The sequence below is a fragment of the Phenylobacterium sp. genome, assembly GCF_030646615.1.
Taxonomy (GTDB): Bacteria; Pseudomonadota; Alphaproteobacteria; order Caulobacterales; family Caulobacteraceae; genus Phenylobacterium.
This window is the reverse complement of the sequence record NZ_JAUSLG010000074.1, coordinates 57,672-113,287: the sequence shown is the minus strand read 5'-3', so window position 1 is coordinate 113,287 and position 55,616 is coordinate 57,672. Positions and strand designations below refer to the sequence as shown.

At 69.0% G+C, this 55,616-nt stretch carries 53 protein-coding genes and 1 other RNA gene (2 of these 54 cut by a window edge); 18 read left to right on the top strand and 36 right to left on the bottom strand.

The window, feature by feature from the left end; all coding sequences use genetic code 11:
• The 15 genes from ftsW to Q7S93_RS13880 form a co-directional block, all read right to left on the bottom strand.
• Positions 1–576, bottom strand: the 5' portion of a protein-coding gene (ftsW, locus tag Q7S93_RS13950) for a putative lipid II flippase FtsW (protein ID WP_304714514.1). 630 nt of this gene lie to the left of the window's left edge; only the first 576 of its 1,206 coding nucleotides appear in the window; it begins with the start codon at positions 574–576; the stop codon falls past the left edge of the window.
• A complete protein-coding gene (gene murD, locus Q7S93_RS13945; protein ID WP_304714513.1) occupies positions 573–1,988 on the bottom strand; it encodes a UDP-N-acetylmuramoyl-L-alanine--D-glutamate ligase in 1,416 nt (471 codons plus the stop codon). Before murD ends, ftsW begins: the two co-directional genes overlap by 4 nt.
• Before the next feature lie 19 nt (positions 1,989–2,007).
• Positions 2,008–3,117, bottom strand: a complete 1,110-nt coding sequence (gene mraY, locus Q7S93_RS13940; RefSeq protein ID WP_304714512.1) for a phospho-N-acetylmuramoyl-pentapeptide-transferase — start codon at positions 3,115–3,117, stop codon at positions 2,008–2,010.
• Entirely contained in the window at positions 3,117–4,514 is a 1,398-nt protein-coding gene (locus Q7S93_RS13935; protein ID WP_304714511.1) for a UDP-N-acetylmuramoyl-tripeptide--D-alanyl-D-alanine ligase, read from the bottom strand. The genes mraY and Q7S93_RS13935 overlap by 1 nt, the downstream gene beginning before the upstream one ends.
• Positions 4,507–5,961 (bottom strand): UDP-N-acetylmuramoyl-L-alanyl-D-glutamate--2,6-diaminopimelate ligase, encoded by a 1,455-nt coding sequence (locus Q7S93_RS13930; protein ID WP_304714533.1) that lies wholly within the window; start codon positions 5,959–5,961, stop codon positions 4,507–4,509. Before Q7S93_RS13930 ends, Q7S93_RS13935 begins: the two co-directional genes overlap by 8 nt.
• Positions 5,958–7,724 carry a peptidoglycan D,D-transpeptidase FtsI family protein gene (locus Q7S93_RS13925; protein ID WP_304714510.1) on the bottom strand — a complete coding sequence of 589 codons (1,767 nt, stop codon included), beginning with the start codon at positions 7,722–7,724 and terminating at the stop codon, positions 5,958–5,960. Before Q7S93_RS13925 ends, Q7S93_RS13930 begins: the two co-directional genes overlap by 4 nt.
• Positions 7,721–8,047: a cell division protein FtsL gene (gene ftsL, locus Q7S93_RS13920; RefSeq protein WP_304714509.1), complete on the bottom strand. Its 327-nt coding sequence runs from the start codon at positions 8,045–8,047 to the stop codon at positions 7,721–7,723. Before ftsL ends, Q7S93_RS13925 begins: the two co-directional genes overlap by 4 nt.
• Entirely contained in the window at positions 8,044–8,976 is a 933-nt protein-coding gene (gene rsmH / locus Q7S93_RS13915) for a 16S rRNA (cytosine(1402)-N(4))-methyltransferase RsmH (RefSeq protein WP_304714508.1), read from the bottom strand. The genes ftsL and rsmH overlap by 4 nt, the downstream gene beginning before the upstream one ends.
• Positions 8,973–9,440, bottom strand: coding sequence for a division/cell wall cluster transcriptional repressor MraZ (locus tag Q7S93_RS13910; RefSeq protein WP_304714507.1), 468 nt, complete (start codon positions 9,438–9,440; stop codon positions 8,973–8,975). The genes rsmH and Q7S93_RS13910 overlap by 4 nt, the downstream gene beginning before the upstream one ends.
• Before the next feature lie 266 nt (positions 9,441–9,706).
• An RNA gene (rnpB, locus tag Q7S93_RS13905) (RNase P RNA component class A) lies at positions 9,707–10,103 on the bottom strand.
• Between the two features lie 44 nt (positions 10,104–10,147).
• Positions 10,148–10,756: an FMN-binding negative transcriptional regulator gene (locus Q7S93_RS13900; RefSeq protein ID WP_304714505.1), complete on the bottom strand. Its 609-nt coding sequence runs from the start codon at positions 10,754–10,756 to the stop codon at positions 10,148–10,150.
• Positions 10,756–11,475, bottom strand: coding sequence for an N-acetylmuramoyl-L-alanine amidase (locus Q7S93_RS13895; protein ID WP_304714504.1), 720 nt, complete (start codon positions 11,473–11,475; stop codon positions 10,756–10,758). The genes Q7S93_RS13900 and Q7S93_RS13895 overlap by 1 nt, the downstream gene beginning before the upstream one ends.
• 4 nt (positions 11,476–11,479) lie before the next feature.
• Positions 11,480–12,373: a DMT family transporter gene (locus tag Q7S93_RS13890; protein WP_304714503.1), complete on the bottom strand. Its 894-nt coding sequence runs from the start codon at positions 12,371–12,373 to the stop codon at positions 11,480–11,482.
• Positions 12,374–12,460: 87 nt separating this feature from the next.
• Positions 12,461–13,606 (bottom strand): acyl-CoA dehydrogenase family protein, encoded by a 1,146-nt coding sequence (locus Q7S93_RS13885; RefSeq protein WP_304714502.1) that lies wholly within the window; start codon positions 13,604–13,606, stop codon positions 12,461–12,463.
• A gap of 192 nt (positions 13,607–13,798) precedes the next feature.
• Positions 13,799–15,001: an acyl-CoA dehydrogenase family protein gene (locus Q7S93_RS13880; protein ID WP_304714501.1), complete on the bottom strand. Its 1,203-nt coding sequence runs from the start codon at positions 14,999–15,001 to the stop codon at positions 13,799–13,801.
• A gap of 179 nt (positions 15,002–15,180) precedes the next feature.
• On the opposite strand from Q7S93_RS13880, the gene Q7S93_RS13875 reads away from it, so the two are divergent.
• Complete coding sequence (locus tag Q7S93_RS13875) at positions 15,181–15,912, top strand: endonuclease/exonuclease/phosphatase family protein (protein ID WP_304714500.1); 732 nt, start codon at positions 15,181–15,183, stop codon at positions 15,910–15,912.
• Here the strand turns inward: Q7S93_RS13875 and Q7S93_RS13870 are convergent.
• Together Q7S93_RS13870 and Q7S93_RS13865 are read right to left on the bottom strand one after the other, a co-directional pair.
• A complete protein-coding gene (locus Q7S93_RS13870; protein WP_304714498.1) occupies positions 15,876–17,387 on the bottom strand; it encodes a phospholipase D-like domain-containing protein in 1,512 nt (503 codons plus the stop codon). The two genes, Q7S93_RS13875 and Q7S93_RS13870, sit on opposite strands and share 37 nt — an antisense overlap.
• A gap of 150 nt (positions 17,388–17,537) precedes the next feature.
• Positions 17,538–17,903, bottom strand: a complete 366-nt coding sequence (locus tag Q7S93_RS13865; protein WP_304714497.1) for a hypothetical protein — start codon at positions 17,901–17,903, stop codon at positions 17,538–17,540.
• 202 nt (positions 17,904–18,105) lie between these two features.
• On the opposite strand from Q7S93_RS13865, the gene Q7S93_RS13860 reads away from it, so the two are divergent.
• The 3 genes from Q7S93_RS13860 (at position 18,106) to Q7S93_RS13850 (ending at position 19,459) form a co-directional block, all read left to right on the top strand.
• Positions 18,106–18,312: a DUF1289 domain-containing protein gene (locus Q7S93_RS13860; protein WP_304714496.1), complete on the top strand. Its 207-nt coding sequence runs from the start codon at positions 18,106–18,108 to the stop codon at positions 18,310–18,312.
• A 122-nt stretch (positions 18,313–18,434) separates the two neighbouring features.
• Complete coding sequence (locus Q7S93_RS13855; protein ID WP_304714495.1) at positions 18,435–18,947, top strand: TIGR02281 family clan AA aspartic protease; 513 nt, start codon at positions 18,435–18,437, stop codon at positions 18,945–18,947.
• Entirely contained in the window at positions 18,944–19,459 is a 516-nt protein-coding gene (locus Q7S93_RS13850; RefSeq protein ID WP_304714494.1) for a GNAT family N-acetyltransferase, read from the top strand. The genes Q7S93_RS13855 and Q7S93_RS13850 overlap by 4 nt, the downstream gene beginning before the upstream one ends.
• A 36-nt stretch (positions 19,460–19,495) precedes the next feature.
• Here Q7S93_RS13850 and Q7S93_RS13845 read toward each other — a convergent pair whose 3' ends face one another.
• From Q7S93_RS13845 to Q7S93_RS13835, 3 genes are all read right to left on the bottom strand, one after another.
• Positions 19,496–22,402, bottom strand: coding sequence for a TonB-dependent receptor domain-containing protein (locus Q7S93_RS13845; RefSeq protein WP_304714493.1), 2,907 nt, complete (start codon positions 22,400–22,402; stop codon positions 19,496–19,498).
• Positions 22,403–22,570: 168 nt separating this feature from the next.
• The gene (gene dusA / locus Q7S93_RS13840) at positions 22,571–23,575 is read right to left on the bottom strand and encodes a tRNA dihydrouridine(20/20a) synthase DusA (RefSeq protein ID WP_304714492.1); all 1,005 of its coding nucleotides are present in this window, start codon (positions 23,573–23,575) and stop codon (positions 22,571–22,573) included.
• 106 nt (positions 23,576–23,681) lie between these two features.
• Positions 23,682–23,936 (bottom strand): hypothetical protein, encoded by a 255-nt coding sequence (locus Q7S93_RS13835; RefSeq protein ID WP_304714491.1) that lies wholly within the window; start codon positions 23,934–23,936, stop codon positions 23,682–23,684.
• Positions 23,937–24,063: 127 nt separating this feature from the next.
• Between Q7S93_RS13835 and ccoN the strand changes: the two genes are divergently transcribed.
• From ccoN to Q7S93_RS13790, 9 genes are all read left to right on the top strand, one after another.
• On the top strand, positions 24,064–25,713 hold the full coding sequence (ccoN, locus tag Q7S93_RS13830; RefSeq protein WP_304714489.1) for a cytochrome-c oxidase, cbb3-type subunit I: 1,650 nt from the start codon (positions 24,064–24,066) through the stop codon (positions 25,711–25,713).
• Positions 25,714–25,722: 9 nt separating this feature from the next.
• Complete coding sequence (gene ccoO / locus Q7S93_RS13825; RefSeq protein WP_304714488.1) at positions 25,723–26,460, top strand: cytochrome-c oxidase, cbb3-type subunit II; 738 nt, start codon at positions 25,723–25,725, stop codon at positions 26,458–26,460.
• On the top strand, positions 26,457–26,636 hold the full coding sequence (locus Q7S93_RS13820) for a cbb3-type cytochrome c oxidase subunit 3 (protein ID WP_304714487.1): 180 nt from the start codon (positions 26,457–26,459) through the stop codon (positions 26,634–26,636). Before ccoO ends, Q7S93_RS13820 begins: the two co-directional genes overlap by 4 nt.
• Positions 26,623–27,489: a cytochrome-c oxidase, cbb3-type subunit III gene (ccoP, locus tag Q7S93_RS13815; RefSeq protein ID WP_304714486.1), complete on the top strand. Its 867-nt coding sequence runs from the start codon at positions 26,623–26,625 to the stop codon at positions 27,487–27,489. The genes Q7S93_RS13820 and ccoP overlap by 14 nt, the downstream gene beginning before the upstream one ends.
• 7 nt (positions 27,490–27,496) lie before the next feature.
• Complete coding sequence (gene ccoG / locus Q7S93_RS13810) at positions 27,497–29,017, top strand: cytochrome c oxidase accessory protein CcoG (RefSeq protein ID WP_304714485.1); 1,521 nt, start codon at positions 27,497–27,499, stop codon at positions 29,015–29,017.
• Positions 29,014–29,499: a FixH family protein gene (locus Q7S93_RS13805; protein WP_304714484.1), complete on the top strand. Its 486-nt coding sequence runs from the start codon at positions 29,014–29,016 to the stop codon at positions 29,497–29,499. The genes ccoG and Q7S93_RS13805 overlap by 4 nt, the downstream gene beginning before the upstream one ends.
• On the top strand, positions 29,490–31,670 hold the full coding sequence (locus Q7S93_RS13800; protein WP_304714483.1) for a heavy metal translocating P-type ATPase: 2,181 nt from the start codon (positions 29,490–29,492) through the stop codon (positions 31,668–31,670). The genes Q7S93_RS13805 and Q7S93_RS13800 overlap by 10 nt, the downstream gene beginning before the upstream one ends.
• A complete protein-coding gene (ccoS, locus tag Q7S93_RS13795; RefSeq protein ID WP_304714482.1) occupies positions 31,670–31,825 on the top strand; it encodes a cbb3-type cytochrome oxidase assembly protein CcoS in 156 nt (51 codons plus the stop codon). The genes Q7S93_RS13800 and ccoS overlap by 1 nt, the downstream gene beginning before the upstream one ends.
• Positions 31,826–31,927: 102 nt before the next feature.
• Positions 31,928–33,250 carry a PQQ-dependent sugar dehydrogenase gene (locus Q7S93_RS13790; protein ID WP_304714481.1) on the top strand — a complete coding sequence of 441 codons (1,323 nt, stop codon included), beginning with the start codon at positions 31,928–31,930 and terminating at the stop codon, positions 33,248–33,250.
• On the opposite strand, the gene Q7S93_RS13785 is transcribed toward Q7S93_RS13790, so the two are convergent.
• The 13 genes from Q7S93_RS13785 to Q7S93_RS13725 all read right to left on the bottom strand — a co-directional run bounded on the left by Q7S93_RS13785 (position 33,232) and on the right by Q7S93_RS13725 (position 48,408).
• Positions 33,232–34,716: a globin-coupled sensor protein gene (locus Q7S93_RS13785; RefSeq protein ID WP_304714480.1), complete on the bottom strand. Its 1,485-nt coding sequence runs from the start codon at positions 34,714–34,716 to the stop codon at positions 33,232–33,234. The two genes, Q7S93_RS13790 and Q7S93_RS13785, sit on opposite strands and share 19 nt — an antisense overlap.
• A 175-nt stretch (positions 34,717–34,891) precedes the next feature.
• The gene (locus Q7S93_RS13780; RefSeq protein ID WP_304714479.1) at positions 34,892–37,444 is read right to left on the bottom strand and encodes a TonB-dependent receptor; all 2,553 of its coding nucleotides are present in this window, start codon (positions 37,442–37,444) and stop codon (positions 34,892–34,894) included.
• A 203-nt stretch (positions 37,445–37,647) separates the two neighbouring features.
• Positions 37,648–39,669: a TonB-dependent receptor plug domain-containing protein gene (locus Q7S93_RS13775; protein ID WP_304714478.1), complete on the bottom strand. Its 2,022-nt coding sequence runs from the start codon at positions 39,667–39,669 to the stop codon at positions 37,648–37,650.
• Positions 39,670–39,768: 99 nt separating this feature from the next.
• The gene (locus Q7S93_RS13770; protein ID WP_304714477.1) at positions 39,769–40,026 is read right to left on the bottom strand and encodes a hypothetical protein; all 258 of its coding nucleotides are present in this window, start codon (positions 40,024–40,026) and stop codon (positions 39,769–39,771) included.
• 161 nt (positions 40,027–40,187) lie between these two features.
• Complete coding sequence (locus Q7S93_RS13765) at positions 40,188–41,360, bottom strand: acetyl-CoA C-acetyltransferase (RefSeq protein WP_304714476.1); 1,173 nt, start codon at positions 41,358–41,360, stop codon at positions 40,188–40,190.
• A gap of 105 nt (positions 41,361–41,465) precedes the next feature.
• Complete coding sequence (locus Q7S93_RS13760) at positions 41,466–42,377, bottom strand: hypothetical protein (RefSeq protein WP_304714475.1); 912 nt, start codon at positions 42,375–42,377, stop codon at positions 41,466–41,468.
• 16 nt (positions 42,378–42,393) lie between these two features.
• The gene (locus Q7S93_RS13755; RefSeq protein WP_304714473.1) at positions 42,394–43,320 is read right to left on the bottom strand and encodes a glycosyltransferase family 2 protein; all 927 of its coding nucleotides are present in this window, start codon (positions 43,318–43,320) and stop codon (positions 42,394–42,396) included.
• An 8-nt stretch (positions 43,321–43,328) separates the two neighbouring features.
• On the bottom strand, positions 43,329–44,465 hold the full coding sequence (locus Q7S93_RS13750) for a GNAT family N-acetyltransferase (protein WP_304714472.1): 1,137 nt from the start codon (positions 44,463–44,465) through the stop codon (positions 43,329–43,331).
• 60 nt (positions 44,466–44,525) lie between these two features.
• On the bottom strand, positions 44,526–45,035 hold the full coding sequence (locus Q7S93_RS13745) for a GAF domain-containing protein (protein WP_304714471.1): 510 nt from the start codon (positions 45,033–45,035) through the stop codon (positions 44,526–44,528).
• A 63-nt stretch (positions 45,036–45,098) separates the two neighbouring features.
• Positions 45,099–46,022 (bottom strand): response regulator, encoded by a 924-nt coding sequence (locus Q7S93_RS13740; RefSeq protein WP_304714470.1) that lies wholly within the window; start codon positions 46,020–46,022, stop codon positions 45,099–45,101.
• A gap of 78 nt (positions 46,023–46,100) precedes the next feature.
• Positions 46,101–46,304, bottom strand: coding sequence for a hypothetical protein (locus Q7S93_RS13735; protein WP_304714469.1), 204 nt, complete (start codon positions 46,302–46,304; stop codon positions 46,101–46,103).
• A 47-nt stretch (positions 46,305–46,351) separates the two neighbouring features.
• Positions 46,352–47,677 (bottom strand): ATP-binding protein, encoded by a 1,326-nt coding sequence (locus tag Q7S93_RS13730; RefSeq protein ID WP_304714468.1) that lies wholly within the window; start codon positions 47,675–47,677, stop codon positions 46,352–46,354.
• The gene (locus tag Q7S93_RS13725) at positions 47,674–48,408 is read right to left on the bottom strand and encodes a response regulator (protein ID WP_304714467.1); all 735 of its coding nucleotides are present in this window, start codon (positions 48,406–48,408) and stop codon (positions 47,674–47,676) included. Before Q7S93_RS13725 ends, Q7S93_RS13730 begins: the two co-directional genes overlap by 4 nt.
• A gap of 168 nt (positions 48,409–48,576) precedes the next feature.
• Here Q7S93_RS13725 and Q7S93_RS13720 point away from each other — a divergent pair, with 168 nt between their 5' ends.
• Together Q7S93_RS13720 and Q7S93_RS13715 are read left to right on the top strand one after the other, a co-directional pair.
• Complete coding sequence (locus Q7S93_RS13720; protein ID WP_304714466.1) at positions 48,577–48,990, top strand: hypothetical protein; 414 nt, start codon at positions 48,577–48,579, stop codon at positions 48,988–48,990.
• A gap of 55 nt (positions 48,991–49,045) precedes the next feature.
• Positions 49,046–49,468 (top strand): EF-hand domain-containing protein, encoded by a 423-nt coding sequence (locus tag Q7S93_RS13715; RefSeq protein ID WP_304714465.1) that lies wholly within the window; start codon positions 49,046–49,048, stop codon positions 49,466–49,468.
• A 16-nt stretch (positions 49,469–49,484) separates the two neighbouring features.
• Here Q7S93_RS13715 and Q7S93_RS13710 read toward each other — a convergent pair whose 3' ends face one another.
• Positions 49,485–50,621, bottom strand: a complete 1,137-nt coding sequence (locus Q7S93_RS13710; RefSeq protein WP_304714464.1) for an OprO/OprP family phosphate-selective porin — start codon at positions 50,619–50,621, stop codon at positions 49,485–49,487.
• 144 nt (positions 50,622–50,765) lie between these two features.
• Here Q7S93_RS13710 and Q7S93_RS13705 point away from each other — a divergent pair, with 144 nt between their 5' ends.
• The 3 genes from Q7S93_RS13705 to Q7S93_RS13695 all read left to right on the top strand — a co-directional run bounded on the left by Q7S93_RS13705 (position 50,766) and on the right by Q7S93_RS13695 (position 54,372).
• Entirely contained in the window at positions 50,766–52,922 is a 2,157-nt protein-coding gene (locus Q7S93_RS13705; protein ID WP_304714463.1) for a TonB-dependent receptor, read from the top strand.
• Positions 52,923–53,032: 110 nt separating this feature from the next.
• Positions 53,033–54,181 (top strand): PepSY-associated TM helix domain-containing protein, encoded by a 1,149-nt coding sequence (locus Q7S93_RS13700; protein ID WP_304714462.1) that lies wholly within the window; start codon positions 53,033–53,035, stop codon positions 54,179–54,181.
• 2 nt (positions 54,182–54,183) lie between these two features.
• Positions 54,184–54,372, top strand: coding sequence for a hypothetical protein (locus tag Q7S93_RS13695; protein ID WP_304714461.1), 189 nt, complete (start codon positions 54,184–54,186; stop codon positions 54,370–54,372).
• Here Q7S93_RS13695 and Q7S93_RS13690 read toward each other — a convergent pair.
• Both Q7S93_RS13690 and Q7S93_RS13685 read right to left on the bottom strand, forming a co-directional pair.
• Entirely contained in the window at positions 54,369–55,424 is a 1,056-nt protein-coding gene (locus tag Q7S93_RS13690) for an ABC transporter ATP-binding protein (protein ID WP_304714460.1), read from the bottom strand. The genes Q7S93_RS13695 and Q7S93_RS13690 overlap by 4 nt on opposite strands.
• A protein-coding gene (locus Q7S93_RS13685) for an ABC transporter permease (protein ID WP_304714459.1) crosses the window boundary here: on the bottom strand, positions 55,421–55,616 show its end. It continues 1,337 nt past the right edge of the window; the window shows 196 of its 1,533 coding nt (coding positions 1,338–1,533); its start codon lies beyond the right edge, outside the window; the stop codon is at positions 55,421–55,423. Before Q7S93_RS13685 ends, Q7S93_RS13690 begins: the two co-directional genes overlap by 4 nt.

Genomic DNA, 55,616 nt, shown 5'->3' with positions numbered 1-55,616 from the left:
CACGGTCTGGCCGAGGTCCGGCTGCATCAGCAGCAGCGCCACGGCCAGCACATAGAGGCCAAAGGCGATGCTGACGCCGGGCACGCCCTGCCCCTTCTGGCCCTCGGAGAACATCCAGGCCACCAGGACGATCAGCGCCGGCTTCATGAATTCCGACGGCTGCAGGGTGAAGCCGGCGAACTGGACCCAGCGGGTGGCGCCCTTGGCGTTGTGGCCCAGGAACGGCAGGGCGATCATCAGCAGGATCGCGCCGACAAAGATGAAGAAGGCCGCCCGCCGCACCGACTTGATGTCGAGCATCGATGTGCCGACCAGCACCGCCGCGCCGATCACGGCGAACACGCATTGCCGGATGGCGAAATGGAAGGGGTCGCCGACATTCATCCGCGCCGCCGCCGCCGGACTGGCGGAGAAGGCCAGGAGGATGCCAAGGCCGATCAGGACGGCCACGGCGCCCAGCAGCCAGCGGTCGATGGTCCACCACCAGACGCCGATCGCCGAGCGGTCGCTGCGGGCGAAGGCGTGGGCCTGGTTGGGCCGGGCGGCGGGATCAGCCGCAGGATCGGCGGCGCTCATGCCCGGGCGCCCCGCTGCACAGGCGCCTCAAGGCCCTGGACTGCAAGACGGAAGGCGTCCCCGCGGGCTTCGAAATCAGCGAACTGGTCGAAGGAGGCGCAGGCCGGCGACAGCAGGACGACGGCGTCCTGTCCCGAGGCGGCGGCGTCGGCATAGGCCCGCTCGACGGCCCGCTCCAGGGTCCCGCACTCGGCCACGGGCGCCTTGCCGGTCAGGACATCGGCGAACACATGGGAGGCCTCGCCGATCAGATAGGCCTTTTCGATGCGGGGAAAGAGGTCGGCCAGACCTTCGATGCCGCCGGCCTTGGCCTGGCCGCCGGCGATCCAGTAGATCTTGGGATAGCTCGACATGGCCTGGCGGGCGGCGTCGGCGTTGGTGGCCTTGGAGTCGTTGACGAAGCGCACCCGGCCGACCTGGCCGACCGTCTCCATCCGGTGGGCGAGACCGGGGAAGGTCATCAGCCCCTCGGCCGCCTCTTCCGGCGTCAGGCCCAGGCCCCGGGCCGCGGCATAGGCCGCCGCGGCGTTCTGCCAGTTATGACGGCCCGGCAGGGAGCGGGCCCGCAGCAGGTCGGCGATCTCGACGGCCCGCTCACCGGTGGCGTCATAGAGCAGGCCCTGGAGCACATAGACGCCCCGGCCGATGGCCTTGCTGGACGAGATCGGCACGATGGTGCGGCGATTGGCGGCCACCACCTCGGTGCAGATGCGCTGACCATAGGGGTCGTCCACCCCGATGATGGCGGTGTCGCCCTTGCCCTGGTTCAACAGCACCCGGCGCTTGGCGGCCACATAGCCGTCCATGCCGCCATGGCGATCCAGGTGGTCAGGCGTGATGTTCAGCAGCAGGGAGACGTCGGGCTTCAGGCTCGAGGTCAGGTCGAGCTGATAGGACGACATCTCCAGCACATAGACCGCGCCGCCATGCATGTCCTCGAGGCCCAGCACGCCGACGCCGATATTGCCGCCCATGCGGGTGTCGCGGCCGGCGCTGGCGCAGATATGGGCGATGAGCGCCGTGGTGGTGGACTTGCCGTTGGTGCCGGTGATGGCCACGACCTTGGGCCGCTTATGCTCGGGCGCAGCGTTCACGGCCCGGGCGAAGAGCTCGATATCGCCGACGATCTCGACCCCGGCGGCCTTGGCGCGCTCGACGGTCCAGTGCGGCGCGGGGTGGGTCAGCGGCACGCCGGGCGACAGCAGCAGGGCCGAAAAGCCCCACCAGTCAGCGGAGTTCAGGTCAGTCAGTTCGAAGCCCTCGGCCAGGGCGGCTTCGCGGGCGGCGGGCCGGTCGTCCCACAGGGCCACCTGGGCCCCGCCGGCCTGCAGGGCGCGCGCCGCCGCAAGCCCCGTACGGGCCAGGCCGAACACAGCCACTGTCTTGCCTTCGAAACCGCGGACCGGGATCATGGTTTGCGCGCCAGCCTCCCTATCGCAGCTTCAGGGTCGCAAGACCCAGCAGGGCCAGCATGACCGCGACGATCCAGAACCGGATCACTACGGTGGACTCCGACCAGCCAAGCTTTTCGAAATGGTGGTGGATCGGCGCCATGCGGAAGACGCGGCGGCCGGTGAGCTTGAACGACGCCACCTGGATCATCACCGACAGGGTCTCCAGCACGAACAGGCCGCCGACGATGGCCAGGACGATCTCGTGCTTGGTGGCCACCGCCACGGCGCCCAGGGCGCCGCCCAGGGCCAGGGAGCCGGTGTCGCCCATGAAGATCTTGGCCGGCGGGGCGTTGTACCAGAGGAAGCCCAGGCCAGCGCCGATGATGGCGCCGCACAGCACGGCCACCTCCCCTACCCCCGGCACGAAATGGAGCTGCAGGTAGTTGGAGAACAGGTAGTTGCCGACGAGATAGGCGATCAGGCCAAAGGCCGCGGCGGCGATCATCACCGGCACGGTGGCCAGGCCGTCCAGGCCATCGGTGAAGTTCACCGCATTGGCCGCCCCCACAATCACCAGGGCCCCGAACACCAGATAGAACCAGCCCATGTCCAGCAGCAGTTGCTTGAAGATGGGGAAGGCCACCGAGGTCGGCAGTTCCGGCGACTCCGCCGTCCGGCCGCCATAGATGATCAGGATGGCCACGGCGGCGAGCGCGATGGCCACTTCGAGGATCAGGCGCACCCGGCTGGAGACCCCGGCCGTCGTCTGCTTGGTCACCTTGGCGTAGTCGTCGGTGAAGCCCAGGACGCCGTAGCTGGCGGTGACGAACAGCACCACCCAGACATAGATGTTGGAGAGATCGGCCCACAGCAGGGTGCCGACGATCAGCCCGGCCAGGATCATCACCCCGCCCATGGTCGGCGTGCCGGCCTTTTCGACGATGTGGCGCTCTATGCCGTCGGCGCGGATCGGCTGGCCCTTGCCCTGCTTGGCCTGCATCCAGCGGATGAAGCGCGAGCCCATGAGCATGACCACCAGCTGGGCTGTAAACAGCGCCATGCCAGTCCGGAACGTCAGATATTTCAGCAGGTTGAGCAGGGGCACGTGCCCCTCAGCCGACATCTGCGTGTAGAGCCAATAGAACATCAGCCCTGCCCCCCCAGCTCACGGCCAGCCTCGACGAGGGCGGCGGCGACCGCACCCGCTTTGGAACCGTTGGACCCTTTGACCATCACGATATCGCCGGGCTCTACGGCCTGGACGACCTGCGGCCCAATCTGGGCTGCGCTCTCGGCGTACCCGCCCCGACGAGTCGAAGGAAGGGCGTCCCAGAGGGATTTCATCAAGGGCCCGGCGCAGAAGACCAGGTCCACATCGGCCGCTTCCAGGGGCGCGGCCAGGGCGCGGTGGAAGGCCTCGGCCTCGGCCCCCAGCTCCAGCATGTCGGTCAGCGCGACGATCCGCCGCCCCTCAGGCTTGCGGGCGCCGAGGCTGGAAATCGCCGCGGCCATGGAGATCGGATTGGCGTTGTAGCTCTCGTCAATCAGGGTGAAGGCGCCGCCGGGAATCGCCACCTGGCGCTCGGCGCCGCGGCCGGCCAGGGGCTCGAAAGCCCCCAGGGCCGTGACGGCGTCCTCGAGCGTCACGTCCAGGGCCTCCAGCATCAACAGCACCGCCATGCTGTTCAGCCCCCAGTGGAAGCCGGTCTGCAGGATCGGGAAGTCCAGGGCCTGGCCGTTCAGAACCGCGCGCACCACAGCCTCGCCCGGGCCCGGATTGAAGGCCATCAGCCGCGCGTCGCAGCCCTCGGACGTGCCGAAGGTGCGGACCTGCGCCCCGGCCGCCAGGGCGGCGCTGCGCAGCTGGTCGAACCAGACATTGTCGGCGTTGAGGATGGCCACGCCGCCCGGCGCGATCCCGTCGAAGATCTCGGCCTTGGCGTGGGCCACCCCGGCCTCTCCGTCAGGGAAATTCTCCACATGCACCGGGCCGACCGTGGTGATCAGGGCCGCATGGGGCCGCACCATCTGCGACAGGGGCGTGATCTCGTCGGCGTGGTTCATGCCGATCTCGAACACTGCGCGCTCGGTGTCGCGGGGCATGCGGGCCAGGGTCAGCGGCACGCCGATATGGTTGTTGTAGGACTTCACCGACGAATGCGCCTTGCCGGCCATGGCGAGGCCGACGCGCACCGCCTGGGTGACGCTGGTCTTGCCGACCGAGCCGGTGATCGCCCCGCGGCGGGCCTGGGTCGCACGATCCCGAGCGGCGACGCCCAGGGCTTCGAGCGCCTGGAAGACATCGCCGACCACCACGGCCGGTCCGCCCTGGGGCGTCGACACCAGGGCGCCGGCCGCCCCCTGCGCCAGGGCCTTGGCGACGAAGCTGTGGCCATCCCGGGCGCCGGCCAGGGCGATGAACAGGTCGCCGGGCTCCACCGAGCGACTGTCGATGGACAGGCCAGTTAAGGCGAAGTCGCCGCCGATGATCTCGCCGCCCACGGCCTGGGCGATTTCCTGGGCGGTCCAGAGGGGCTCAGACATGCACGGCCTCCAGCGCCTGGGCGGTGACGGCCACGTCGTCGAAGAGATGGACGACCCCGGCGATGGTCTGGGTCTGCTCGTGGCCCTTGCCCGCCACCACCAGGACGTCGCCGTCCCGCAGCAGGGCGACGGCGGCGGCGATCGCTTCGCGGCGATCGCCGATGTCCTGGGCGTCGGGGGCGCCCGCGCGGACCTGGGCGCGGATCGCGGCAGGGTCTTCGCTGCGGGGATTGTCGTCGGTGACGATGGCGATGTCGGCGAACGTGGCGGCGGCCTGGCCCATCAGGGGGCGCTTGGCGGCGTCCCGATCGCCGCCGGCGCCGAAGACGGCGATCAGCCGGCCGCGGGTGTGCGGGCGCAAGGCCTTGAGCACCGTCTCCAGTCCATCGGGCGTATGGGCGTAGTCCACATAGGCCTCGCCGCCCCGGGGGCCGGCGCCGACGCGCTGCAGGCGGCCCGGCGCGCCCTCCAGGCGCTCCAGGGCGGCCAGAACCGTCTCGATGCTCTCGCCGGCCGCCAGGCAGAGACCCGCGGCGACCAGGGCGTTGGCCGCCTGGAAGGCGCCGGCCAGGGGCAGGCGCAGGTCATAGGTGCGGCCGTCATGGATCAGGCTCAGGCGCTGACCGTCCGGCTGCAGCTCGCGGCGGTCCAGGCGCAGGCTCTGGCCGCCCTCGCCCACCGAGAGGATGGCCTGGCCCGCCTGGATGGCGGCGGCGGCGAAGGCCGGGAAGGCCTCGGAGTCGGCATTGAGCACCGCCGTGGCGCCCCGTGGCAGCAGGGTTTCAAACAGGCGGAGCTTGGCGGCCTGATAGCTGGCCATGTCCCCGTGATAGTCGAGATGATCCTGGGTCAGGTTGAGGAAGCCCGCAGCCGTCAGCGCCACCCCATCCAGGCGACGCTGGTGGACGCCATGGGATGACGCTTCCAGCGCCAGGTGCGTCACGCCGAGGCCAGCCAGCCGGGACATCAGCTCGGCGACGTCGGCGGCGTCCGGGGTGGTCAGGCCCGACGGCGTCAGCTGTTCGTTCAGGCCAGGCCCGGTGGCCAGGACGCCGAGGGTGCCCATGCTGGCGGCCTTGCGGCCGGCGCTGGCGAAGATCTGGCGGCAGAAGGTGGCGACGGACGTCTTGCCGTTGGTCCCGGTCACCGCCACCACGACGGGGGGCTGGGCGCCCCAGAAGGCGGCGGCGGCCAGGGCGTAGGCGCGCCGGGGATCGGCGCTAGTCACCACCGGCACGTCCAGGCCGGAGAGGGCTTCGGCCGACAGGATGGCGACAGCGCCCGCAGCGACCGCCTGGGCGGCGAAGGCCGCGCCGTCGGCCTGGGCGCCTGGCAGGGCGGCGAACAGATAGCCCGGCCGAACCTTGCGGCTATCGGCGGTGACGCCGGTCACCTGCGGATCAATGGCCAGCTCACGCCGGACGAGATCGGAGAGACGCGCCATCAGAGATCACCTCCCGCGGCCGGCGTTTGGATCGAGGCCAGGCGGGGCTGGTTCTCCATCGGCCCCACATGGCGCGAGACGCCCAGGAACGGCGCGATCCGGGCGATGAGGGCGCCGGTGGCCGGCGCAGCCACCCAGCCGCCCGTGGAATAGCCGAAGGTCTCCGGCGTGCCGTGGGGCTCGTCCAGCAGGATCAGCACGAAATACCGATCGTTCTCCAGCGGCCCATCGGAGGGGAAGACGGCGGCGAAGGACGACACCTGGCGCTTCCCGTTGTAGCGGCGGATTTCGGGATCATACTTCTCGCCGGTGCCGGTCTTGCCGCCGACGCTCAGGCCCGGCGCATCGGCCTTGCCGCCGCTGCCGCCGGTCACATTGGCGCGCATGATCTGCAGCATCTGGGCCGAGGTGGTTTCCGACAGCACCTGTTTGGCGGGAGGCCGGAAGCCCGGCTCGCGCTTGTGGATGGTGAGCGGCACCAGCTTGCCGCCGTTCAGCAGGGGCAGCATGGCCCGGGTCAGGGCCAGCGGCGAGACGTTCATCCCGTGGCCGAAGGAGGTCGAGGCCACGGCGTCCTCGTTCCAGACCTTGGGCGTCAGGGGCGAGGCCGACTCCTTCAGCTCGATGGCCGCGGCCGTGGTCAGGCCAAGATCGGTGAAGTAGCGGCTCAGGCGTTCGGGCCCAACTCCCACGGCCAGCTTGGCGGTGCCGATGTTGGAGGAGTGCTGGAACACCTCCACGAGCGTCAGGATCTTCCGGGAGGCGTGATAGTCGTGGATGGTCCGGTAGCCCAGCTTGTAGGGCTCGCGGGCGTCGAAGGTGGACGCCATGGTGGCGACGCCGGCGTCCAGGCCGACGGCCACGGTGAAGGCCTTGAAGGTCGAGCCCATCTCGAAGACCGCCGAGGCGGCCCGGTTCAGGCGGGCCTCGGGCGAGGCCGAGCCGGGATTGTTGGGGTCGAAATCCGGATAGCTGGCCACGCCGAGCAGTTCGCCCGTATGGACATTGGCGACGATGCCGACGGCGCCGCGGGGGCCATAGGTCAGGGCGGCCTTGCGCAGCTCGTCCTCCAGCGCGCCCTGGACGCGCAGGTCGATGGACAGGGCCACCTCGCCGCCCGCGCCGGCCAGGTTGCGGATCTCGTCATTGAGGGCCAGCTCGGCGCCGGCCAGGCCCTGGCCGCCGGTGTCGGCGAAGCCGATCAGATGGGCGGCGGTGTTGTTCAGCGGATAGACGCGCTTCTGCTCGGGCTCGAAGGTGATCCCCGGCAGGCCCAGGCGATGGATGGCGGCCCGCTCCACCGGCGTCATGCCCCCGGTGAGGAAGGTGCGGCGATCTCCCGTCAGCGCCCGCTCAAGCCGCTCGTGGTCGACCGACGGCAGGGCGGCGCGCAGGGCCACGCGGGTGGCGGCCACATCCCAGACCTCAGAGGGGTCGATGTAGAGTCCGTAGTGCGGCAGGTCGGCGGCCAGCAGGCGGCCGTGACGGTCGACGATGTCGGCCCGGGCCTGGGGCGAGATCCAGCCGGCGGCGCCGCCGCGGGCGGCGTCGGCAAACAGCGCGGCTTGGGTCGCGCCGATGGCCAGGGCGACGAATCCCAGGGAAAACAGAGCCATGACGAAGAAGATGCGGATGCGGGCATCGTCTTCAGCCCGGCCCGAAGCGCGGGCCCGCTCGAAGGCGTGCTCAAGACGCCAGAGACCGGCCCCCAGCCAGCGGAGGCCGAAGGGGAAACGCCGCTGGAGAACGCCGCTGCCAAGGCTCATGGGCGCGACACCTTTGGAAGGGCGACGATGGCCAGGGTGTCGGGCGTCGTCTCCTGATCCACGGTGACCGGCGCCATCTCCAGATAGGCGGTCGAGAGGCGCTCGATCCGCGAGGGCTGCTCCAGATGGGCGACCTCGGCCTCCAGCAGGCGGATCCGGGCGGTTTCAGAGCTGATTTCGCGTTCGACCCGGGCGATCTGCGCCCGCTCGCGACTGGCCATGGTCTTGGCCAGGTAGACGCTCATGATCAGGAGGACGAGGAGGCCCAGGGCCACCACGTCGATCAGGCGAAAGCCGCGGACGCGACGGGTGAAGACGCTCATGCGGCCACCTTCCAGACGGGGGCCTCGGTGCGGACAGCGGCGCGCAGCTTGGCCGACCGGGCGCGGGGATTGGCGTCCAGTTCCAGCTGGCCGGAGGTCCGGGCGCCGTTGAAGGCGAGCTCGAAGCTGGGCTGGCGGGGATCCTGCTGCTGCGGCAGATGGCGCGAGCCGGCCGGCGTGCGGCCGGCGCGCTCGCCCAGGAAGGCCTTCACGATGCGGTCCTCCAGGGAATGGAAGGTGACGACGGCCAGCCGGCCGCCCGGCTTCAGCACCCGCTCGGCGGCCAAAAGGCCCGCCTCAAGCTCGGCCAGTTCGTCGTTCACGGCGATGCGCAGGGCCTGGAAGGAGCGGGTGGCCGGATGGGCCTTGGCGCCGCGACGGCCGCCCAGGACACCTTCGATGAAGTCGGCCAGTTCGCCGGTGCGGGTGAACGGTTGCTGGACCCGGCGGCGCGCAATGGCGCCGGCGATCCGGCGGGACTTCTTCTCCTCGCCATAGACGAAAAGGATGCGGGCCAGGTCTTCCGGCTCGGCGGTGTTGACCAGATCGGCGGCGGTTTCGCCCTGGTCGCCCATGCGCATGTCCAGGGGGCCGTCGCGCATGAAGGAGAAGCCGCGCTCGGCCTCGTCCAGCTGCATGGACGAGACGCCCAGGTCCAGGGCCACGCCGTCGGCGCCGCCCTCCCCGAGGATGTCGTCCATCTCCGAAAACCGCGCGCAGACCAGGGTGAAGGCCTCAGCCGGCAGGTCGGCGGCGAAACGGGCGGCGGTGGGGTCGCGATCGAAGGCGGTGACCTTGGCGCCAGCCGCCAGGAAGGCGCGGGCATAGCCGCCGGCCCCGAAGGTGCCGTCGACCACCACATCGCCAGGCGCGATGGCCAGGGCCTCGACCACCTCATTCAGTAGAACGGGAAGATGCGGCGCGCTCATGAGGCCACCCCCAGGCGGGCGGCGCGCTGGTCGGCGCGCATCTTGGCAAGCCCTTCCCGGGCCAGTTCGCGTTGAGCGGCGCGATGGGCCTGGAAGGCTTCGCGCTCCCAGATCTGGAAACGATCGCCCAGGCCGACGATGACCACCCAGTCGGTCAGGCCAAACAGATCACACAGGGTTTCGGGCAGGGTCACCCGGCCGGCGGTGTCGAAGGACAGGCGCGCCATGCCGCCGAGCACCGAGACCTCCAGCGCCGAGCGCAGGGGATCGCCGAACTCAAGCTCTTCGATCAGGCCGTTGTAGCGGTCGAACAGGGCCTTGCCGCCGCCTTCGATGCAGTCGGCCTCGATGGAGGGAAAGCAGACGACGCCGTCCAAAGGCCCCGAGACGAGCGCGCGGAACTCCTGCGGCACCACGAGGCGCCGCTTGGCATCCAGCTGTTTCTCGAAGGTCGAGACAAACATTCGCGCTCGACACCCTCTCCCGCGACCGCCGCCGGTCGCCATCCCCACCAACCCGCGCCCAGGTCGCACGGGGTTCGCCAGCCTCAGCGAACAGGAATTGGGTTAACATGGGATGGATTGGGTCGCAATGACTCTAGCGCCCAGAATCCCCAGAATACAAAGATGTCGCAGCTTTATTATGGTTAACGCATGTAAACACTCCACAGAACATACATGGAACATGTTAAGTATACTTGGGACTGAACGCTTGGCTGGGGATGGGAGAGCGGATCAGACGGCCTATAAGCCGGGTTCTGTGCCACCCGGGCCCAGGGCGAACCCTGGAGCCGGATGCGGCGACCATTCCTCTGGACCGGCCCTTGCGGGACGGTTCTCGCGACCAACCCGGACGCCTCAGGCCAACGACGGCCCTACCGGCTTGCGCCGGCGCGGAATCCCTATTCGGTCTTGCTCCTGGCGGGGCTTGCCGTGCCGTCGACGTCGCCGCCAACGCGGTGCGCTCTTACCGCACCCTTTCACCCTTACCTCTCCGGAGAGAGGCGGTTTGCTTTCTGTGGCGCTTTCCCTGGGGTCGCCCCCGGCGGGCGTTACCCGCCGCCATGTCGTCGTGGAGCCCGGACTTTCCTCGACCGCCGAAGCGGCCGCGGCCGCCCAGCCGTCTGATCCGCGGCGATCAGTGGGCGCACCGCCGGCCGCGGTCAAGGGTGTCAGTCGGTGGGACTGGGTCCCATCGCCTGGGCGATCGGGCGATCCCCCAGGGCCGCGGCGACCCGAGCCCGCTCATCGGCCGCCTTGTTCTGCGAGAGCTTGAACGTGCCCTCCAGGCGGTGGGGCCGCAGGCGGAAGCCCTGGATGCCGGCCAGCATCGCCTCGAAACGTCCTGGGGACATCTTGTGGCGCGTCCAGGGGATCTTGGGCGCGAGCCTGGCTTCTTCCTGGGCCGAAAGGTCGTCCAGCAGCGCCACGAGCGCGGCCTCATCCAGGGGCGTCACCCCGCCCTCGGCCTCGACGGTGAGGTAGTTCCAGGTCGGGACCTGATCGGCCTGCGCGTACCAGTCGGGGCTCACATAGGCGTCAGGACCCTGGGAAACCGCCAGCGCCGCGGCGCCCCCGCCGAAAGCCGCCGTCAGAGCGTTGTGGCGCGACAGGTGGAAGTCCAGGACGACCCCCTCCCCGTCCTGGCGCACGATCACCGGGGCATGGGCCACCCGTAGCCCGGCTTCGCAGACGGCGAACAGGGCCATCAGGGGATGGGCCGCGAGATGGGCGAGAACCACATCGGCGTCCCCCGCCCGGAAGGGCGCGGCCGGATGCATCAGGCCTGGGCCCGCAGGAGCGCGATCAGCCGGGCGCGGGTTTCGCCATCGGCGATCCCGTCCACCTGATGGGGCCGCCAGTGGCGCTGGAAGGCGCTGACCACGGTGGTGGTGGCGCTGTCGAACTGTCCGGACGGCGGGCACTCATAACCCAGGCGTGTCAGCCCGGCCTGGAAGGCGAACACCCCGGCTCCTTCTGCGCCTTCGGCCAGCGGGGCGCCCGGCGCAGGGTCGGGCTCCACCCACAGGCCGTGGCCGGCCTCGGCCAGCGCCTTCCAGGGGAAGAGCTCGCCCGGATCGATCTTGCGGGCGGGCGCCACGTCGGAATGGGCGATGATGTCGCCGTCGGCGATCATCCAGCGGGTGCGGATGTCGGCGGTCAGCGCGATGACGGCGGCGATCTGGGCGTCCGGATACGGCCGGTAGCCGAACTCGTGGCCCGGATTGACGATCTCGATGCCGATAGAGCGGCCATTGATGTCGCGTTCGCCCTTCCAGAACGAGACCCCGGCATGCCAGGCCCGGCGCTCCTCGGCCACCAGGGTGAAGATGCGGCCGTCTTCCTCCACCACATAGTGGGAGCTCACCTTGGCCTCGGGGTCGCGCAGGCGGGCGATGGCGGCCTCGCCGCTTTCCATCCCCGTATAGTGCATGACGAGAATGTCCGGCGGGCCGGGCCGTTCGTTGAAGTTGGGCGACGGGGCGGGAATGATGTCCATGGCCCTATTCGGCGCGATTTCGCCAGGCGAGCAAGAGGGGGGCCACCTGATTGGGCCTCAGGGCGATGATCAGGACGCCCGCCAGGGCCACCGCCGTGCCGATGGCCATCTTCGGCCCGAACGGGTCGCTCATGATCAGGACGCCCAGCGCGATGGTGGCGAGCGGGGTCATCAGGGTCAGGGGGGAGATCAGATTGGCCTCATAGCGCTGGATCAGGCCGTAATAGGCGGTGTGGGCGACGACCGAGACGACCACAGCGGAGAACACCACCGCCGCCACGAACGGCCACCCGGCCGCAAAGCCGGCCGTAACCTGCCCCGGCTCCAGCCAAAGGGAGAGAAATGCCAGGGGCCAGAAGGAGGCGAAGCCCACCCAGGCCTGGAACTGCAGGGGCCGCACCCCGCCCATCTGCTTCATCATCACGGCGCCGAGCGAACCCAGGAAGGCGGCGGCGACGACGAACAGCAGGCCGGTGGAGACCACGAAGCCGCCCGGATCCCACATGACCACCAGGGCGCCAGCCAGGGTGAGCGAAATGCCGATGCCGCGGCGCCAGCGCACCCGCTCCCCCAGCATGACCATGGACAGCACGGTGGTGATCGGCACCCCCACCTGGATGACCACCGCGGCGGCCGAAGCCGTGGCCGTCTGCAGGCCGATGAACAGCAGGGCGAAGTTGCCACCCCCCATCAGCAGGGCCACCACCAGCAGCCGCCAGCGCGGACGCGGCATGGGCAGCAGCCAAGGCAGGGTGATCAGCGCCACGAGGGCGAAGCGCACGGCGGCGTAGAACAGGGGCGGTACGGCCAGATCGGCCACCACGAATTTCGAGATGATGTTGTTGGTCGCCCAGACCAGACAGACGAGGACGATCAGGGCGAAATCACGCAGGGCCATGGCTGGCCTTAAGCCTGCTTCCCAGGCGCAAGGCAAGGCGAATGCGCGCCGCCCGGCGGCGAACCGGGCGGCGCAGTCGTTTCAGCCTCAGGCCGCCTTGCCGAAGGACAGGGCCTCATAGCGGGCCAGGTGATGGTCGGTGGAGCCGAAGACCCCCTCGATCATCGTGGCGCGCTTGAAGTAGTGGCCGATGGCCATCTCGTCAGTGATCGCCATGCCGCCATGCAGCTGGACGGCGTTCTGGCCGACGAAGCGGCAGGCCTTGCCGATCTGGACCTTGGCCGCCGAGACCGCCTGGGCGCGGGCCTGGGCCTCTTCCGACAGCCGGATCGTGGCCATGTAGGTCATGGAGATCGACTGTTCGAGCTGGATGAACATTTCGACCATCCGGTGCTGCAGCACCTGGAAGGACGAGATCGGGACCCCGAACTGTTTGCGGGTGCGGGTGTATTCCACCGTGCCTTCCTGCAGCCGGCGCAGCACGCCACAGGCCTCGGCGCAGGTGGCGGCGATGGCCTCGTCCATGACCTTCTCGACCAGGGGAAGGCCATTGCCCTCCGCGCCGATCAGGGCGTCGACGCCGACGGAGACGTTTTCGAAGGTGACTTCAGAGGCCCGCTGGCCATCCACGGTGGGATAGTCCCGCGTGGTGACGCCCTTGGCGTTCTTGTCCACCAGGAAGACCGAGACCCCCTGCGCATCGCGCTGGCCGCCGCCGGTGCGGGCGGTGACGATCAGGTGGGTGGCCCACGGGGCGCCGATCACGACCGCCTTCTGGCCGTTGATCACATAGCCCGTGCCGTCCTTGGTCGCGGTGGTCTTCAGGTCCTGCCAGGTGTAGCGGGCCTGGGGCTCGGCATAGGCGAAGGCGAAGATGGCGTCGCCGGCGATGATCTTCTCGATCAGGTCCGGGGCCGCGCCATGACCGGAATGCTTCAGGAAACCACCGCCGATGACCACCGTGCCCATATAGGGCTCGACGACCAGGGCTTTGCCGAACTCCTCCATGACGACCATGTTGTCCACCGGGCCGCCGCCCAGGCCGCCCAGCTCCTCGGAGAAGGGCGCGCCGAGAATGCCGAGTTCCTCGGCGAAGGCCTTCCAGACCTCCGGCCGCCACCCGGCCTCGCTCTTGATCGCCGCCCGGCGGGCGTCGAAGGCGTAGTGGTCAGCCAGATAGCTCGCGACCGTGTCGCGCAGCATCGACTGTTCGTCTGTGAAGCTGAAGTCCATCCAATGATCTCCTGATCAGAGCCCCTCCCCCTTGCGGGGAGGGGTTGGGGCGCTGCGGCCGATGAGGGAACCGCCCTCGTCCTTCGAGGCCCCTGCGGGGCGCCTCAGGATGAGGGCGTACTGGCCCGCCTGCTCCACCTCAGCCTGAGGTGCGAGCGGAGCGAGCCTCGAAGGATCTGCGCCGGTTGCGGCTCAGAGACCCAGCACCATCTTGGCGATGATGTTGCGCTGGATCTCGTTGGAGCCGCCGTAGATCGACGTCTTGCGGCCGTTGAAGTACTCGCCGGCCACGCCCTGGGCGTAGTCGGGGCCGATATTGGCGTTGTGGCCGAGGTCGCGAAGGAAGGGCGCGCCGTAATGGCCGGCGGCCTCCAGGGCCAGTTCTTGCAGGCGTTGCTGGATCTCGGTGCCCTTGATCTTGAGGATCGAGGATTCCGGGCCAGGCCCCTTGCCGCTGGACTCGCCGGCCAGGGTGCGAAGTTCTGTAAACTCCAGCGCCGTCAGGTCGATCTCCAGCTCGGCCAGCTTGCGCTTGAAGAAGGTGTCCGACAGCAGCGGACCGCCCAGGTCGCTCTGCTCGGTCCCGGCCATCTCCCGCAGGCGTTCCAGGCCCCGCTTGGAGCGGGCGACGCCGGCGATGCCGGAACGTTCGTGGGCCAGCAGGGCCTTGGCGCAGGTCCAGCCCTGGTTCTCGTGGAAGATCCGGTTCTCCACCGGCACCTTCACATTGTCGAGGAAGACGTCGTTGACCTCGTGGCCGCCCTCCAGGGTGATGATCGGACGGACTTCGATGCCGGGGCTCTTCATGTCGATCAGCAGGAAGCTGATGCCGGCCTGCGGCTTCACGTCCGGATCGGTCTTCACCAGGAAGAAGCCCCAGTCGGCGAACTGGCCGAGCGTCGTCCAGGTCTTCTGGCCGTTGACGATGGAGTACTCCTTGCCGTCGTCGCCCTTCACCCGCTCGGCGCGGGTCTTGAGGGAGGCCAGGTCGGAGCCGGCGCCGGGCTCGGAATAGCCCTGACACCACCACACTTCGCCATTGTAGATGCCGGGCAGGAACTGCTTCTTCTGCTCCTCGGTGCCGAAGGTGTAGATCACCGGGGCCAGCATGCTGACGCCGAACGGCAACACCGCGATGGTGTCGGCCCGGGCCTGTTCTTCAGACCAGATATACTTCTGGGTCGGCGTCCAGTCGGTCCCGCCGAATTCCTTCGGCCACGACGGGGCGACCCAGCCCTTCTTGGCCAGCACCTTGTGCCAGGCCAGATAGTCGTCCTTGGCCAGCGGTTCGCCGCTGTCCTGCTTGGCGCGCAGGTCCTTGGGGTAATTCTCGGCGATGAAGGCGCGGACCTCTTCGCGGAAGGCGGCGTCTTCTGGGGAGAAATCGAGATTCATGGGGCGCTCCGTGGCTGCTCCTGGGCGTGCGGACGTCGGGCCCGCTCAGGCGCGGACCATAGGCTTCCCGCCCTCAAGAGAAAAGATGACGCTAACGTCAACGGAAGAGGAATTCCGGTGGACGGCATGACGCCTCGCCATCTTGCCTGGACCGCCAAGGGCGCGCAGAACACCGCCGAATGGCCCGCATCCTCACCTATAATGTCCACCGCTGCGTCGGGACCGATCGTCGTCTCGATGTCGGCCGGATCGCCGATGTCATCGCCGCCCTGGAGCCCGACATTGTCGCGCTGCAGGAGTTGGACGTCGGCCGCATGCGCACCAACGGCGTCGACCAGGCCCACGAGATCGCCCGGCGCCTGGAGATGGCCTTCCACTTCCATCCGGCGATGCGGGTGGAGGAGGAGCTCTACGGCGACGCCATCCTCACCCGGCACCCGGAGCGAAAGATCCGGTCGGCCGCCCTGCCCGGCCACGCGCGGGTCTCCCAGTTGGAGCCCCGGGGCGCGCTGTGGGTGGGGGTGGATCTGGGTGGGCGCGAGGTGCAGGTGTTCAACACCCATCTCGGCCTCGTGCCCCGGGAACAGCAGAATCAGGCCCAGGCGCTGGTGGGCCCCGCCTGGCTGGGGCATGCCGATCGGCAGGGGCCGACCATCCTGCTCGGCGATTTCAATGTGACGTCGGCCTCGGCGGTGTACCGGACCCTGAGCGGCGCCCTGCGCCCGGCCCGGAAGCATGCCGCCAAACGCTCGCCGTCGGCGACCTTCCCCTCGGTGATGCCGGTCCTGCGGATCGACCACCTGTTCGTCAGCGAGCAGGTCCGCGTGCTGGACGTCTTTGCGCCCTATGACCGCGTAACCAGGGTCGCCTCCGATCACCTCCCCCTGGTGATGGACTTCGAACTTATCTGAGCCCCCGCCCCCGGGCGCCCCTCGGCCACCAGGCGGCTGAGGCGTCTTGACGCCTCGTAAAGGCGATCTCGCCTCCGGAAGATGCGCCAGGAGTCCTCGACATCGGCGGGATCGCCGATATGGAAGGCGGCGATCATGTCCCCTAGCGCGCCCATCTCCTGGGACTTGAGCTTCCGGAGCCGGCCCTCGCGGTTCAAGGCGGTGATGGCGGCGCCCATGCTGCCGTGCTCCTGGCTGGCCTTGGCCACGGCGTCTCCCGTATAGCCCATGAAATGACCGATCAGCCGGTTGCGCAGCGCCGCAATGCTGCGCCGGTTCAGGTCGCCATCGGCTTCCACGGCCAGTTCGCACTCGGTGTCGAAGCCGCCCGAGCGGTTGTTCAGATTCGCCGACCCGACCCGGGCCAAGCGGTCGTCCACCACGGTCACCTTGGAGTGGACGATGATCTCCTGGCCCGAGGGGGTCATCGGCCAGTAGGCGTGGAAACGGCCGAAGATGTCGGCGGCGTTCAGTCGCCAAAGCATGTTGGACCTGGCCCGGTCCATGGTCAGCTGGTCGAACCAGCTGGGGCTGCGGGCCGTGGAGATCAGCACGACTTCCGGCCCATCCGGCTCCAGCAGACGCGCAGCCAGGGCCTCGGCATAGATGGGCGAAGTGAAGTACTGGTTCTCCAGATAGATCACGTCCTTGGCCTGGGCGATGGAGGCCAGGGTCAGGCGCCGGATCTCGTCGGTCATGGGCTCGCCCTTCCAGGCGGGCAGGGTGCGGGCGATCCCCACCTCGATGTCGAGCATGTGGGCCGGCACCCGCGCAGGCCAGGGATCGCCGATCGCGGGCGCCGCCTTGGGCACAACCTCGTCCGCCGAGCGGCGCCAGCGCATGCGGAACAGGTCCCCCAGCGCCTCGGCCGCCGCCCCGTCCACCATCATCATCACCTCATGGCGCGGGGCGTGACACTCCTGGTCGGGCATGATGCGGCGCTGGTCGCCGTCCAGGTGGCCGGCGGTGTCCCAGCGATCCACGCAGATGTCGCCGCCGCCGCAGAGCGCAATGGCGTCGTCCACCACCAGCACCTTCTGGTGATGGCAGGCGCCCATGGGCACCGATTCATCAAGGCGCAGTTGCACCGTTGTGTTGTGGAACCAGCGCTTGGCCCGGTGGGGGAAGAAATTCTGGCTGGCGCTGATCGGCAGGGCCGACTTCCAGATCAGCAGGCGGATATCGAGGTCCGGGCGCCGCCTGGCCAGCTCCACCAGGACCCGCCCCACCTCATCGGGATCATTGGGGCCGTCGAAGCCGTCGGGCGACAGGCGCGTGCGGGGATCAAAGCCCCAGCCCAGGAGGTAGATCGACCGCTGCGCCTTGGGCAGGATCTCGGCGAGCGCGTTGAAGTAGGCCTCGGTATCGATGAGGAAAGCGGCCCGCCCCGCGTGCTCGCGCCGCCAGCAGGTTTCTCCTGGGGTCAGAATACTCATCGCCTCCGGCTCATGCACGGCCAAGGCCATTGGCGCAAGAAGGCGTACGCTCAGGCCTTGGTTCCCGCACCTTGGCCAACAAAAAACGGGCGCGCCTCGTGGGGAGAGGCGCGCCCAAGGGACAGGCGACAGCTCGGAAGGTCTGAAAGATCAGCCGGCGGAGGGTGCGGCGGCCCGGGCGGCCTCCACGCTGTCCTCGCCGCCCAGCCACACCTGGCAGGGACCTGCGATTTCCTGGCGAAGGCCGAGTTGAACCCCTTCGTCCTTGGACCGCCCCTGGCGCGTGGCGCGGCTGCGCTCGTTCTTGGCCCGCTCCATCACGTAGGACGTCCGGCCATAGGCCTGGTCGCGAAGCATGGCCTCGATGGCCGCGGTGTCCACCGCGGCGACATCCGACTTGACCAGGGCGAGGCAACGGGTCGCCTTCAGGAACTCGATATCGTTGAGTTCGGTGGCGGCGGCCGAGCCCGCAGTGGCCAGCGCGGCGGCGGAAAGAACAATAGCGGCGAAGTTCATGGTGTTTCTCCCTCGAAATCAATGATCACAAACTGAGATGTTCGGAAGAAAAACTCAAATGAACTCTTGGAAAGGATCGATAATCCAATATTACAATATATTCATTCACATTCATTACTTGGAGTTCATGAAACGTCGGCTTTCTGACCCTGGCCGAGCCGGCCCTCTGGCCGGCCTGCGCGCAACCCGTTAAGCCTTGGCCATGACCGCCCCTCCTGCCCCCATCAAGACCCCCTGCATCAAGGTCTGCGTAATCGACGGCCAATCCTCCCTTTGCCTGGGCTGCTTCAGGACCCTGGCCGAGGTGGCCGGCTGGGCGCGGCTCTCGCCGGAAGACCGCGAGGCGATCATGGCCGAACTGCCGTCGCGCCGTGACCGCATCGCCCCAGAGAAGCTCGCCTTCTTCTAGGCCCGCCCAGTCCGGGCGCGTCGCTGGGGGTGATTCACCGGATGCAAACCAGCCGCCCCTTAGTCTCGCCAGACAACAAGGCCGTAAACGGCCGCTATGCCTTTGGTGAGGCGGGTCTCGAAATGCTCAAATTTGCCATGCTGACTCTTGTGGCGGCCGTCTCGGCCGTCGGCGCGGCCCAGACGGTGGTGGCCCTGGATCCCGGCCGGGGCGCCTCGGCCCTGGTGGCGACCCTGCGCGAGGGGCCGGCGCCCGCCATGCGGGCGGCCGAGACCGCCGCCATCGCCAAGGCCAGCGACGGTCACTATTGGGCGCAGGGCGATGTGAACGGCGCCAGCATCCGCTTCCTCGTGGACACCGGCGCCAGCGCCGTGGCCCTGACGCCGGCCGACGCCCAGCGCCTGGGCTTCGCCCCCGCCGACCTCGACTACCAGCAGAAGGTGATCACCGCCTCGGGCGAGACCCGTGCCGCCGTCATCCGCCTGGACGCCGTCTCTGTGGCCGGCGCCCGGGTGACCGATGTGGAGGCCCTGGTGATCGAGAAGGGTCTCGATACCTCCCTGCTGGGGATGAGCTATCTCGGCCGCCTGAACCGGTTCGAGGCCACCCAGACCTCCCTGATCCTGCGACCGTGACCGATCTTGTCCTGCGCCCCATGACGCCGCAGGACCTGGGCGACGTCCTGGCCCTGCAGGCCCTGGGCTATCCCCTCGCCCTGCAGGACTCCGCCTCCGCCTTCCTCAGCCGCATGGCCCTGGCGCCGACGCTCAACCTGGTCGCCCGTCAGGGCGGAGACCTCAGGGCCTATCTGGTCAGCCACCCCTGGGAGGCCGGATCACCGCCGCCGGTGGACGCCGTGCTGCCAAGGTCGGCGCCTCAGGACTGCTGGTATGTCCACGACCTGTCTGTCGCCGAGGCGGCCCGAGGCCAGGGCCTGGCCCGCAGGCTGCTGGTCGCCGGGCGCGACGCCGCCCTGGGGCTCGCCCTGGCCCGTTCGGAACTGATCGCGGTGGAAGGCGCCGCCCCCTTCTGGCGACGCCAGGGCTGGACCCTGCCGGCCATCATCCCCCCGGACCTGGCGGCCAAGGTGTCCGGCTATGGCCCCTCGGCCGTCTTCATGACCTGCGAGGACATCAGCGCCCTTTGAGCGAGCGGCGCCGGGAAAGCCCCCGGCGCCGGCGCCTCAGAACCGCTTGCGGAAGCCCAGCTTGTAGGTGCGACCGTAGGGACTGCCGATGAACGGGTCATAGCTCAGCTCGAGCCGCGCCGCCGACGGGTCGCGGTCGAAGACGTTGAAGGCCGAAGCCGTCATCACCACGCCCCATGGCAGTTCGGTCTGGTAGGTGAGATCCAGGGTGTAGAAATCGTCGACCTTCTGGCCGAAGGTCACCGGCCTGGGAACGCCCGTGGCGTCCTGGACGCTGATGGGCGCCCGATTATCCACGGCCCCATCGATGAAGGTGAGGTCCGCCCGCAGGTTGTGGGGCCCCCGGCCATATTCGGCGTAGGCGTTGGCGCGCCAGTCCGAGATGGTGCCCGGCAGGCGGTCATAGTTGGTGAAGCCCTTGGCGTCATAGGCTCCATTGACCAGCGTGCCATTGAACTCGAAGGCCTCGAACTTGTACTCCAGGTAATAGCTGGCCGAGACTCCGGCCCGCGCCCGACCGCCCCAGATGTCGTTGGCGGTGAAGTCCATCTGCACATCCACGCCCGAGACATTGATCTCCGGCCCATTTGTGGTCGGCGACAGCACCCGGGCGATATCGTTGCCCACGGTCACGCCCTGAACGCAGCTGTTGTTGTTGTTGAAGGTGATCAGTTCCCGCAGCGGATTGGCGCAGTTGACCGCCTGGGTCCCGTTGCCGACGCCAGCCACGGCCGTGGCGACCACATTGGCCGGCACCGTGGTGATCTGGTCTTCGATCTTGAAGCTCCAGTAGTCGACGATGGCGCGGAAACCGCCCTGCTCGTAGATCGCGCCCACATTGTAGGTCAGGGCCTTTTCCGGGCCGATGGCCGGGTTTCCGGGAAGGTCCACGGACTTGAAGTTGTTACCGGCCGCGATGATGCCCGAGAGGCCGGTCACCTGATTGGTCGAACGATTGACGGGAGTCGGACCGCGGAAGGTGGTCCCCACCGATCCCCGCAGGGCGAGGGCTTCGGTGAGCTGCCACTTCAGGGCCAGCTTGGGATTGGTGGTCGATCCGGTCTGGCCGCCATAGTCCTCGAAGCGGATCGCCAGCTGGGCGTTGAGGTCGTCCGTGATCGGCAGGCTGGCCTCGGCGAAGACGGCGTAGATGGTGTCGTCCAACTGCGAGGGCCGGCTCTGGCCGAGGAAGATGTAGGGGCCGGTGGCGAAGGCGCAGGTCGTCACCCCCACCACGGGACAGGGCGTGACCCGGGCGTCCTGGAAGGGACTGTTCAGGGTCGTCTGAAGCTCATTGCGGCGATATTGGGCGCCGACGGCCCACCCGATCGACCCGCCCGGCAGTTCGAAGCCGCCCAGCTGGCCGTTCAGGACCGCGTCGATCACCAGCAGGCTTTGGCGGTTCTCCGACTGCTGGGTGTCGAACAGCCAGGCCACCAGGTCCGGATCGTTAGCGTTGGCGGGCACGAAGCCCGGATTGGCGAGGCCCAGGGCCGGATTGCTGGCATAGCCGTTGGAGAAGGGGTTCAGATACTGGCAGCCATTCTGTCCCGGGGTCGCGCCCGAGCAGTTGACCCCGCCCAGGCCGTTCAGCGCCCGCTGAAGGCGATCGATCAGGATGTCGGTGGTGTTCTGATTGCTGGTCGCCTGGGAGAAGGTGATCGCCGTATCCCACCCGACGCCAAAGGCGAACTCGCCGGAGAAACCGCCCGACACGCGGTAGATCTCGTAGGCGCGGCTCCCCACTTGGCCGCCGAAGTCTTCCGCCGGATTGCCCCCCGCGCCCAGGGCCCGCCAGAGGGTCAGGGACACATTGTTGGTCGCCGCGATCTGGGCCGCGGAAAGGCCCGCCTGCTGCAACCCGGTCAGGACGCCGGGATTGCTGATCGGCGCGGTGAAGACGCCGACGCTGCCGGGTCCGTTGGGGCCGGAGGTCGGCGGATAGGAGGGCGAGAAGAGGACGTTGGGAATGTCGGTCTTGGCGTAGAGCGCCTCGCCGTGGAACTGCAGGTTGTCGGCCAGGTCGACATTGAACTCGCCATAGATCTGGTAGCGGTTCTCATCCTCGATCACGTTGTCGAACGGGACATAGGTGAAGAAGCAGGCCGGCGTGGTCCCGGAGAAGCCGGCGAAGCCGCCCAGCGCCGTGCAGTTGGCGTCCCGTTGCACCCCGGCGGTGGGCGTGGCGCCGTTGCGCGGCAGGAAGGATCCCGGCTGCCCGAGGACGGAATAGCCCGAGGGATTGACCAGATAGTCCTGGTTGGCCCAGTCCCGCTCCGTGCTGCGCAGTTCCGAGCGATGCTGATAGCCGGCGGTCAGCAGGATATTGGACCGCTCGCCCACCCAGCCGTAGACGAGGCTGGCCGTATAGTCGCCGTCGGAGCCGTCCACCAGGCGGTAGTCGGCGCTCACCTCAAGCCCCCTGAAGTTCTTGCGGGTGATGAAGTTGACCACGCCGCCGATGGCGTCCGAGCCATAGGTGGCCGCCGCCCCGTCCTTGAGCACCTCGACGCGGCCGATCGCCGCCACGGGCAGAAGGTTGGTGTCCACGCCGCCAGAGCCCGCCCCGGGGGAGGCCGTGGTCCGGCGGCCGTTCAGCAGCACCAGGGTGCGGAGCGAGCCTATGCCCCGGAGGTTCACCGTGCCGGCGCCCAACTGCCCCTGGGCCGTCGTGGAGAACTGATTGGAGTCGCCCAGAACCGGGCCGCTGACCGGGAGTGACTTGATGAGATCGACGGTGGTCGGCGAGCCGCGCCGCGCCAGTTCCTCGCTGTTGACCACATCGACCGGCAGGGCCGCATCCTCCGGAGTCCCGCGGATGAACGAGCCGGTGACGACCACCTCTTCCACCATGGTGGAGTCCTGGGCTTGCGCCGCGCCGCTCAAACCGAAAGCGAGAAGTCCGGCCAAGGCCGAGCTCCCGCGCAGAAATGCACGCTTCATCGTTTCCTCCTGTGCCGCCTGGTTTTTATGAGTGGCGGTCAAATATCGTCGGTCCAGGAACGATGATCTATGAGTCGCGCTTAGGCAAACGGAAGTCGACCCGAGGAGATTTGGCCGCAGGTTCGGGGCGCGCGGCGGCGCGCAGCCCGCCCGTCGGGATGACCGCCCTCAGGCGGCGTCCCGCGCCTCGCGGGCCTGGATCACGGCGGCCAGGGCGGCGTCCACCACCTCCAGCCCGGCGCCGGGCTTGACCCCTTCCACCGTCAGGATACGCCGCCAGGCCCGCGCGCCGGGGCGGCCATGGAACAGGCCCAGCATGTGCCGGCTCATGGCGGCCAGCGGCGTGCCGTCCTGGAGGCGGGCGGCGAGATAGGGCCGGTAGAGCTCCACCGCCATCGCGGAGTCGATCACCTCGCCGGCCCCGAACACCTCGGCGTCCACCGCCCCCAGGATCTCCGGCGTGTGATAGGCCGCACGGCCGAGCATCACCCCGTCGGCCTGCTGCAGATGCGATGCGGCCGCGGCGAGGTCCGGCACGCCGCCGTTCAGGACGATGGTCAGGTCGGGGCGCTGGCGCTTGAGCCGATAGACCAGCTCATAGTCCAGCGGCGGCACGTCCCGGTTCTCCTTGGGCGAGAGGCCCTTCAGCCAGGCCTTGCGGGCATGGACCACGAAGGTGCGCACCCCGGCCTGGGCGCAGAGATCCACCAGGGTGAACAGGCTCACTTCAGGGTCCTGGTCGTCGACCCCGATTCGGCACTTGACGGTGACGGGCACGTGGACGGCGGCGCCGATGGCGGCCATGCACTCGGCCACCAGGGCCGGCTCACGCATCAGACAGGCGCCGAACCGCCCGCTCTGCACCCGGTCGGACGGACAGCCGACATTGAGGTTGATCTCGTCATAGCCCAGGTCGGCGCCGATCTTGGCCGCCGCCGCCAGATCGGCGGGATCGGACCCGCCGAGCTGCAGGGCCACCGGATGCTCCGCGGCGTCATAGCCCAGCAACCGCTCCCGATCCCCATGCAGCACCGCCCCCGTGGTGACCATCTCGGTATAGAGCAGCGCATGCTTCGACAGCACCCGATGCAGGCTCCGGCAATGCCGGTCCGTCCAGTCCATCATGGGTGCGACGGACAGGCGGTGGGGTGGGAAGGCGGGCTGAGGCGGCAAGGGCTCGGCGGGTCAGGCGGGTTTCGGGGGCGATGTCGAGCGCCCTATACACCGGAAGCGCCCGTCTTTCGACCGCGTCACGTGGGGCGCCTCGTCGGCGCCCAGCCTACCGCCCAGCCACCGCCCGCAGCGCCTTCAGGCCTTCCGGCGCCAGCAGGCCAGCGCCGGCCAGGGCAAGCATCGGCGCGGCGTAGCAGGCGGCGCAGTGGGCCAGCGGCCCTTCGCCGCAGATGGCGCCATAGAGCACCTCCGTCGAGCGGGCGTGCAGCCAGGCATATTCGGCGCTGAGCGCCGCAGCGACCCAGGCCGTAAGGCCGGCGATGAGCCGGCTCTCCCGGCCGGCCAGGGATTGGGCGCGCATGATCAGACTCCTCTTTGGCCCTTGATCGCCCAGGCCCGGGGCCTCTGGCCTTGAGATGGATCAAGGCCGGCGAGCGGCCCCGGCGGCAGAGGTGGCGAACGTCATTCGCACCGAGTCGCTGGGGATCATGAATCAATCAATCGCTGGGCAGGATCGGGCGCCGCTCGATGCGCTCCTGCTCTACGCCTTCACTGGGCTCGCCGCCCTGGGGGCGATATTCGCGACGGCCTTCTCCGATGATCGCCTGTTCCGCTTCCATGGCTACCTGCTGATCGGCGCCTTCGTCCTGGCCTTCGGGGTCCTGACGGTGGCCCTGAATTCGGGGCGCCTGCGCAGCTCAGAGAGCCACTATTCCGACGGGGTGATCCGGGCCGGGGTCATCGCCACCATGTTCTGGGCCGTGGTCGGCCTGCTGGTGGGGGTGGTGATCGCCGCCCAGCTGACCTGGCCCAACCTGCTGTACTTCCCTGAGCATGGCTGGCTGAACTTCGGCCGGCTGCGGCCCCTGCACACCTCGGGCGTGATCTTCGCCTTCGGCGGCAACGCCCTGATCGCCACCTCCTTCTATGTGGTCCAGCGGACCTCCAAGGCGCGCCTGGCCGGCGGCGCCTGGCCCTGGTTCGTCTTCTGGGGCTACCAGCTGTTCATCGTGCTTGCCGCCACCGGCTATCTGGCCGGCATCACCCAGAGCCGGGAATATGCCGAGCCGGAATGGTATGTGGACCTGTGGCTGACCGTGGTCTGGGTCGCCTATCTGCTGGTCTTCCTGGGGACCCTGTGGAAGCGGAAAGAACCCCACATCTATGTGGCCAACTGGTTCTACCTGGCCTTCATCGTCACGGTCGCCCTGCTGCATGTGATCAACAACCTGGCCATGCCGGTCGGGGCCCTGCACCACCGCAGCTATTCCCTGTTCGCCGGCGTCCAGGACGCCCTGACCCAGTGGTGGTACGGCCACAACGCCGTCGGTTTCTTCCTGACCGCCGGCTTCCTGGGGATGATGTACTATTTCGTGCCCAAGCGGGCCGAGCGGCCGGTCTATTCGTACCGCCTGTCCATCGTCCACTTCTGGTCGCTGATCTTCATCTACATCTGGGCCGGTCCCCACCACCTGCACTACACGGCCCTGCCGCAGTGGGCCCAGACGCTGGGCATGACCTTCTCGATCATGCTGTGGATGCCGTCCTGGGGCGGGATGATCAACGGCCTGATGACGCTCTCGGGCGCCTGGGACAAGCTGCGCACCGACCCGGTCATCCGGATGATGGTGGTGGCCATCGCCTTCTACGGCATGTCGACCTTCGAAGGTCCGCTGATGTCGATCCGGGCGGTCAACTCGCTGTCCCACTACACCGACTGGACCATTGGCCACGTCCATTCGGGCGCGCTCGGCTGGGTCGGCTTCATCAGCTTCGGCGCCATGTACTGCATGGTTCCTTGGTTGTGGAAGAAGGATAGCCTGTATTCGAACAAGCTGGTGGAGTGGCACTTCTGGATCGCGACCACAGGCATTCTTCTCTACATCTGCGCCATGTGGGTGTCGGGCATCATGGAAGGCTTAATGTGGCGCGAATACACGTCGCAAGGCTTCCTCGCCAACGCCTTTGTTGAGACCGTGGCTGCCAAGCACGTCGAGAATATCATCCGCACCGTGGGGGGCCTCATGTACCTCTCCGGCGCCCTGATCATGTCCTACAACCTGTGGCGTACGATCCGTCTGCCGAGCCCCGCCTCGCAGACCGCGGTCACCGCCCCTGCGCTGATCCCGGCCGAATAGGGGGCTACGATGAAGTCTGTCTGGAACAAGCACGGCGTCCTCGAACGCCGCTCCATCCTCCTGACCGTGGCCATCCTGCTGGTGGTGTCGGTGGGCGGCCTGGTGGAGATCGCCCCGCTCTTCTACCTGGAGAGCACCATCGAGAAGGTGGAGGGGGTCCGTCCCTACACACCCCTCGAGTTGGCGGGGCGGGACATCTACATCCGCGAGGGCTGCTACACCTGCCACTCGCAGATGATCCGGCCCCTGCGCGACGAGGTCGAGCGTTACGGCCACTACAGCCTGGCGGCCGAGAGCATGTACGACCACCCGTTCCAGTGGGGGTCCAAGCGCACCGGGCCCGACCTCGCCCGGGTCGGCGGCAAGTATTCCGACGCCTGGCACAGCGACCACCTGATCGATCCGCGCTCGGTGGTCCCGGAGTCGGTCATGCCCCCCTACGCCTTCCTGGCGAAGAAGGAGCTGGAGCAGAAGGACGTCGAGGCCAAGCTCGCGGCCATGACCAAGGTCGGCGTGCCCTATACCCAGGGGATGATCGACGCCGCCCAGGCCGATCTGCGCACCCAGGCCGATCCGTTCGCCTCGTCCCGGGACTTCCGCGGTCGCTATGGCGAGGCCGTCCTGCAGCGGGACTTCGACGGCGACCCCGCCCGGCTGACCGAGATGGACGCCCTGATCGCCTATCTCCAGATGCTGGGCACGCTGGTCGACTTCTCCACCTACGAAGCCGAGGAGAACCTGCGATGAGCGCGCTGACCTACGAGACGGTGGCCCGCTTCGCCCAACAGGGCGGGACGCTCTACTTCGCCGCCATCTTCGCCGCGGGCGTCGTCTACGCCCTCTGGCCGCGCAACAGCGAGACCTTCCGCCGCGCCGCCCACCTGCCCCTCGAAAAGGATGAGGACAACAATGTCCAAGCGTGAGGCCGACGAGGTCACCGGCGTCGAGACCACCGGCCACGAATGGGACGGCATCAAGGAGCTCGACAATCCCCTGCCCCGCTGGTGGCTCTATGTGTTCTGGGCCAGCATCATCGTGGCGATCGTCTATTGGGTGCTGCTGCCGGCCTGGCCGGGGATCAACGGCTACACCAAGGGCGTGATGGGTCAGTCCGACCGCGCCAATGTGGCCCAGGAGCTTCAGGCCCTGCGCGATCTCCGCGGCGAGGGCGCGGCCCGCCTGACCAACGCCACCCTGGAGGAGATCGAGTCCGATCCCGCCCTGCAGGAATACGCCATGGCCGTGGGCCAGTCGGTGTTCGGCGACAACTGCGCCACCTGCCACGGGGCCGGCGGCGGCGGGGCCAAGGGCTATCCCAATCTGGTGGACGACATCTGGCTGTGGGGCGGCGGCCTGGCCGACATCCACCACACCCTGCAGGTCGGCGTCCGGTCCGGCGCCGAGGGGGCGCGCTTCTCACAGATGCCCGCCTTCGGCCGCGACCAGATGCTGACGGGCCCACAGGTCAACGACCTCACCGAACTGGTGGTCAGCCTGTCGGGCCGTGAGGCCGACAAGGCCGCCGTCGCGCGGGCCGCGCCGATCTATGCGGCCCAATGCGTCTCCTGCCATGGGGCGACGGGCACGGGGGACCAGGCCCAGGGCGCGCCGAACCTGACCGATGGCGAATGGCTCTATGGCCCCTCCCGCGAAGAGATCCGCACCCAGATCTGGTCGGGTCGCAATGGCGTGATGCCGTCCTGGGCCGGGCGGTTCGACGACGAGACCCTGAAGGCCCTGGCGGTCTACGTCCACGCCAACGCCGGCGGCCAGTGAGCACCCTATGACCGTCGTCATCGACCGCAACAAGCGTCCCGAAGGCCAGGAGTCCCAAGACAGGGCTTCCAGGCCGCCACGCTCGGCGGCGGCCCGGGCGCGGGAAAAGGGCGGCGCTGACGGCGGTCTCTACAAGCGCCGCACGCCCATCTATCCCAAGCTGGTGCATGGGGCGTGGCGGCGGCTGAAGTGGGCGCTGCTGATCGTGACGCTCACCATCTACTACGTCACCCCCTGGATCCGGTGGGATCGTCCCGGCGACCTGCCGGACCAGGCGGTGCTGGTGGATTTCGCTGGGCGCAGGTTTTACTTCTTCTTCATCCAGCTCTGGCCGCAGGAGGTCTATTTCATCACCGGCCTGCTGGTGATGGCGGCCCTTGGCCTGTTCCTGGCCAGCGCCCTGTTCGGGCGCCTGTGGTGCGGCTATGCCTGCCCGCAGACGGTCTGGACCGACCTCTATATCTACATCGAACGGCTGTTCGAGGGTGACCGCAACGCCCGCATGAAGCTGGACGCCGCCCCGTGGTCCTTCGACAAGGCCTGGCGCAAGGGCGGCAAGCACGCCGTCTGGCTGGGGATCGCCTTTGGCACCGGCGGCGCCTGGATCTTCTACTTCCACGATGCGCCGACCCTGATCCGCACCTTCTGGATCGGGCAGGCTCCGATGACCGCCTACGTCTCCTGCGCGATCATGACCTTCATGACCTATGTGCTGGCCGGCTCCATGCGCGAACAGGTCTGCACCTATATGTGCCCCTGGCCGCGCATCCAGGGCGCCATGCTCGATGAACACTCCCTGCAGGTCACCTATCGCTTTGACCGGGGCGAGCCGCGGGCGCCGCACAAGAAGGGCGCCACCTGGGACGGTCGCGGCGACTGCATCGACTGCAACGCCTGCGTCGTCGCCTGCCCCATGGGGATCGACATCCGCCATGGGCCCCAGCTGGAATGCATCAATTGCGGCCTGTGCATCGACGCCTGCGACGAGATCATGCTGAGGGTCGAGCGCCCCAAGGGCCTCATCGCCTATGACACCGACGCCGCCGTCGCCGCCCGCGCCAAGGGAGAGAAGGCCGTCTATCGCCTGATCCGGCCGCGCACCCTCTATTACGCCGCCGCCCTCGTCCTCGTTTCGGGCCTGATGATCTGGGGCCTGGTGGGGCGCAGTCCCATGGACGTTCACGTCCTGCGCGACCGCAACCCGACCTTTGTGCGGATGCAGGATGGCGACATCCGCAACGGCTACACCGTCAAGATCGCCAACCGCTCCTTCCAGCCCATGAGCGCCACTATCGCCTTCGAGGGCGTCGCCGGCGCCAGCCTGAAGACCCCCGGCGTGGACGCCACCCCTGGCGCCCTGACGGTCACCGTGGAACCCAACCAGATCCGCGCCGTGCGGGTCCTGGTCACGGCGCCGCCAACAGCCCTGCCCCACGCCAACATGCCGGCCGCCTTCGTCGTAAGGGCCGGTGATGCGGACCAGAGCGTCGAGACGACCTTCCTTTCCGGAGCGGCGAACACCCGATGAGCGACATCTCCTCCCCCGACGGCTTCCGCATCCGAGGCTGGCACGTGCTGGCCGCCATGTGCGCCTTCTTCGGCGTGATCATCGCGGTCAATGCGGTCTTCATCACCGCGGCCCTGCGCACCTTTCCCGGGGAGGTGTCCATCACCCCCTACGAGGACGGCCTGGCCTTTAACCGCCAGCTCGCCCAGCAGGCCAGGCAGGCCGAACTGGGCTGGCGCGCGGCGGCTCGGGCCGAGGCCGCCTCGGTGGTGGTCGAGATCGCCGACGCCCAAGGGCGCCCCGTCCAGGGACTGGCGGTCCAGGGGCGGCTGCAGCGTCCGGCCACCGAGGCCGGGGCGCAGGACCTGATCCTCGCCGAGGACGCGCCCGGCCGCTATCGGGCGACGCTGGAGGCCGTGGTCGGCGCCTGGGACCTGACCATCCAGGCCAAGGACCCTCAGGGACGCGACTTCCAGGCCGAACGGAGACTGACATGGCGTTAATCCTGAACCCCAGTGTCGCGCCTGACCTGTCGGCCTTCCTGAAGCGAACCGAAGGCGGTCCCGCCCGGCTTGACCTCCTGGTCAAGGGCGCCCGCTGCGCGGCCTGCATGTCGAAGATCGAAAAGACCGTCGGCGAGCTGCCCGATGTCGCCGCCGCCCGCCTCAACCTGACCGAAGGCCGCCTGACCGTCCGCTTCGCCTCCAGCCAGGGGGATGCGGGCCGGGTGATCGCCACGTTGGAAGGCCTGGGCTATCCCGCCACGCCCTATGATCCGGCCCAGGCGGTGGAGGCCCACGACAAGGAAAGCCGCCGGTTGATCCTGGCCCTGGCCGTGGCGGGCTTCGGCGCCGGCAACGCCATGATGTTCTCTGTGCCGGTCTGGGCGGGGCTGTTTGGCCAGGAGCTGGGTCCCGCGACCCGCACCATGATGCTGTGGCTGTCGGCCATCGTCGCCACGCCCTGCGCCATCTATGCCGGCCTGCCCTTCTTCGAGTCCGCCTGGCGGTCCCTGAAGGCCGGCCGGGCCAATATGGACGTGCCGATCTCCATCGGCGTGATCCTGACTCTATTCATCAGCTTCGTGGAAACCTTCCTGCATGGGCGCGACGCCTATTTCGACGCCGCGGTTTCGCTGCTCTTCCTGCTGCTGATCGGCCGCTGGCTGGATCACCGCCTGCGCGCCCGGGCCCGCAGCGCCGCAGCCGACCTGCTGGCCCTGCAGGCTCCGGCGGCCTCGGTGCTGGGGGCCGATGGGGTGGAGCGGATCAAGCCCCTGAGCGATGTGGCGGTGGGCGAGCGGGTGCTGGTGCGGCCTGGCGAGCGCATCCCCGTGGACGGCTTCGTCGAGGATGGCGTCTCCGAACTCGACAACGCCCTGTTGACCGGCGAGACGGCGCCTTTGCCCGTACGTCCAGGCGACACCTGCCGGGCCGGCGCGGTGAACCTGTCGGGTCCCTTGCGGCTGCTGGCCCTGGCGCGGTCCGAGGATTCCGCCGTCGCCGCCATCGCCCGCCTGGTGGAGGCCGGCGCCCAGACCAAGTCGCTCTATGTCCGCCTGGCCGACCGGGCTGCGGCCATCTACGTGCCGGTCATCCACAGCCTCGCCGCCCTGACGTTTCTCGGCGGCCTGGCCCTGGGGCTCGGCCCGCGGGAGGCCCTGCTGCGGGCTGCGGCCCTGCTGATCATCACCTGCCCCTGCGCCCTGGGTCTCGCAGTGCCGGCCGTGCAGATCACCGCCTCGTCGCGGCTCTTCCGCAAAGGCGTGCTGGTTAAGTCCGGCGCAGCTTTGGAACGGCTGGCGGAGGTCGATCACGTGGTGTTCGACAAGACCGGCGTGCTGACCGAAGGCCGACCCCGCCTGATCGACGCGCCCGCCGCCGCCATCGCCATGGCCGCGCCCCTGGCGCGGGCCTCGGCCCACCCGCTGGCCCGCGCCTTGGCCGCCGAGGCCGGTCCCGGCGCCCGAGCGGTCGATGTCGTCGAGACGGCCGGCCAGGGGGTCGAGGGCGTGATCCAAGGCCGACGCGCCCGCCTGGGCCGGGCTGCCTTTGTCGGTCTCGAGGGCCGCGCGGGGTCAGAGACCGAACTCTGGTTCGCCTTCGACGGCGACACCAAGATCCGCTTCACCTTCTCCGATCAGCTCCGCCCGGATGCGGCCGAGACCATCGCCGCCCTGCGTCGCCAGGGCCTGACCGTCGAGATCCTCTCTGGCGATCTCTCCGGCCCCGTGGCCCGGGCCGCGTCGACCCTGGGAATCGGCGACTGGCGGGCCGGTCTGACGCCCGAGCAGAAGGCCGCCGCCATCGACAACCTGGCCGCCCAGGGCCGCAAGGTGCTGATGGTCGGCGATGGCCTCAACGACACGGCCGCCCTGGCCCGCGCCCATGCGGCCATGGCGCCGGGTACGGCCCTGGACGCCAGCCAGAACGCCGCTGACCTCGTCTTCTCCGGCGCGGGCTTGAGCGCGGTTCCGGACGCCATCCATGTGGCGAGAGCCGCGCGGCGTCGGGCCCTGGAGAACTTCGGCTTCTCGGCGCTCTACAATGTCGCCGCCGCCCCCATGGCCATGTTGGGTCTGGTCAATCCCCTGGTGGCGGCCCTGGCCATGTCGGGCTCGTCGCTGATCGTCACCCTCAACGCCCTGCGCATGCACGGCGAGGGGCGTCGCTGATGGGCATCATCCTGATCCTCGCCCCGATCTCGGTCCTGATCGGCCTGTCCGGCCTCGCGGCCTTCTGGTGGACCCTGCGTAATGGCCAGTACGAGGACCCCGCCGGCGACGCCGCGCGCATCCTGATCGAGGACTCCGACGACCTGATCAGCTGAGCCCGAACCCGGCCGCCCCTGGACCTGGCCTCTGGACCTGGCCTCTGGACCGGGCGGCGTGGGGCGGCCATGGTCGCGCCTCTTGGATAACGAGGTTCGAACATGCGCCAAGCCCTGATCGTCGTCGCCAGCGTTCTCGCCCTCGCCGCATGTTCTGCGGGATCGGAGGAGCCCTTCGTCGGCTTCGGCGCGGAGCCGAACATCCCGTCGCCCGAAAAGAGCCTGCTGCCCAGGGTCAATCCGGCCAAGGCGGTGGGCTGGCCCGCAGGCGCCGCGCCGGTGGCGCCCGAAGGCTTCGGGGTGACCCGGTTCGCGGGCGACCTGTCCCATCCCCGCTGGCTGCTGGTCCTGCCCAATGGCGACGTGCTGGTCTCCGAAGCCAGTTCAGAACCCAAGCCGCCGCAAGGGCTGATGGATCGCATCGCCCAGCGGGTCCAGGCCTATGCCGGCGCCCTGAAGCCCAGCCCCAACCGGATCATGCTGCTGCGGGACGCCGATGGCGACGGCCTGGCCGAAATGCGCGAGGTCTTCGCCTCAGGTCTGAACCGGCCCCAGGGCATGGCCCTGGTGGGAGACACCCTCTACATCGCCAATACCGACGCCCTAGTCGCCACCCCCTATCGCGATGGCCAGCTGCGGATGGAGGGCATTCCCCAAAAGGTCGTCGATCTGCCCGCCGGCCCGATCAATCACCACTGGGTCAAGAATGTCGTCGCCGCCCCCGACCGCCAGCGGCTGTTCGTGACCTCGGGCTCCAACTCCAACATCGCCGAGAACGGCATGGCGGCCGAGGAGAACCGGGCGGCGATCCTGGTCGTCGATCCCGCGGCCGGTACGATCAAGCTCTATGCGTCGGGCCTGCGCAATCCCAATGGCATGGCCTATGAGCCCAGCACCGGCGCGCTCTGGACCGCCGTCAATGAGCGCGACATGCTGGGTGACGACCTCGTGCCCGACTACATGACCCGGGTGCGGGAGGGCGGCTTCTACGGCTGGCCCTATTCCTATTTCGGCGACCATGTCGACGAGCGGGTCGAGCCGCAGCGCCCGGACCTGGTGGACCGCGCCATCACCCCGGACTACGCCCTTGGCCCCCACACCGCGTCGCTCGGCCTGACCTTCTATACCGCAGAGGCCTTCCCTGCGGCCTATCGCGGCGGCGTGTTCGTCGGACAGCACGGATCATGGAACCGCAAGCCGCTCAGCGGTTATCGCGTGGTGTTCATTCCGTTCGTCGGCGGCCTGCCCCAGGGCGAGCCGCAGGCCTTCCTGACCGGCTTCCTCAACGAACGCGGCCAGGCCATGGGACGGCCCGTGGACGTGGCGGTCGATGGCCGCGGCGCCCTGCTGGTCACCGACGACGCCGGCGGCGCCGTCTGGCGGGTGGCGCCGGTCGCCGCAGCGCCTCAGGCCGCCGAACGGTAGGCGGCCGAGGCCGGCCCCTCTTCGAGGACAAAGCGCCCCACCAGGCCGTTGAGCTGGTCGGTCTCGCGGCGCAGGGAGTGGGCCGCCGCGGTGGCTTCCTCGACCATGGCCGCGTTCTGCTGGGTGACGTGGTCCATCTGGTTCACGGCGGAGTTCACCTCGGCCAGGGCCCGGGACTGTTCCTCGGCGGAAGCCGCGATCTCGGCGACGCTGCGGTCGATCTCGACGACCCGCTCGACGATGCGGCGCAGGGCCTCGCCGGTTTCGGCCACCAGCCCGACGCCGGACTCCACCTGAGCCGCGCTTTGCGTGATGAGGTTGCGGATCTGCTTGGCCGCTTCGGAGGAGCGCTGCGCCAGGGCTCGGACCTCGGAGGCGACGACGGCGAAGCCGCGCCCCGCCTCGCCCGCCCGGGCGGCCTCGACCCCGGCGTTCAGGGCCAGAAGGTTCGTCTGGAAGGCGATCTCGTCGATGACGCCGATGATCTGGCCAATCTGCTTGGAGGAGGAGTCGATCTCCCCCATGGCCGACACGGCGCGGTCCACGACCTCGCCGGAATGGACAGCCTCGGCCTTGGCCGAACTGACCATGCTGGAGGCCTCTCGGGCGCCGCTGGCGGCCTTGCCGACGCTCTCGGTCAGCTCGTGAAGGGCTGCGGCGGTCTCCTCGAGACTGGCCGCCTGCTGTTCGGTGCGGCGCGACAGGTCATCGGAAGCCGAGGTGATCTCGTCGGCGCCCACGCGGATGCCCCCCGATGACTCCGCCACCATGCGCATGGCTTCGGAGAGCTTGGTGACGGCCTGGTTGAAGTCGGCCTTCAGCTCATCGAACTGAGGCGAAAGCTCAGCATCCAGACGGCTGGCCAGGTCACCCTTGGCCAGATCGCGGAGCGCTTCGGTCAGGGCGGCCATGGCGGCGGCCTGCTGCTGTTCGGCAAGCTGGCGGGCGGCTTCGGCGGCTTGGCGCTTGGTCTCCAGCGCCTCCAGATAGATGGAGATGGCCAGGTCCATATCCACCAGGGTCGCCTTGACGAGGACCGACACGGTCTCGGCCACCTCCTGGGGACGGGTCCGCCTGGTGAGCGTGGGCCATTGGCGGGCGACGGCGGCGTGGATCAGCTGTTCCAGCACCAGGGCGTAGCCGCCGATATACCATTGCGGCTCCAGGCCCAGGCGGGCGTGCGTCTCGCCGATGGTCCGGACGCCCTTGGCGTAGTCGTCGCCGTACTGGCCTTCGGCGATGATCCCCCAGTGTGCGGCCTGACGGCTCTGAGCGCCCGACATGTGGGCGTCGTTGGTGAAGAACCGCTGGACTTCAGGGGTCTTGCGGATCTTGGCGTAGAAGACGTCGAGGGCCGGGCCGATGGCCTCGGTCAGAAAGCCGCGCAGGCCACGCAACCGCTCGACGGCCCGACTGTCGAGGCCGATGAAATCGAGCCGTTCCTGAATCTGCGAAGACTTGTTCATAGCGTTCCACCAGATGGCCTGGCCGGCGCATCCTGGTGAGGTGGTCGGCATGTTCACGACATGGCGCGACCATGACTAACGAGACCTTAAATGCCTGCCCGACTGCGGTTCATACGGAGGTGACGGATTGTCGCATACCGCCGGTCGACGAATGTTCGGCGACCGGCGGTACGACCTATTGGAAGCGGTAGGTGAGGCCCAGGCCCCACATCCGCGGGGCGCCGGCGATGAAGGTCGGCAGGCCCAGGGAGTCGCCGGTGTTGCCGGCGTCGATGATGTAGCTCTCGTCCGTGACGTTGTTGACGAAGGCCTCCAGGGTGAGCGGCATGGCGTCCGGCGTCCAGGAGGCCCGGATGTTCAGCGTGCCATAGGCGTCCTGACGCTCGTCCTGCAGATTGTCGGCCACGAACACCGACGGCGGCTGCTGGAAGGCCGGCAGGTCGTTGTTGTCGTCGAAGAAGATCTCCGACTGCCAGACATAGGTCGGCCGCAGGCTGAACCGGCCGCCCATCAGGTCGACCTCCCAATTAGCGCCGAGGCTGGCCATGTGGTCGGGCGACAGGCGGAAGCTGTTGCCGTCATAGGCCCCACCGTCGAACCGGGCGTGGCTGTAGGCATAGGTCCCATAGAGGGTGAGGCCCGGGGCCGCCGAGACCTCGGCCTGGCCTTCGAAGCCATAGGCCTTGGCCTTGCCGGCGTTGGTGGTGACGAACAGGGTGCCCTGCTGCTCCACCGTCTGGAAGTTGTCGTAGTCGTAGTAATAGACTGAGCCGTCCAGGCGGACCCGGCCGCCCAGCGCGGCCTTTGCCCCGACCTCGTAGGAATCGACGGTCTCGGCCTCGACCTGGGCGAAGCGGCTGGCGCCCTCAGGCGTAGCCGGACCGGCGGCCGAGAGCACTTCGGGACGGCGGCCCCGGGCATAGGAGGCGTACAGGTTGGCGTCGTCGCTCAGGGCGTAGCGGCCCACCAGGCGCCAGGTGAAGCCGTCGCTCTCCAGGTCCTGCTCGGTCAGCCCGCCATTGCCGGCGGTCGGCTGGAAGGTGAGGCCAAACAGCGGCAGCTGGCTGGCGGGGATCTGCTGGACGATCGGCAGGGCGAGCGCGCCGAGGATGGCCTGGGCCTGGCCTATGGCCTGGGGCGTGCCCGCCGCGGCGAGCTGGGCCGCGCCGATGGCGCCGCCGAGCACGCTGCGTCCGCCGACGACGCGGGAGGAGAAGCCGGTGGTCTTGTCGTCGCGGGTATAGCGCAGGCCCGCCGACAGCTCGAGCCGGTCGGTGACGTCAAAGGTCACGTCGCCGAACACGTCATAGGAGGTCAGTTCGCTGGTGTTGGTCGCCTCCTCCACATGGTTGGCGCGGAGGTTGGCGGCGATGGCGGCGGCCTGGGCCGAAGACAGCAGCACATTGCCTCGGCTCAACTGGCCCACCAGCCCCTGGATCAGGGCGCCGGTGAAGGGCGTGGCGCCAAACAGGGCCGCCGGGGCCGGCGTTGTGGACGGCAGGCCCGTGCCCGCCGCGCCGCCGTTGAGCTGACCGGTCAGGACAGCCAGACCCATGCGCTCGTCGAACTGCAGCGGCAGGCGCTGGCGGCCGTCATCGCGGAAAACGCCTGCGCCGACAAAGCCGCGGACCCGGCCGCCCTGGTCGAAATTCACGCGGATTTCCTGGCTGAACTGCTCGCCGATGGCGTCGTTCAGGCCCGTCAGGATCGGCAGGGAGACGCCGTCGGGATCATAGACCTCTTCGGACTCGAAGCGTCGGGCCGCCGTGGTCGAGGTCAGGGTCACCGCGTCGTTGAGTTCGATGGTCGCCAGACCCGTCACACCCCAGACGGTGCGGTCGACGCCCAGGGCCATGCCTCCCTGGAAATTGGCCGGCGCCGCCAGGGCTGCGGCGTCCCACGGATCGCGGGAGGCCAGGACCTGGCCCGTCGTCGGATCGGTGGGGGAATAGCCGCCGGACTTGAAGGCGGTGCCGCCGGCCTTGTCTTCCTGGTAGTTGACGATGAAGTCGAAGTTCACCCGGTCGGAAGGATTCAGGTTGAACGCCAGGCGCCCGGCGATGGTGTCCACCGACTGAAAGTCTTCGCCGCCCAGGGCGTTCTCCACATAGCCGTCCCGCTGACGGATACGGCCCGAGAAGCGGATCGCCGCGGCGTCGGTCATGGGGATGTTCACCGCGCCCTCGGCCATGCGGTAGCCATAGTCGCCCGCCTGGCCGGTGACATAGCCGTCGAACACGCCCGGCTGCGCCTTGCGCTGGATGATGTTGACGCCGCCGATCAGGGCGCCGCGGCCGAACAGGGTCGACTGCGGCCCCTTGGCCACCTCGACCCGCTCCAGGTCGAAGAGCTCGATATAGGAACCCTGGGCCTTGGAGATCGAGACCCCGTCCTGGAACACCGAAACCCGCGCCTCGGCCGAGGAGTCGGTGGAGTCCGAGGTGATGCCCCGCATCACGAAGCCGGGGTTGTTGGGCGACTGGTCCTGGACCTCGAAGCCCGGCGTATAGGCCGACAGGTCGGCGAAGTCCTGGACGCGCAGATCGTTCAGGCGCTCAGCCCCGAACGCCGTCAGGGCCAGCGGCACGTCCAGGGACTGCTGCTCGCGCTTCTGGGCGGTGACGACGATTTCTTCGAGGAGGGTGGCGCCCTGGGCCTGGGCGGCGCCGGCCGCGCCCAAGGCGAACAGGCTCGCAGCGGCCAGCAGCCGCGCGGTGGAAATGGTCATGTCGATCCCCTGTGATCTTGAAGAACACGAGAGTCGCGATGGGAGGATCGCGCTCACTCAAGCGCCCTGCCTCGGTTCGGCGACAAATCCATGAAGGTGGTCCGGCCAGCGTGCTCGCCACCGCACAAGACGGCGAATTGTGGCGGGGGCGCCGCAGTCTGAAGGCCGCAGCGTCGCTTCGTCCGGCGACGTCCCGAACGCTGTTAGCCGAAGGTCTTTCGCAGGCGCACAAAGACCGCACGGCCATATTCCAGATCTCGCACATCGGTATAGGCGAGGCGGTCGTCGGACCTCGGACCGATATAGACCTCGCGGATGCGCTGGGCGTTCCGCGCCCCGAGGTTCTGCGCCTCGACCCGCAGGATGAGGTCGCGACGGGGCTTGTACTCGGCGAACACCACCACCCAGATCCCGACCTTGCGGGTCTCGATCTCGCTCAGGCGATAGTAGCTCTCCCGATAGCCCCCGGTGGCGTCGATCCCCCAGTTGGCCTGCAGGCCGGGCAGGTCGTGGGTGAAGTGGGCCTCCCACTCCACGGGACGCAGGCCCGAGATCTCCCGGGTTCCGCCGAGGACCGGGTCATCCACCTCCGAGCTTCGCCAGGTCCCCTGGCCCTTCAGTTGCCCGCCGCGCAGGCCCAGCCGATCCAGCGGCAGGGTAAGGTTGAGGACCGCCTCGTCCTTGGTCCCGTCCCCCAGATTGCCCGGCGCGTCAGCCACGGCCACGCCGCCCACAAAGAGGGGCGCGCGGTCGATCACATCCCTTAGGGCGGCGCGGCGCACGGTCGCCACGAGGACGGCCCCGCCGTCGAAGCGCTGCTCGAAGGTCGCCTCGGCGACCCAGGCCTGCTGCGGGCTGAGGTCGGGATTGCCGGCCAGCACCGCGCCGGTGCTGACCGCCGAGGAGGCGGCGACGAAGTCGTCGAAGTTCAGCTGTCCCACCTCCCGCTCCAGGCGGACCCGCACCTGCCGGCCGCCGCCGGGCGACCAGGCCACGGCCAGCCGCGGCTTGGTGAAGTTCAGGGACTTCTCCAGCACCACATCGCCGGCCGAGGAGATGGACGAGGTCTCCTGGCGCAGGCCGGCCTCGACGCTCAGCCGCGGATTCGCGCGCCAGGTCAGGGTGGCGAAGGCCTCCCCGCGGGTCTCCTCCACCTCGACGTCGGCGGCCGGCAGGGGCACGACATTGCCATTGAGGGTGAAGGCCGTCTGGCTCTCCAGCCGGTTCAACGCGCCCTCCCCGCCGGCCTCGACAGTCAGGGCCGGGCTCAGGGTATGGCGCAGGGTCAGGCGGCCGACGGTCTCGGTGACCGCCTTGTCCAGGTCGAAATCCCGGCGCAGCCCCGGCGCCTCGAAATCGGCCAGGGTCTCCACGTCGTTCCACTGCTGGAAGGCGACCGCCTCCAGGGAGGTCTGCGGCCCGATCGGCCGGGCGTAGCGCGCGCCTAGCTCCTGCTGCAGACGCACGCTGGTATAGTACTCGTACTCCCGGCCCGCCGGGCTGATGCGGTCGGTGATCTCGCCGCTGGCCGGGGTGCGCATATAGGCGCCGTTGAGCCGCAGGCGCCCGCCGGCCAGGGGCGTCTCGAAGGCGCCGGTGGTCCAGGCGCGCAGGCCCCCGGCGTCGGCGTCCACCAGCGAGGCGATCAGCACCTCTCCATTTGGGCCAAACCGGGTGCGGGGCCCGTCGCCCAGCAGATCGTCGGGTCCCTTGCCATAGACGAGGGAGGCTTCGAACCTGCGCCCCCGCCACTCAGCCTGGCTCTCGGCCCGCAGGCTGGTCAGCACCCGGCCGTCGTTGATGAAGTGGGCCGAGGTCATCACCGCGCCGCGCACCCCGTCGGTGCGGTTGCGCACCACATTGGCGATCACCGAGCGCCCCTGCATATCGATCCCCGGCGCACCGCCGCGGATCAGCTCGATGCGCGCGACCGCGGCGGCCGGAATGCGCTTGAGCAGTTCGTCGAGGGCGTCGTTCTTGGAGACCGGCGGCTGGCCGTCGATCAGCACGTTGCCGCCTGATCCCGCCAGGCCGCGCACGGTGGCCCCCTTGTCGAAGGCGAAGCCCGGCAGGCGCAGGATCATGTCATAGGCGGTGTCGGGGGCGGCCTCGGCGAACGCGCTAGGCGGATAGGCGATCACCGCCCGTTCGGCCGCAGGCGTCACCGCCGGCGCAGGCTGCGCCACTGTGGCGACCGCGCTCGCGGCCATGATTGTCAGGATCACGTCCTGTCCCCTCCCCGGGCTGTCTTATTGTTTTTTGACAGCTTGGCCGGAATCTGGGAGCGGGGCCAGCGCGTTCAGGCGGCGGGGGCCGCCGGACATCTAGGTCTCGATTTCGAAATAGGCGCGCTCGCCGCCCTCGGTGTGGGCGACCATCAGGATGCGGATATCGGAGCCTTCGGCGAGCTTCAGGGTCAGCCGGCCATGGCGGAAAGCGTCGCGCATGACTTCAGGGGAACCGATCAGCTCACCCTTACCGATCTTCATCTTCTCGTCGCTGCGGATTTCGTAGCCCACCTTCTCGATCACGCCGGCATACATCACCAAACCATCGTCGACGGTCGTTCGGGAAAGCTTCATGGGCGCAGGAACTCCGGTTACCGGGCCCGGCGAAAAATCTGCCGGTACGGCCTAGGGAACGCGCGGGGCACGCCGACGTTCCGGTGGATTCGCCCAAGCGCCGCGCAAGGTCGGCGCGCGACCCCGTGCAGACGGGACCGCGCGCCAAGTCCTGAGGCCAGCTAGAGCCGCTCGACGATGGTCACATTGGCCATGCCGCCGCCTTCGCACATGGTCTGCAGGCCATAGCGCTTGTTGCGCGCCTTCAGGCCGTGGACCAGCGTGGTCATCAGCTTGGTGCCAGACGCGCCCAGGGGGTGGCCGAGCGCGATGGCGCCGCCGTTGACGTTCATGTTTTCCGGATTGGCGCCGGTCGCCTTAAGCCAGGCCACGGGCACCGAGGCGAAGGCCTCGTTGACCTCAAACAGGTCGATATCGTCGATCTTCATGCCGGCCCTTTCCAGGGCCCGCTGGGTGGCGGGCAGCGGCGCTTCCAGCATGATCACCGGGTCATGGCCCATCACCGACAGGTGGTGGATGCGGGCCAGGGGCGTCAGGCCGAACTCCTTCAACGCCTTTTCCGACACGATCATCACGCCCGAGGCGCCGTCGCAGATCTGGCTGGAGGTGGCCGCCGTGATCGCGCCGCCCTCGACCAGCAGCTTCACGCCGCGAATGCCGTCCAGGCTGGCGTCGAAGCGGATGCCCTCATCGACGGTGTGCTCGCTCTCGGCGCCGGCCTCGTCCTTCACCTTCAGGGCGACGATCTCGTCCTTGAAGGCGCCGGCCTGGGTGGCGGCGATGGCGCGCTGGTGGCTGTTATAGGCGTACTCGTCCAGCTGGTCCTTGGTCAGGCCGTACTTCTTGGCCATCATCTCGGCGCCCATGAACTGGGAGAACTGGATGTTGGGATAGCGCTCCTCCATCCGCGGGCTCTTGTACTGGCCCATGCCGGCCTTGGCGGCGAGCGCAGCCGAGGAGCCCATGGGCACGCGGGTCATGCTTTCGACGCCGGCGGCGATCACCACGTCCTGGGTGCCGCTCATCACCGCCTGGGCGGCGAACTGCAGGGCCTGTTGCGAGGAGCCGCACTGGCGGTCGATCGAGGTGCCCGGGACGCTTTCCGGCAGCTTGGAGGCCATGACGGCGTTGCGCGCCACATTAATGGCCTGCTCGCCCACCTGCATGACGCAGCCCATGATCACGTCCTCGACCCGGGCCGGATCCATGCCCGTGCGATCGACCAGTTCGTTGAGAACGACGGCGCCCAGATCGACCGGATGCCAGTCCTTCAGCTTGCCGTTCTTGCGACCACCGGCCGTCCGCGCGGCCGCGACGATATAGGCTTCGCCCATTGTTCCGCTCCCTTGTCTCAGCGCCCTCTGGCGCATCGTTCCGGAAGTCTAGGCAGGCGCCGCGAGGTAAGCCAACTGGCCTCTTTTCACCTCAGATCGGCCAGCTCAGATCGGCAGGACGGCGCCGGGCTGCCCCGCGTCGAGCCGGAAGGTGGCCGGCAGCACGCGCTCATGCGCGGTCTGCAGCTTCAGAGCCTTCGCGCCGCGGGCCAGGACCAGCTTGCCGAGATTGGCCGGCCCCGCGCCATCGGCCAGCCGCGGCGCCATGCCCGCCCGGCGGCGGAGCACGCCGTTGGCGTAGATCACATTGGCGCGCAGCAGGGCCTTGGGCGTCATGAACTCCATGGAGAGCGAGACATTGAGCATCGGCCCGTTCTCGATCCGGTGCGGCGCGTTCTGGGCCCAGGTCGCCATGCGTCCCGGCGTCAGCTCGATCTGCTCGGCGCCGGCGTCCCATTCCGGATCGAAGGCGAACTGCTCGGCGCTTTCACGCAGCACGATGCGCTCCAGGGCTTCCTCGCCGACGAACGGCGCCTTGGGCGGATAGACCCAGACCCGCTTGGTCCCCCGGACCTGCCAGAGCGACACCAGGGGCACGTCCAGATGGTAGAAGACCTGGGCGTTGGCCGATGAGATCAGGACGCCCAGATCGCGCTTGAACGTCCTCAGCCCCGGCGCCATCGCCTCCTTCTCGGCGAACACCTCGTCGGCCAGGTCGGCATAGGGTTGGAGATAGAGGTTTGCCTCCCGGAGGTTCAGCCAGATGCGGCCGGCCATGGCGGCCTCGAGCAGTTGAGCGCCCGACAGGTGGTCGGCCACGCCCTTCCGCCAGGTGGTCCAGTCCCGGGGGTCTTCGCCCATGGTGAAGACGCCCAGCCGGCTGCGCGGATAGGCCTCCAGAGCCGCCGCCAGCCCTTCGTCGCTGAACAGCGGGCGTTCATGCAGATTGTGCGCGAACGACAGGGTCTGCTTGCCGAAAGCCCTGGCCTTTTCCGGCGTCCAGTCCTGAATGATCATGGGGTTTCTCTTCCCGTTAGACGGCGCTTCGGCCGTAGAATTCGATTTTAAAGGGTCCCCACCACAGGGTCTTGCCCAGGCCGCGCGCCGCGCGGTCGAGGGTGGCGGCGAAGCTGGGGGCGCGGACGATCCACTTCAGCCCGGCCAGCAGGCCAAAGACGGTGGCCTGAACCAGGCCCTGGGTCATCCAGAAGGCGAGACCCGCCCGGTTTGGCGGATTTGCGGCGGCGCAGGCGGCCGAGGGCCCCTGGCCATAGGCGAAGGCGCGGCGGATCGTGTAGTCCAGTGTCAGCCGCGCCGGGACCGGATCCTCCCAGACGAAGGCCTCGGCGGCCCAGGCGAAGCGCGCGCCCTCGGCCTTCATCTGGCCAAACAGCAGGTCGTCCTCGCCGCCGATATGGTTGCGCACCGCCGAGAAGGGCTTTGTCGGATCGCTCAGGGCGGCCCGGCGCAGGAGGCTGTTGCCGCAGCCGTAATAGTCTTCGATCACCCCGCTCTCCGCCGGCCCCAAGCGGGAGAAGAAGGTCTCCAGATAGTCCCGATGCGCGCGGACATCGGCCGGCGCCCGGCCTCGCACGGGACCAAAGACCACGTCGGCGTCGAAGCGTTCCTGGACCGCAAGCAGGCCCGCCAGCCAGTCGGCGGGGGCCTCCTCGTCGTCATCGAGAAACGCGATGACGTCGCCGCCGGCCCGGGCCAGGGCGGCGTTGCGGGCGTTGGCGACCCCGGGCTCGGGCTCGTGCACATAGATCACGGGAAAGGGCGCCTCGGCCGCCAGGGCCTGGATGCTGGCCTGCGCTGAGGGCGACTGATCGTTGTCGGCCACCACCAGCTCCAGCCGCGCCGGATCGACGCCCTGCTGAGCCAGGGCCGATCGGGCCGCCGTCATCAGTCCGGCCGGACGTCTCTGGGTTGGAATGACGATACTGATCCGTTCGGACATGACAGACCTCACCCTTCGCTCGCCGCCCCGCTGCGCCGCGCCTTGCCGGCGACCGCGACGGCCATGCCGCGCACGCGGCCGCCGAGGGTCAGTTCTACGTCGGAGATGGTTTCGAAACGGCGCCGCACCCGGCCGACCAGCGGACCGCCGCTGGCGCCCGCCACGCGCCAGGCGCCCTCCCCCAGCCGCACCCGCCAGCCCGAGGGACCGGCGGCGGTGAGCGTGCCCTCGCCGATCCTGCGGCGCTGCAGGGCGTAGGGGGCCTTGTAGTGGTCATGCCCAGGCCCAAGGTCATAGGTGGTCAGGCCCAGGTTCGGCATGGCGGCGATGGCCTTGATCAGGAAGAGCTGACCAATCGAAAAGGCGCCCATCTCCGGATCGGTGGAGGCGATCCAGGGATGATAGACCGCCCCCTCTCGGACGCCGAAATGTCCCGCCACCATCCGGCCGTCGATCCGCAGGGTGATCATCAGCCCCTGGAAGTCGCCCTCGCGGGCGGCAAACAGGTTGCGCATCAACTGGCTGGTCCAGGCCGGGGCCAGGAAGTCGTGCATGCCCGTGCGGGTCAGCTGCTCGCGCTTCCAGGCGATGATCTGGTCGAAAGCGGCCTGGTCGTGGTCCGGCGCCACGACGCTCAGGGCGCCGACCTCGCGCTCGATCTTGTGCTCCAGCCGGCGGTAGTTCTTGAACCGCTTGGCGCTCTGGGCGCGAAGGGCTTCGAGATAGGCGTCGGCGCCATCCTCCAGCGCGATGACATAGGCCTCATGGGCGGTGCTCGCCGCCTCGGCGAACATGCCTAGGGGATCGACCAGGCCGCGGAACCGCAGGGCCCCCAGACCGGCCTCGGCCAGGGCGGCGCGAGCGTCGAAGGGCTCGGCGGCCACCAGGGCGTGATAGTCCGACAGCGGCGCTCCGATGGGACGGGCCAGGCCGCCGGGGCGCAGATGATGCGCCAGGAACCCCACCGCACGCCCGTCTCGCCGCCAGATCGCCACCCGGGCGTCCGGGCGCACCGCCCCGACGGCCTGGGCGAAATCGGGGCCCATGAGGGGCGAGCCGAAGGCCGGCTGCGCCGCGGTCATGTGCCGCCACGAGACAAGGTCTCGGGTCTCAAGCGCGGCCGGATGGAGGGTTTCGACGTCCACGTTCAGCTCTTTCGTCTCGCTGTCCCGGCGTGGGATCAGCTGACCGAGCTGTTGCAAGCCTCAGGCCGGTCGCCCGTCCGCAAACACCTGCGCCATAAGGGTTTTCAACCAGAGGTCATCATTTCCATCAAAGGCCGCCGGTTGCTCGGAATCGATATCCAGAACGGCGATCAGGGTTCCCTCGGCGTCGAAGACCGGGACGACGATCTCGCTGGCTGACCTTGCGTCACAGGCGATGTGGCCGGGGAAGGCGTGAACGTCATCGACCACCTGGGATCGGCCCGTCGCCGCCGCTGTCCCGCAGACCCCGCGACCAAAGGCGATGCGCATGCAGCCGAGGCTGCCCTGATAGGGGCCGACCACCAGCTCATCGTGCTTGTCAGGATCGACCACATAGAAGCCGGTCCAGAAGAAGTGGTCGAAGCTGGAGGCCAGCATCGACGCCACCGTCGCCATCTTCGCCGTCAGATTGGGTTCGCCCTCCAGGACGGCGGCGACCTCCTCCACCAGGGCGGCGTAGCGCGCGACCTTTTCGGTGGGCAGGACAAGGTCGTTGAATGCTTCAGCCATGGCCGGTTTCCTAGCTCATCTCGGCAGGCCGGACGAGACGTCAAACGACCGCGGCGGAGGGGCTCAGGCCGCCAGGGCCTGACGGGCGGCGCGCTTGCGGCGGATCAGGGCTTCGAGACCGCGGACGCGCTTGGCCGCCCCCACGGCGTCATGGTCATCGGCTTCGAGGATCTGGCCCAGCACGGTCAGATGGGCATCGACCACATCGGCCTCGCAATGCTCCATGCCGCCCACCTCGCTGGCGTAGGACAGCAGGGCGTCGGAAGCGCGCTCCAGCATCTTGTCGCGCACCTGGCGGGCGCGGAAACGGGTATGTTGCATGACGCGGTAGGTCATCTGGAGCGTGGCGCGGTCCACGCCGCCCCGGGCCGCGATCAGCCGGCGCATGGCCTCAAGCTCGACGCTGATCGTATCCCGGGCGGCCTGGCGCTCGACGATGTCGATCACCTCGTCAGGGTCGCTGGTCCGGCGCAGCGGGCCGGCATAGGTCAACTCGGTCTTGCGGCGGCGATCGGGACCCACATAGCCGTTGCTGACAATGAAATGGCGAGGCTGGCTAAGCACCAGCTGGATACGCGACAGGAGCGCCGCGGGGGTGAAGGGCTTGACCACGAATTCGTTCACACCGGCCTCACGGGCCAGTTCGACTTCGCGGGCGCTCCGATGGCCGGTGACCATGATCACCGGAACCTCCGGGTCGGGCACATAGGGATCTGGCCTGACCGCGGCCATCCGGATCGACCGGGTGAAGTCCAGGCCGTCCATCAGCGGCATGCGCCAGTCGGTGAAGACCAGGTCGGGATCACGACGGGCGAGGATATGGCGGGCGCTCAGACCATCGCCGGCCGAATAGACCTGACCCACGCCCGCGGCCCGCAGCACATCGACCATCAACCGAACGGTGTTCGCGTGGTCGTCGACCACGAGCGCCTTCAGACCGCTCAGGTCGTCCGCCGTCAGGCTTGCGCTGGGTAGCTTGCGCCGCATGGTTTTCCGATCCCCGTCCTGCCGAGACCATGCCGGGCAGGACTTGAGATGCGGTTTATGGTCAAGGTTAACGGCGCCCTAGGTGGGACGGACCTTGTCGCGGAACTCGTCTTCCGTCCGCTCATAGCGTTCGGGATGCTGGTACTCCTCCCGGGTCGCCGCCTCGGTGACCGCATCGTTCCGCCGGTCCCGGCGATAATAGCGCAGCAAGCCAAAGACGATGGCCAGGCCCAACAGGGCCGCGCCGACGGGGTAGAGCAGTTCCCAACTCAGATTGATCATGGCGTTCTCCTTGCCAGACCAACGGGCCGACGGATCAAGGGGTTCCGCTAGCGGGCGATGGGGAGGCGAAGCTCGGCGCGGAGGCCGCCGCCCGGACGATTGCTGAGCGTAAGCCAGCCGCCGCTGGCCTCGGCCAGGCCGCGCACGATGGCCAGGCCCAGCCCCGCGCCGCCGGTATCGCGGCTGCGAGAGACCTCCAGGCGCCTGAAGGGTTCGAGGATCTGCGCCAGATTTTCCGGCGCCACGCCAGGTCCCCGGTCGGCCACGATGATGATGGCCTGGCCCTCCGCCTGCGCGAGGCTCAACTCGGTCTCGCCGCCATAGCGGATGGCGTTGTCCACCAGGTTTCCCACCATGCGTCGCAGGGCCAGAGGCGACACCCTGGCGAAGGCCGCCGCCCCATCGGTCAGGCGCACGGCCTGGCCCATGTCCTGGCGCAGGGCGACCAGGGCCTCCAGCTCGGCGCGCAGGTCGCTCAGCGGCGGGGGCGCCTGGCCCGGACCAGCGGCGAACAGCAGGGTGTCATCCAGGAGCGCGCCCATCTCGTCCAGATCGCGGATCGCCCGGGCCTGCTGGTCGGGGTCGGCGATGAATTCGGCGCGGAGGCGCAGGCGCGTGAGATAGGTCCGCAGGTCGTGAGCGATGGCCGCCAGCACCCGGGTCCGGTCATCCACCAGGCCGCGGATGCGGGCCTGCATGGTGTTGAAGGCCTCGGCGAGATCGCGCAGCTCCCGCGGGCCGCGCAAGGGAAGGTCTTCGGTCTGCAGGTCATCCCCGAACCGCCGCACGGCCCGGGCGAGACCAGCGACCGGGCGGGCGGTCTGACGCACCGCCAGGGCCAACATCACCAGCATCAGGAGCGAGATCAGACTCAGGGCCAGGGCGGCCCGCACGATCCGGCCTCGCGCCCCGGCCGGCGCACGCCGCTGAATGACCAGAACCTCGCCGCTGTCCAGGCGCACCGACAGCCGCACAACCGCCCGCGGGCGACCGCCGGATGCAGGCCGGAGTCGACGTCGCTCTTCGATCTGGAAGGTCCGATCGCCCAGGGCCGCTGCATAGCTCCGGTACCGATCGTCCTCAGGCCCCACTAGGCGGGCGCCCGCCAGGGGCCTAGGGAACCCCGCCGACAGGCGAACGCCGACGCCCACGGCGTCCAGGCCGCCGATCACGGCGGGGCGGGCCTCGCCCTGGCTCGCCTCCACGGCGGCTACGATCGCGGCGGACTCCGCCGGCAGGGGCAATCGGAAGAAGCCGGCGCCGCCGTCTGGCGCAGGCCAGGCCAGGGCCAGGGCCACCACGGCCAGGACGGCGGCGGCCCCGGCCAGCAGGATGCCGGTGATGCGCGTAGAGAGGCTGTCGGCGAGGATCACCGGCCGCCCTCGGTGGTCACCGGCGCGCTCAGCATATAGCCCCCGCCCCGGATGGTGCGGATCAGGCCGCCGCCGCCGACCGGGTCGCCCAGCTTGCGCCGCAGGCGGCTCAGCTGAACATCGATGGTTCGGTCATAGGGGGCGGCGTTCCGACCCCGCGTCCAGTCCAGCAGCTGGTCCCGGCTGAGGACCCTTTGAGGACGGGTGACCAGGCACATGAGCAGATCGAACTCCCCGCCGCTCAACGCCACCTGGCGGTTGTCGGGGGCGGTCAGATCACGGCTGCCGGAGTCCAGCCGCCAGCCCTGAAAGAGATAGACCTCGGCGCCCCTGGCCTGCGGGCTTCGGGCCGGCTCGCCGCGGGTTCGCCGCAGGACGGCCTTGACCCGGGCCACCAGCTCCCGGGGGTTGAACGGCTTGCCCAGATAGTCGTCCGCCCCGATCTCCAGCCCCACCACCCGGTCGATGTCATCGGCCCGGGCGGTGACCATCAGAATGGCGGTCTCGCCCTGGGCGCGCAGACGGCGGCAGAGCGACAGGCCATCCTCCCCCGGCAGCATGAGATCGAGCAGGACGAGGTCGATCCGCCGCCTGGCCGCCAGGCGATCATAGGCCGGCACGTCGGGGCAGGCGCCCACCTCGTAACCCTCCCGCGCGAGCAGGCCGACGGTCAGGTCGCGGATTTCAGAGTCGTCCTCGACGACGGCGATGAAGGTGTTGTCAGGGGTCATGGCGGCGCTGGCCACGCTGCCCGAGGCGAGCGCCTTCGCCTAGGCCCAAGGCGCTCGCGTTACACTTCGTCACCGACGGCCACGGGTCGGTCACAGAGGGGTTTCGGAGCCGCCTTCTGATGGGGCCATCGACGGACGCCCGTCGCCCCACATCGAAGGAGCCCCCTCATGTTCACCCGCAACGCCATCCTCGCCGCCGGCGCCTGGTCCGGCCTGGCCGCCCTGCTCGTCGCCCTGCCGGCCGAGGCCGGGCAGCACGGCCGCACGCGCGCCGTTCAGGCGCCGTCCGGCGCCGGCTATGTCCAGTCTCGCCAGGTGAGCCGCCAGCCCGGCGCGGTCGGCGTGCAGCAGAGCGTCCAGACCCATGGCGGCTATGGGGCCGCCCACAGCCGTAACGCCAGCTGGGCCGACGGCGTCTATCAGGGCGGGGCCAGCCGCACCTTCAATAACGGCGCCTCCGCGAGCCGCTCCACCACCGTTCAGGACAATGGGCACGGCTCGATCAGCTACGCCCGCGCCCGCACCGGCCTCCAGGGCCAGACCTCAACGGTGACCGGGACCGTCCAGCGCCCCCCGCATTAGGCGCCGCCCCTCCCCGGATCATCCCAGCCCTCTCCAGACATCAAAGGATCTGCCCATGAAGCGTCTTTTCCTCCTGGCCGCCGGCTTCGCCGTGCTGGCGACCCCCGCCTTGGCTCAGATGGGGGCCCAGGACCCCTTCGCCGATGCGGACACCAACCGCGACGGGCTGATCACCATGGCGGAGCACCAGGCCAGCCGCGCGGCCAGGTTCGACCGCCTCGACCGCGACCGGGACGGGGTCATCCGCATGCAGGACTTCCCCCGGATCGCCCGCCGCGGGGACGGGGGCGCCGATCTGCAGCGCATGATCTCGGCCGCCGACCGCAATCGCGACGGCGCCCTCACGCGTGAGGAGATGCTGGCCTCGCCGCCGGTCGCCTTCGCCCTGGCCGACGCCAACAATGACGGGATACTGACCGCCGCCGAGCGCGACGCCGCCAAGGCGCGCCTGCAGCAGATGCGGTCGGCCAGACGCTGAGGGCCGGAGCCCTCGCCTACCAGTCGACGGCGGCGCGGACGGTCAGCAGGGTTTCATCGGTGACGCCGGTCTCAGCATCCTCGATGCTGGCCTGGATCAGGTTGGCCGAGAGGCGCAGGCGGGTGACCGGCAGCCAGTTGATCACCGCGCCATAGGTGGTCATCTCGCCGCCGGTGATCGACCCGTCGTCGAGGTCGAGGCGGCTGACCCTCAGGCCGGTCTCCAGGGCGCCGAAACCGCCCTGGCCCCAGGGCCGATCAGGACGCACCCGGCCGAACGTGCCCGAGGCGACATCATAGGGCCGCGCCTCGCCGGTCCAGCGCCAGGCGACCTGGCCGGACCAGCCGCCGAACCGGGGGCTGGCCGCCGGGCCGTCATAGTCGATGAGGCCGCCCTCCGCCTGGAAGGTCACGGGCCCCTGGCCGTAGCCCATCTCGACCCCGACGAACCGCGCCGCATCGGCGGTGAAGTCGCCGGTGCCCAAGGCGGTGGGCGCGCGCCCGCTTTCCGGCCGCTGGGACAGGCTGACGGTGGGATCCTGGGTGTCTTTCTCAAGGGCGTAGGCCGACGCGCCCATGTGCATCGCCGCCTCACCGGGCAGCAGGTCGCCATAGGCGCGCACGGCCAGCAGCCGGGTTTCGCCTTCGTCCCCGTCCAGGTCACGGTCCTTGGCCTCGCCGAAGACGCCCCCCTGCACGCCCCAACGCTCACGGACGTAGTTGGCGGCCAGGCCGACGCGACGTCCCGGGGCGATCGCCCCCACATAGGCGGAGCGCTCCAGGAACAGGGTCTGGGTGTCGGAGGTCAGGTCTTCATTGGTGACCGGCGGCTTGAAGTGGCCGACGACAATCTCGAGGGACGGCGTCGCCTGATAGGCCAGGGTGACATCCTGGAGGGTGACGTCGGGGCCGCTGAAGTCGGCCTCCGCCACATAGGCGACTTCGTCGGAGAGGTCGCCCTTGACGCCCAGATAGAGCCTGCGCACCTCTCCGCCCGTGATGGTGGAGCCCTCGTCATTGTTGGCGATCAGGGCGTCGAACTGCAGCCGCCCCCTCAGGTTGGGTCCTTCGGCGGCAAAGGCTGCGGCGGCGGCCATGGGCGATAGACCCAGGACCAGGCCCGTCCCAAGGGCTGAGGGAATCGTGCGGAGCATTCTTCCCTATACAGATGAGATGGCGCCGAAGCCACAGGGCGGCGATCGCTGATATCCGTGCGCCGGAAGGGCTTTGCCGCAGCGCCGCCAAGCTGTTATTGCGAACGACTTTCATAATCGCTCGCGACTTCCAAGGCTCCGCTCATGTCCGCCCTCAAGACCCTGCTTTCCGGCGCCAGCGCCCTGGCCTTCGTCCTCGCAGGCGCCCCGGCGGCCCTGGCCCAGGGCGTCGAGGTGGACGAGCTGGTGGTCACCGGCTCGCAGGTGGAGTTGGCGCCCGTCTATGCCGGCGGCCAGGTGGCCCGGGGCGGCCGGGTGGGCCTGTTCGGCGCCCTGGACGTAATGGACACCCCCTTCTCGGCCACCAACTACACCGAAGAACTGGTTCGCAATCAGCAGGCCACCGGCGTCGGCGACGTGCTGAAGAACGAGCCCACCGTCCGGGTCGCCAAGGGGTTCGGCAACTTCCAGGAACTCTATGTCGTCCGCGGCTTCCCGGTCTATTCCGACGACATGACCTATAACGGCGTCTATGGAGTCCTGCCCCGGCAGTTCGTGGCCGCCGAACTGATCGAGCGGTTGGAAGTCTTCCGCGGCGCCAACTCCTTCCTGAACGGCGCAGCCCCCGGCGGCAGCGGCATTGGCGGCGCCTTCAACCTGGTCCCCAAGCGCGCGCCTCAGGATCCGCTGACCCGGGCGACGGTCGGTTATGAGACCGAAGGCGCCCTCTATGGCGCACTGGATGTCGCCCGCCGCTTTGGCGCGGCCGACGACTTTGGCGTCCGGCTGAACCTGGTTAAGCGCGACGGCGAAACCTCGGTCGCCGATCAGGACCGCGATCTGTCGGTGGCGGCCCTGGGCATGGATTATGAGGGCGAGCGCCTGCGCTTCTCCGCCGACCTCGGATTCCAGGATCACCGGATCGACGCCCCGCGGCCCAGCGTGACCCCCAACGGCGCCGTGCCCGCCGCCCCCTCAGCCGACAGCAACTTCGCCCAGCCCTGGACCTTCACCGACGAGCGCCAGCTGTTTGGCGTGGTCCGCGGCGAGTTCGATCTGAACGCCAATGTCTCGCTGTGGGCCGCCGTGGGTGGTCGTGACGGCGAGGAGGAAAACGTGCTGGCCAACCCCAACGCCTCAGCGGACGGGACCACCAGCGCCTATCGCTTCGACAACCGCCGCGAGGACGAGATCATCTCGGCTGACGTCGGCGTCCGGGCCGACTTCAGCACCGGCGGCCTGGAGCATCGCGTCGTCGTCTCGGCCTCGGCGATCCAGTCGAAGTCGCGCAACGCCTACGCCTTTTCCAACTTCGCGGGCTTCGCCGGCGACCTCTACAATCCCGTGGCCGTGGCCCCGCCGGCCGCCAACTTCTTCGTCGGCGGCGTGCTGTCCGATCCCAAGGTCACCGAAAAGGTGGACAACCGCAGCCTGGCCATCGCCGACATGATCACCCTCATGGACGGCCGCCTGATCGCCACCCTGGGCGCCCGCTACCAGGAGATCGAAACCACCACGTTCAACTACAATTCCGGCGTGCAGGATACGCAGTACGCCGAGGACGCCATCACCCCGGCCGTCGGCATGGTGTTCAAGCCGAGCGACGCCGTGTCGGTCTACGCCAACTATGCCGAAGCCCTCACGCCCGGCCAGATCGCGCCCGGCGCGGTGGGCGGCGTCCCGATCCTCAACCCCGGCGACATCACCGCCCCCTTCCGCAGCAAGCAGTACGAAGCCGGCGTGAAGTATGACGGCGGGACCTTCGGCGGCACTGTGTCCCTGTTCAGCATCAGCCAGCCCAGCGCCATCGTCGACAATCTGCTCTTCGTGGTCGATGGCGAGCAGGTCAATCAGGGCATCGAGCTCAGCGCCTTCGGCGAGCCGATGTTCGGCCTGCGGGTGCTGGGCGGCGCCACCTTCGTCGACGCCGAGCGCAGGCGCACGGAGGGCGGCGCGTTCGACGGCAAGACCGTCATCGGCGTCCCGGAGTTCCAGGCCAACCTCAATGTCGAGTACGACCTGCCGACCCTCCCGGGCCTCACGGTGGACGGGCGTATCGTCCACACCGGCTCGCAATATGTGAACGCCGCCAACACGGTGAGCCTGGACGCCTGGACCCGCCTGGACCTGGGCGCCCGCTACAGCCTCGATGTCTCGGGCAAGCCGGTCACCCTGCGCGCGCGGGTGGAAAACGTCACCGACCAGGACGACTGGCAGTCGGCCGGCGGCTATCCCGGGGCCAACTATCTGGTGCTGGGCGCCCCACGCACCTTCATCGTGTCCGCCTCGGTTGATTTCTGATCATCGGCTCCTGACGACGGGACGCAGCGGCATGGTCCGTTGCGTCCCGGCGCAGAACCGCTTAGTTGAAAGCAATTCTCAACCGCAAGCCGCCCCTAAGCCGTTCCCGCATGACCCGCAACACCGTCCGCGTCTGGTCTGTCGTCCACAAGTGGACCAGCCTCATCAGCACGGCTTTCATGCTGATGCTGTGCATCACCGGACTGCCGCTGATCTTCCACGAGGAGATCGACGAGGCGCTGGGAACGCATGGTGTCTATGAGGCCCCGCCGCTCGGCACGCCGACGCTCAGCCTCGACACCATGCTGGCCAACGCCCTGGCGGCGCGGGAGGGCGAGATCCCGCTCTATCTGAGCTTCGACGAGGACCGCCCCGTGGTGAACTTCACCACCGGCCCGACGCCGGCTGCGACGGCCGACGAGATGCACTTCGCCGGCTTCGACTGGACAAGCGGCTCGGCCCTGCCCCCCTTCCCCGAGGGCGGGGTGATGCATTTCATCCTGCATCTGCATGTGGACATGTTCATGGGCCTGCCCGGCATGCTGTTCCTGGGCTTCATGGGCCTGGTGGCCTTCGCCGCCATCGTGTCCGGGGTCGTCCTCTATGCGCCCTTCATGCGCAAGCTGGACTTCGGCGTCGTGCGGGTCAGCCGGTCTTCGCGGGTCAAGTGGCTCGACTATCACAACCTGATGGGCGTGGTGACCGTGGCCTGGCTGAGCGTCGTGACCCTGACCGGCACGATCAACACCCTCTCCACACCCATCATCCAGCTGTGGCAGGCCGACCAGCTGTCGGAGATGACGGCGCCCTATAAGGGCCTGCCGCCGGCCCGCGCCGAGGCCTCCATCCAGGAGGCGGTGGACACCGCTCTGGCCGCTGCGCCCGGCATGCGCGTGCAGTTCGTCGCCTTCCCGGGCGTGGCCTATTCCACCGAGCATCACTACGCCGTCTTCATGCAGGGGGCGACGCCGCTCACCAAGCACCTGCTGACGCCGGCCCTGATCGACGCGCGCACCGGCGAGCTTTCCGCCATCCGGCCGATGCCCTGGTACGCCCAGGCCCTGCTGCTGTCTGGTCCCCTGCACTTTGGCGATTACGGCGGCCTGCCGCTGAAGATCCTCTGGGCCCTGCTCGACATCGCCACCATCATTGTCCTGGCCAGCGGCCTTTACCTGTGGCTCAGCCGCAGGCGCGCGCCGGCCACAGATCCGGTGGTGGCGCAGCTTCGCGATCGGCCCGTCCTGGCGCCGGCAGAATGACCATGAGCCGCGCCTCGAACCGCGCCAACCTGTGGCGCACCTTCGCCGCCCCGCTGTTGATCCTGGCCGCCAGCATCATTGGCCTGGTGGCGGCCCTGGTGGCCAATGGCCTGGGCGACTGGATTTCCTGGGCCGCCCTCAGCGTCCCCCTCGCGGCGATCGTCTGGGGCCGCCTGCGGCGCGGTCGCTAGAGAGTCGCTGGCGCCCGAGGAAAGGCGCGCGCCAGGTCCGGATCGATGCGCACCGTCACCGTGTCGCCCGGCCCGGGCGGATCAGCCGCCAGATGCATCTGCGCCCGCTGACCGCGCGCCTCAAGCTGCACCTCGTGATAGCCGCCGCCGAACCGCACCTGGGCGACCTGTGCCGAGGCGCCGCCGGGCCCAAGCCTGACCCCCTCGGGCCGCACCATGACCACGGCCGGTCCGTCGGCGAGGCCCTGCGCCGCGACGTCGCCGAAGGCCGTGCGGGCGACGCCGCCGGCGACCACAGCCTCGATCAGATTGACCTCGCCCAGCAGGCGGGCGGCGTCCGGCGACGCCGGATCGAGGTAGCAGGCCCTCGGGACGCCGGACTGGATGATCCGCCCCCCATGCATCAGGACCAGATGGTCGGCCATCAGCAGGGCTTCGCGGGCGTCGTGGGTGACCACCAGGACCGTGGCCCCAGCCGCACGAAGCGCCTCGGTTAGGGACAGGCGGACCTCTCCCTTCAGATGGGCGTCCAGGCCGGAAAAGGGCTCGTCCAGCAACAGGATATCGGGCCGGCGCGCCAGGGCGCGGGCCAGGGCCACCCGCTGTTGCTCGCCCCCCGACAGGGTATGGGGCCAGGCCCCGCCCCGGGCGCCCAACCGCACCTGATCCAGCATCGCCTGGGCGCGGGCCCGACGCTCAACCCGGGGCAGGTCGCGCAGGCCAAAGGCGACGTTCTGCAGGGCGGTCATGTGCGGAAACAGCGCATAGTCCTGGAAGACAAGGCCTATGCCTCGCACCTCTGGCGCCACGACCCCGCCCGGCCCCGAGAGCAACCTGCCGCCGGCCTCGATCTCGCCCGCGTCGGGGGTCTCCAGCCCGGCCACCAGCCGGAGCAGCGTGCTCTTGCCGCAGCCTGAAGGTCCCAGCAGGCAGGTGATCTGGCCTGGGCGCAGGTGGAGATCGGCGTCGATCACGGCTGGGCGTCCGCCATAGGCCTTGACCAGACCTCGCGCGATCAGGGCCGGGGCGATGGCGGCGGGGGCCTCGGTCATGTGGGGTCTCCAGGACGCGACGCGGCGATCTTGCGCGTCAGCCAGACCACCGCCGGCAGGGCGATCAGCACGATCAGCAGAGCCGGCCAGCCGGCGTTGGCCAGGCGTTCGTCACGGGCGTAATTGTCGGCGATCACCGCCAGGGTGTCGAAGTTGAAAGGCCGCAGGATCAGGGTGGCCGGCAGTTCCTTC

Bases quoted from the DNA above. Each gene is read 5' to 3' on its own strand.
- murD (WP_304714513.1), bottom strand. From the start codon at position 1,988: ATGATCCCGGTCCGCGGTTTCGAAGGCAAGACAGTGGCTGTGTTCGGC.
- mraY (WP_304714512.1), bottom strand. From the start codon at position 3,117: ATGTTCTATTGGCTCTACACGCAGATGTCGGCTGAGGGGCACGTGCCC.
- Q7S93_RS13935 (WP_304714511.1), bottom strand. From the start codon at position 4,514: ATGTCTGAGCCCCTCTGGACCGCCCAGGAAATCGCCCAGGCCGTGGGC.
- Q7S93_RS13925 (WP_304714510.1), bottom strand. From the start codon at position 7,724: ATGAGCCTTGGCAGCGGCGTTCTCCAGCGGCGTTTCCCCTTCGGCCTC.
- ftsL (WP_304714509.1), bottom strand. From the start codon at position 8,047: ATGAGCGTCTTCACCCGTCGCGTCCGCGGCTTTCGCCTGATCGACGTG.
- rsmH (WP_304714508.1), bottom strand. From the start codon at position 8,976: ATGAGCGCGCCGCATCTTCCCGTTCTACTGAATGAGGTGGTCGAGGCC.
- Q7S93_RS13910 (WP_304714507.1), bottom strand. From the start codon at position 9,440: ATGTTTGTCTCGACCTTCGAGAAACAGCTGGATGCCAAGCGGCGCCTC.
- Q7S93_RS13900 (WP_304714505.1), bottom strand. From the start codon at position 10,756: ATGCATCCGGCCGCGCCCTTCCGGGCGGGGGACGCCGATGTGGTTCTC.
- Q7S93_RS13895 (WP_304714504.1), bottom strand. From the start codon at position 11,475: ATGGACATCATTCCCGCCCCGTCGCCCAACTTCAACGAACGGCCCGGC.
- Q7S93_RS13890 (WP_304714503.1), bottom strand. From the start codon at position 12,373: ATGGCCCTGCGTGATTTCGCCCTGATCGTCCTCGTCTGTCTGGTCTGG.
- Q7S93_RS13885 (WP_304714502.1), bottom strand. From the start codon at position 13,606: ATGGACTTCAGCTTCACAGACGAACAGTCGATGCTGCGCGACACGGTC.
- Q7S93_RS13880 (WP_304714501.1), bottom strand. From the start codon at position 15,001: ATGAATCTCGATTTCTCCCCAGAAGACGCCGCCTTCCGCGAAGAGGTC.
- Q7S93_RS13875 (WP_304714500.1), top strand. From the start codon at position 15,181: ATGGCCCGCATCCTCACCTATAATGTCCACCGCTGCGTCGGGACCGAT.
- Q7S93_RS13870 (WP_304714498.1), bottom strand. From the start codon at position 17,387: ATGAGTATTCTGACCCCAGGAGAAACCTGCTGGCGGCGCGAGCACGCG.
- Q7S93_RS13865 (WP_304714497.1), bottom strand. From the start codon at position 17,903: ATGAACTTCGCCGCTATTGTTCTTTCCGCCGCCGCGCTGGCCACTGCG.
- Q7S93_RS13860 (WP_304714496.1), top strand. From the start codon at position 18,106: ATGACCGCCCCTCCTGCCCCCATCAAGACCCCCTGCATCAAGGTCTGC.
- Q7S93_RS13855 (WP_304714495.1), top strand. From the start codon at position 18,435: ATGCTCAAATTTGCCATGCTGACTCTTGTGGCGGCCGTCTCGGCCGTC.
- Q7S93_RS13845 (WP_304714493.1), bottom strand. From the start codon at position 22,402: ATGAAGCGTGCATTTCTGCGCGGGAGCTCGGCCTTGGCCGGACTTCTC.
- Q7S93_RS13835 (WP_304714491.1), bottom strand. From the start codon at position 23,936: ATGCGCGCCCAATCCCTGGCCGGCCGGGAGAGCCGGCTCATCGCCGGC.
- ccoN (WP_304714489.1), top strand. From the start codon at position 24,064: ATGAATCAATCAATCGCTGGGCAGGATCGGGCGCCGCTCGATGCGCTC.
- ccoO (WP_304714488.1), top strand. From the start codon at position 25,723: ATGAAGTCTGTCTGGAACAAGCACGGCGTCCTCGAACGCCGCTCCATC.
- Q7S93_RS13820 (WP_304714487.1), top strand. From the start codon at position 26,457: ATGAGCGCGCTGACCTACGAGACGGTGGCCCGCTTCGCCCAACAGGGC.
- ccoP (WP_304714486.1), top strand. From the start codon at position 26,623: ATGTCCAAGCGTGAGGCCGACGAGGTCACCGGCGTCGAGACCACCGGC.
- ccoG (WP_304714485.1), top strand. From the start codon at position 27,497: ATGACCGTCGTCATCGACCGCAACAAGCGTCCCGAAGGCCAGGAGTCC.
- Q7S93_RS13805 (WP_304714484.1), top strand. From the start codon at position 29,014: ATGAGCGACATCTCCTCCCCCGACGGCTTCCGCATCCGAGGCTGGCAC.
- Q7S93_RS13800 (WP_304714483.1), top strand. From the start codon at position 29,490: ATGGCGTTAATCCTGAACCCCAGTGTCGCGCCTGACCTGTCGGCCTTC.
- ccoS (WP_304714482.1), top strand. From the start codon at position 31,670: ATGGGCATCATCCTGATCCTCGCCCCGATCTCGGTCCTGATCGGCCTG.
- Q7S93_RS13790 (WP_304714481.1), top strand. From the start codon at position 31,928: ATGCGCCAAGCCCTGATCGTCGTCGCCAGCGTTCTCGCCCTCGCCGCA.
- Q7S93_RS13785 (WP_304714480.1), bottom strand. From the start codon at position 34,716: ATGAACAAGTCTTCGCAGATTCAGGAACGGCTCGATTTCATCGGCCTC.
- Q7S93_RS13780 (WP_304714479.1), bottom strand. From the start codon at position 37,444: ATGACCATTTCCACCGCGCGGCTGCTGGCCGCTGCGAGCCTGTTCGCC.
- Q7S93_RS13770 (WP_304714477.1), bottom strand. From the start codon at position 40,026: ATGAAGCTTTCCCGAACGACCGTCGACGATGGTTTGGTGATGTATGCC.
- Q7S93_RS13765 (WP_304714476.1), bottom strand. From the start codon at position 41,360: ATGGGCGAAGCCTATATCGTCGCGGCCGCGCGGACGGCCGGTGGTCGC.
- Q7S93_RS13760 (WP_304714475.1), bottom strand. From the start codon at position 42,377: ATGATCATTCAGGACTGGACGCCGGAAAAGGCCAGGGCTTTCGGCAAG.
- Q7S93_RS13755 (WP_304714473.1), bottom strand. From the start codon at position 43,320: ATGTCCGAACGGATCAGTATCGTCATTCCAACCCAGAGACGTCCGGCC.
- Q7S93_RS13745 (WP_304714471.1), bottom strand. From the start codon at position 45,035: ATGGCTGAAGCATTCAACGACCTTGTCCTGCCCACCGAAAAGGTCGCG.
- Q7S93_RS13740 (WP_304714470.1), bottom strand. From the start codon at position 46,022: ATGCGGCGCAAGCTACCCAGCGCAAGCCTGACGGCGGACGACCTGAGC.
- Q7S93_RS13735 (WP_304714469.1), bottom strand. From the start codon at position 46,304: ATGATCAATCTGAGTTGGGAACTGCTCTACCCCGTCGGCGCGGCCCTG.
- Q7S93_RS13725 (WP_304714467.1), bottom strand. From the start codon at position 48,408: ATGACCCCTGACAACACCTTCATCGCCGTCGTCGAGGACGACTCTGAA.
- Q7S93_RS13720 (WP_304714466.1), top strand. From the start codon at position 48,577: ATGTTCACCCGCAACGCCATCCTCGCCGCCGGCGCCTGGTCCGGCCTG.
- Q7S93_RS13715 (WP_304714465.1), top strand. From the start codon at position 49,046: ATGAAGCGTCTTTTCCTCCTGGCCGCCGGCTTCGCCGTGCTGGCGACC.
- Q7S93_RS13710 (WP_304714464.1), bottom strand. From the start codon at position 50,621: ATGCTCCGCACGATTCCCTCAGCCCTTGGGACGGGCCTGGTCCTGGGT.
- Q7S93_RS13705 (WP_304714463.1), top strand. From the start codon at position 50,766: ATGTCCGCCCTCAAGACCCTGCTTTCCGGCGCCAGCGCCCTGGCCTTC.
- Q7S93_RS13700 (WP_304714462.1), top strand. From the start codon at position 53,033: ATGACCCGCAACACCGTCCGCGTCTGGTCTGTCGTCCACAAGTGGACC.
- Q7S93_RS13695 (WP_304714461.1), top strand. From the start codon at position 54,184: ATGAGCCGCGCCTCGAACCGCGCCAACCTGTGGCGCACCTTCGCCGCC.
- Q7S93_RS13690 (WP_304714460.1), bottom strand. From the start codon at position 55,424: ATGACCGAGGCCCCCGCCGCCATCGCCCCGGCCCTGATCGCGCGAGGT.